Origin of the sequence: Edwardsiella sp. A.80236, from assembly GCF_044540725.1 — a bacterium.
Taxonomy (GTDB): Bacteria; Pseudomonadota; Gammaproteobacteria; order Enterobacterales; family Enterobacteriaceae; genus Edwardsiella; species Edwardsiella tarda.
The window spans coordinates 1-57,361 of the sequence record NZ_JBIUCY010000015.1; the positions used below are offsets into that span (position 1 = coordinate 1).

Annotated in this window: 57 protein-coding genes (1 of these 57 cut by a window edge); 22 read left to right on the top strand and 35 right to left on the bottom strand. The window is 57.0% G+C overall.

The window, feature by feature from the left end:
* From ACEQFP_RS12815 to fkpA, 9 genes are all read right to left on the bottom strand, one after another.
* On the bottom strand, positions 1–455 hold a 455-nt coding region (locus ACEQFP_RS12815; protein ID WP_396464347.1), incomplete at its 3' end, for a GTP-binding protein.
* Between the two features lie 69 nt (positions 456–524).
* The gene (gene fusA / locus ACEQFP_RS12820; protein WP_005290408.1) at positions 525–2,633 is read right to left on the bottom strand and encodes an elongation factor G; all 2,109 of its coding nucleotides are present in this window, start codon (positions 2,631–2,633) and stop codon (positions 525–527) included.
* A gap of 95 nt (positions 2,634–2,728) precedes the next feature.
* A complete protein-coding gene (gene rpsG, locus ACEQFP_RS12825) occupies positions 2,729–3,199 on the bottom strand; it encodes a 30S ribosomal protein S7 (protein WP_005290410.1) in 471 nt (156 codons plus the stop codon).
* 96 nt (positions 3,200–3,295) lie between these two features.
* Positions 3,296–3,670: a 30S ribosomal protein S12 gene (gene rpsL, locus ACEQFP_RS12830; RefSeq protein WP_005297501.1), complete on the bottom strand. Its 375-nt coding sequence runs from the start codon at positions 3,668–3,670 to the stop codon at positions 3,296–3,298.
* A gap of 166 nt (positions 3,671–3,836) precedes the next feature.
* Complete coding sequence (gene tusB / locus ACEQFP_RS12835; protein WP_005290414.1) at positions 3,837–4,127, bottom strand: sulfurtransferase complex subunit TusB; 291 nt, start codon at positions 4,125–4,127, stop codon at positions 3,837–3,839.
* Between the two features lie 17 nt (positions 4,128–4,144).
* Entirely contained in the window at positions 4,145–4,504 is a 360-nt protein-coding gene (gene tusC, locus ACEQFP_RS12840) for a sulfurtransferase complex subunit TusC (RefSeq protein ID WP_109611048.1), read from the bottom strand.
* Between the two features lie 17 nt (positions 4,505–4,521).
* Positions 4,522–4,896, bottom strand: coding sequence for a sulfurtransferase complex subunit TusD (tusD, locus tag ACEQFP_RS12845; protein WP_005290418.1), 375 nt, complete (start codon positions 4,894–4,896; stop codon positions 4,522–4,524).
* Between the two features lie 3 nt (positions 4,897–4,899).
* Positions 4,900–5,616: a transcriptional regulator gene (locus ACEQFP_RS12850; RefSeq protein WP_005290420.1), complete on the bottom strand. Its 717-nt coding sequence runs from the start codon at positions 5,614–5,616 to the stop codon at positions 4,900–4,902.
* A gap of 210 nt (positions 5,617–5,826) precedes the next feature.
* Positions 5,827–6,654, bottom strand: a complete 828-nt coding sequence (gene fkpA, locus ACEQFP_RS12855) for an FKBP-type peptidyl-prolyl cis-trans isomerase (RefSeq protein WP_005290422.1) — start codon at positions 6,652–6,654, stop codon at positions 5,827–5,829.
* Between the two features lie 287 nt (positions 6,655–6,941).
* Between fkpA and ACEQFP_RS12860 the strand changes: the two genes are divergently transcribed.
* The gene (locus tag ACEQFP_RS12860) at positions 6,942–7,175 is read left to right on the top strand and encodes a SlyX family protein (protein WP_005290423.1); all 234 of its coding nucleotides are present in this window, start codon (positions 6,942–6,944) and stop codon (positions 7,173–7,175) included.
* Positions 7,176–7,238: 63 nt separating this feature from the next.
* Here ACEQFP_RS12860 and slyD read toward each other — a convergent pair whose 3' ends face one another.
* The 4 genes from slyD to kefG all read right to left on the bottom strand — a co-directional run bounded on the left by slyD (position 7,239) and on the right by kefG (position 10,558).
* The gene (gene slyD / locus ACEQFP_RS12865; RefSeq protein ID WP_005290425.1) at positions 7,239–7,892 is read right to left on the bottom strand and encodes a peptidylprolyl isomerase; all 654 of its coding nucleotides are present in this window, start codon (positions 7,890–7,892) and stop codon (positions 7,239–7,241) included.
* Between the two features lie 107 nt (positions 7,893–7,999).
* Complete coding sequence (locus ACEQFP_RS12870; protein WP_116605601.1) at positions 8,000–8,188, bottom strand: YheV family putative zinc ribbon protein; 189 nt, start codon at positions 8,186–8,188, stop codon at positions 8,000–8,002.
* On the bottom strand, positions 8,185–10,008 hold the full coding sequence (kefB, locus tag ACEQFP_RS12875) for a glutathione-regulated potassium-efflux system protein KefB (RefSeq protein ID WP_370547158.1): 1,824 nt from the start codon (positions 10,006–10,008) through the stop codon (positions 8,185–8,187). Before kefB ends, ACEQFP_RS12870 begins: the two co-directional genes overlap by 4 nt.
* The gene (gene kefG, locus ACEQFP_RS12880; RefSeq protein WP_005290431.1) at positions 9,998–10,558 is read right to left on the bottom strand and encodes a glutathione-regulated potassium-efflux system ancillary protein KefG; all 561 of its coding nucleotides are present in this window, start codon (positions 10,556–10,558) and stop codon (positions 9,998–10,000) included. Before kefG ends, kefB begins: the two co-directional genes overlap by 11 nt.
* Before the next feature lie 160 nt (positions 10,559–10,718).
* Between kefG and ACEQFP_RS12885 the strand changes: the two genes are divergently transcribed.
* Positions 10,719–12,644 (top strand): ABC transporter ATP-binding protein, encoded by a 1,926-nt coding sequence (locus ACEQFP_RS12885; RefSeq protein ID WP_035600009.1) that lies wholly within the window; start codon positions 10,719–10,721, stop codon positions 12,642–12,644.
* A 14-nt stretch (positions 12,645–12,658) separates the two neighbouring features.
* On the opposite strand, the gene ACEQFP_RS12890 is transcribed toward ACEQFP_RS12885, so the two are convergent.
* Positions 12,659–13,882 carry an aspartate aminotransferase family protein gene (locus tag ACEQFP_RS12890; RefSeq protein WP_005297491.1) on the bottom strand — a complete coding sequence of 408 codons (1,224 nt, stop codon included), beginning with the start codon at positions 13,880–13,882 and terminating at the stop codon, positions 12,659–12,661.
* Positions 13,883–14,059: 177 nt separating this feature from the next.
* On the opposite strand from ACEQFP_RS12890, the gene ACEQFP_RS12895 reads away from it, so the two are divergent.
* Complete coding sequence (locus ACEQFP_RS12895; RefSeq protein WP_005297489.1) at positions 14,060–14,635, top strand: aminodeoxychorismate synthase component II; 576 nt, start codon at positions 14,060–14,062, stop codon at positions 14,633–14,635.
* Positions 14,636–14,696: 61 nt separating this feature from the next.
* On the opposite strand, the gene ppiA is transcribed toward ACEQFP_RS12895, so the two are convergent.
* A complete protein-coding gene (gene ppiA / locus ACEQFP_RS12900) occupies positions 14,697–15,263 on the bottom strand; it encodes a peptidylprolyl isomerase A (RefSeq protein WP_005290440.1) in 567 nt (188 codons plus the stop codon).
* A gap of 419 nt (positions 15,264–15,682) precedes the next feature.
* Here ppiA and tsgA point away from each other — a divergent pair, with 419 nt between their 5' ends.
* Positions 15,683–16,867 (top strand): MFS transporter TsgA, encoded by a 1,185-nt coding sequence (gene tsgA / locus ACEQFP_RS12905; RefSeq protein WP_370547157.1) that lies wholly within the window; start codon positions 15,683–15,685, stop codon positions 16,865–16,867.
* A 72-nt stretch (positions 16,868–16,939) separates the two neighbouring features.
* On the opposite strand, the gene ACEQFP_RS12910 is transcribed toward tsgA, so the two are convergent.
* The gene (locus tag ACEQFP_RS12910; protein ID WP_047059021.1) at positions 16,940–18,223 is read right to left on the bottom strand and encodes a cytosine deaminase; all 1,284 of its coding nucleotides are present in this window, start codon (positions 18,221–18,223) and stop codon (positions 16,940–16,942) included.
* Entirely contained in the window at positions 18,213–19,463 is a 1,251-nt protein-coding gene (gene codB / locus ACEQFP_RS12915) for a cytosine permease (protein WP_005297483.1), read from the bottom strand. The genes ACEQFP_RS12910 and codB overlap by 11 nt, the downstream gene beginning before the upstream one ends.
* A 274-nt stretch (positions 19,464–19,737) precedes the next feature.
* Here codB and cysG point away from each other — a divergent pair, with 274 nt between their 5' ends.
* Positions 19,738–21,135 (top strand): siroheme synthase CysG, encoded by a 1,398-nt coding sequence (gene cysG, locus ACEQFP_RS12920; protein WP_047059020.1) that lies wholly within the window; start codon positions 19,738–19,740, stop codon positions 21,133–21,135.
* Positions 21,136–21,187: 52 nt separating this feature from the next.
* On the opposite strand, the gene trpS is transcribed toward cysG, so the two are convergent.
* The 11 genes from trpS to ACEQFP_RS12975 form a co-directional block, all read right to left on the bottom strand.
* Positions 21,188–22,192, bottom strand: a complete 1,005-nt coding sequence (gene trpS / locus ACEQFP_RS12925; protein WP_005290454.1) for a tryptophan--tRNA ligase — start codon at positions 22,190–22,192, stop codon at positions 21,188–21,190.
* A gap of 24 nt (positions 22,193–22,216) precedes the next feature.
* Positions 22,217–22,903, bottom strand: a complete 687-nt coding sequence (locus ACEQFP_RS12930; protein WP_005290457.1) for a phosphoglycolate phosphatase — start codon at positions 22,901–22,903, stop codon at positions 22,217–22,219.
* Entirely contained in the window at positions 22,896–23,573 is a 678-nt protein-coding gene (gene rpe / locus ACEQFP_RS12935; protein WP_005290459.1) for a ribulose-phosphate 3-epimerase, read from the bottom strand. The genes ACEQFP_RS12930 and rpe overlap by 8 nt, the downstream gene beginning before the upstream one ends.
* A gap of 39 nt (positions 23,574–23,612) precedes the next feature.
* The gene (gene dam / locus ACEQFP_RS12940; protein ID WP_005290461.1) at positions 23,613–24,431 is read right to left on the bottom strand and encodes an adenine-specific DNA-methyltransferase; all 819 of its coding nucleotides are present in this window, start codon (positions 24,429–24,431) and stop codon (positions 23,613–23,615) included.
* A gap of 91 nt (positions 24,432–24,522) precedes the next feature.
* On the bottom strand, positions 24,523–25,560 hold the full coding sequence (locus ACEQFP_RS12945; RefSeq protein ID WP_005290462.1) for an SPOR domain-containing protein: 1,038 nt from the start codon (positions 25,558–25,560) through the stop codon (positions 24,523–24,525).
* Positions 25,561–25,620: 60 nt separating this feature from the next.
* Positions 25,621–26,706 (bottom strand): 3-dehydroquinate synthase, encoded by a 1,086-nt coding sequence (aroB, locus tag ACEQFP_RS12950; protein ID WP_370547156.1) that lies wholly within the window; start codon positions 26,704–26,706, stop codon positions 25,621–25,623.
* Positions 26,707–26,746: 40 nt separating this feature from the next.
* The gene (aroK, locus tag ACEQFP_RS12955; protein WP_005290467.1) at positions 26,747–27,265 is read right to left on the bottom strand and encodes a shikimate kinase AroK; all 519 of its coding nucleotides are present in this window, start codon (positions 27,263–27,265) and stop codon (positions 26,747–26,749) included.
* Positions 27,266–27,589: 324 nt separating this feature from the next.
* Positions 27,590–28,792, bottom strand: a complete 1,203-nt coding sequence (locus ACEQFP_RS12960) for a secretin N-terminal domain-containing protein (RefSeq protein ID WP_005290471.1) — start codon at positions 28,790–28,792, stop codon at positions 27,590–27,592.
* A 307-nt stretch (positions 28,793–29,099) separates the two neighbouring features.
* Complete coding sequence (locus tag ACEQFP_RS12965; protein ID WP_370547155.1) at positions 29,100–29,570, bottom strand: mammalian cell entry protein; 471 nt, start codon at positions 29,568–29,570, stop codon at positions 29,100–29,102.
* Entirely contained in the window at positions 29,563–30,078 is a 516-nt protein-coding gene (locus tag ACEQFP_RS12970; protein WP_005297475.1) for a PilN domain-containing protein, read from the bottom strand. The genes ACEQFP_RS12965 and ACEQFP_RS12970 overlap by 8 nt, the downstream gene beginning before the upstream one ends.
* Positions 30,066–30,893, bottom strand: a complete 828-nt coding sequence (locus ACEQFP_RS12975) for a hypothetical protein (protein ID WP_005290477.1) — start codon at positions 30,891–30,893, stop codon at positions 30,066–30,068. Before ACEQFP_RS12975 ends, ACEQFP_RS12970 begins: the two co-directional genes overlap by 13 nt.
* Positions 30,894–31,011: 118 nt before the next feature.
* Here ACEQFP_RS12975 and mrcA point away from each other — a divergent pair, with 118 nt between their 5' ends.
* Complete coding sequence (mrcA, locus tag ACEQFP_RS12980; RefSeq protein WP_047059015.1) at positions 31,012–33,576, top strand: peptidoglycan glycosyltransferase/peptidoglycan DD-transpeptidase MrcA; 2,565 nt, start codon at positions 31,012–31,014, stop codon at positions 33,574–33,576.
* 111 nt (positions 33,577–33,687) lie between these two features.
* Here mrcA and nudE read toward each other — a convergent pair whose 3' ends face one another.
* The gene (nudE, locus tag ACEQFP_RS12985; RefSeq protein ID WP_005297471.1) at positions 33,688–34,245 is read right to left on the bottom strand and encodes an ADP compounds hydrolase NudE; all 558 of its coding nucleotides are present in this window, start codon (positions 34,243–34,245) and stop codon (positions 33,688–33,690) included.
* Positions 34,246–34,700: 455 nt separating this feature from the next.
* On the opposite strand from nudE, the gene ACEQFP_RS12990 reads away from it, so the two are divergent.
* From ACEQFP_RS12990 to pckA, 9 genes are all read left to right on the top strand, one after another.
* Positions 34,701–36,812, top strand: a complete 2,112-nt coding sequence (locus tag ACEQFP_RS12990; RefSeq protein WP_370547154.1) for an IgaA/UmoB family intracellular growth attenuator — start codon at positions 34,701–34,703, stop codon at positions 36,810–36,812.
* 76 nt (positions 36,813–36,888) lie between these two features.
* Positions 36,889–37,590 (top strand): GMP/IMP nucleotidase, encoded by a 702-nt coding sequence (gene yrfG, locus ACEQFP_RS12995; protein ID WP_109728631.1) that lies wholly within the window; start codon positions 36,889–36,891, stop codon positions 37,588–37,590.
* Entirely contained in the window at positions 37,587–38,003 is a 417-nt protein-coding gene (gene hslR, locus ACEQFP_RS13000; protein ID WP_109579436.1) for a ribosome-associated heat shock protein Hsp15, read from the top strand. Before yrfG ends, hslR begins: the two co-directional genes overlap by 4 nt.
* Before the next feature lie 28 nt (positions 38,004–38,031).
* Positions 38,032–38,913 carry an Hsp33 family molecular chaperone HslO gene (hslO, locus tag ACEQFP_RS13005; protein WP_005297466.1) on the top strand — a complete coding sequence of 294 codons (882 nt, stop codon included), beginning with the start codon at positions 38,032–38,034 and terminating at the stop codon, positions 38,911–38,913.
* A gap of 231 nt (positions 38,914–39,144) precedes the next feature.
* Positions 39,145–39,783 (top strand): 4Fe-4S dicluster domain-containing protein, encoded by a 639-nt coding sequence (locus ACEQFP_RS13010; RefSeq protein ID WP_005290494.1) that lies wholly within the window; start codon positions 39,145–39,147, stop codon positions 39,781–39,783.
* Positions 39,784–39,792: 9 nt separating this feature from the next.
* Positions 39,793–40,581 carry a thiosulfate reductase cytochrome B subunit gene (gene phsC / locus ACEQFP_RS13015; protein ID WP_370547153.1) on the top strand — a complete coding sequence of 263 codons (789 nt, stop codon included), beginning with the start codon at positions 39,793–39,795 and terminating at the stop codon, positions 40,579–40,581.
* Between the two features lie 88 nt (positions 40,582–40,669).
* Positions 40,670–42,691 (top strand): multiheme c-type cytochrome, encoded by a 2,022-nt coding sequence (locus tag ACEQFP_RS13020; RefSeq protein WP_370547152.1) that lies wholly within the window; start codon positions 40,670–40,672, stop codon positions 42,689–42,691.
* A 90-nt stretch (positions 42,692–42,781) separates the two neighbouring features.
* Positions 42,782–43,222, top strand: coding sequence for a rhodanese-like domain-containing protein (locus tag ACEQFP_RS13025; protein ID WP_370547151.1), 441 nt, complete (start codon positions 42,782–42,784; stop codon positions 43,220–43,222).
* A 190-nt stretch (positions 43,223–43,412) separates the two neighbouring features.
* Entirely contained in the window at positions 43,413–45,032 is a 1,620-nt protein-coding gene (gene pckA / locus ACEQFP_RS13030; RefSeq protein ID WP_370547150.1) for a phosphoenolpyruvate carboxykinase (ATP), read from the top strand.
* 99 nt (positions 45,033–45,131) lie between these two features.
* Here the strand turns inward: pckA and envZ are convergent, their stop codons facing one another.
* Positions 45,132–46,517 (bottom strand): two-component system sensor histidine kinase EnvZ, encoded by a 1,386-nt coding sequence (gene envZ / locus ACEQFP_RS13035; protein ID WP_370547149.1) that lies wholly within the window; start codon positions 46,515–46,517, stop codon positions 45,132–45,134.
* The gene (gene ompR / locus ACEQFP_RS13040) at positions 46,514–47,233 is read right to left on the bottom strand and encodes a two-component system response regulator OmpR (RefSeq protein ID WP_005290509.1); all 720 of its coding nucleotides are present in this window, start codon (positions 47,231–47,233) and stop codon (positions 46,514–46,516) included. Before ompR ends, envZ begins: the two co-directional genes overlap by 4 nt.
* Positions 47,234–47,581: 348 nt before the next feature.
* On the opposite strand from ompR, the gene greB reads away from it, so the two are divergent.
* Together greB and ACEQFP_RS13050 are read left to right on the top strand one after the other, a co-directional pair.
* Positions 47,582–48,058: a transcription elongation factor GreB gene (gene greB, locus ACEQFP_RS13045; RefSeq protein WP_005290512.1), complete on the top strand. Its 477-nt coding sequence runs from the start codon at positions 47,582–47,584 to the stop codon at positions 48,056–48,058.
* 111 nt (positions 48,059–48,169) lie between these two features.
* The gene (locus tag ACEQFP_RS13050) at positions 48,170–50,509 is read left to right on the top strand and encodes a Tex family protein (protein WP_370547148.1); all 2,340 of its coding nucleotides are present in this window, start codon (positions 48,170–48,172) and stop codon (positions 50,507–50,509) included.
* A gap of 138 nt (positions 50,510–50,647) precedes the next feature.
* On the opposite strand, the gene ACEQFP_RS13055 is transcribed toward ACEQFP_RS13050, so the two are convergent.
* Complete coding sequence (locus ACEQFP_RS13055; protein ID WP_047059002.1) at positions 50,648–50,836, bottom strand: hypothetical protein; 189 nt, start codon at positions 50,834–50,836, stop codon at positions 50,648–50,650.
* Between the two features lie 291 nt (positions 50,837–51,127).
* On the opposite strand from ACEQFP_RS13055, the gene feoA reads away from it, so the two are divergent.
* The 3 genes from feoA to ACEQFP_RS13070 all read left to right on the top strand — a co-directional run bounded on the left by feoA (position 51,128) and on the right by ACEQFP_RS13070 (position 54,096).
* Positions 51,128–51,409 (top strand): ferrous iron transporter A, encoded by a 282-nt coding sequence (feoA, locus tag ACEQFP_RS13060; RefSeq protein ID WP_005295431.1) that lies wholly within the window; start codon positions 51,128–51,130, stop codon positions 51,407–51,409.
* 104 nt (positions 51,410–51,513) lie between these two features.
* Positions 51,514–53,829 (top strand): Fe(2+) transporter permease subunit FeoB, encoded by a 2,316-nt coding sequence (gene feoB / locus ACEQFP_RS13065; protein WP_005290519.1) that lies wholly within the window; start codon positions 51,514–51,516, stop codon positions 53,827–53,829.
* Positions 53,830–53,850: 21 nt separating this feature from the next.
* Positions 53,851–54,096 carry a FeoC-like transcriptional regulator gene (locus tag ACEQFP_RS13070; protein WP_005290522.1) on the top strand — a complete coding sequence of 82 codons (246 nt, stop codon included), beginning with the start codon at positions 53,851–53,853 and terminating at the stop codon, positions 54,094–54,096.
* 46 nt (positions 54,097–54,142) lie between these two features.
* On the opposite strand, the gene bioH is transcribed toward ACEQFP_RS13070, so the two are convergent.
* On the bottom strand, positions 54,143–54,922 hold the full coding sequence (gene bioH / locus ACEQFP_RS13075) for a pimeloyl-ACP methyl ester esterase BioH (RefSeq protein WP_005295436.1): 780 nt from the start codon (positions 54,920–54,922) through the stop codon (positions 54,143–54,145).
* Positions 54,923–54,965: 43 nt separating this feature from the next.
* Between bioH and ACEQFP_RS13080 the strand changes: the two genes are divergently transcribed.
* Complete coding sequence (locus ACEQFP_RS13080; RefSeq protein WP_005290530.1) at positions 54,966–55,646, top strand: phosphoribosyltransferase family protein; 681 nt, start codon at positions 54,966–54,968, stop codon at positions 55,644–55,646.
* 58 nt (positions 55,647–55,704) lie between these two features.
* The gene (nfuA, locus tag ACEQFP_RS13085) at positions 55,705–56,280 is read left to right on the top strand and encodes a Fe-S biogenesis protein NfuA (protein WP_005290532.1); all 576 of its coding nucleotides are present in this window, start codon (positions 55,705–55,707) and stop codon (positions 56,278–56,280) included.
* A gap of 78 nt (positions 56,281–56,358) precedes the next feature.
* On the opposite strand, the gene ulaR is transcribed toward nfuA, so the two are convergent.
* Both ulaR and ulaG read right to left on the bottom strand, forming a co-directional pair.
* Positions 56,359–57,114, bottom strand: a complete 756-nt coding sequence (ulaR, locus tag ACEQFP_RS13090) for an HTH-type transcriptional regulator UlaR (RefSeq protein ID WP_370547147.1) — start codon at positions 57,112–57,114, stop codon at positions 56,359–56,361.
* Between the two features lie 100 nt (positions 57,115–57,214).
* On the bottom strand, positions 57,215–57,361 hold the 3' end of the coding sequence (gene ulaG, locus ACEQFP_RS13095; protein WP_012850088.1) for an L-ascorbate 6-phosphate lactonase. 918 nt of this gene lie beyond the right edge of the window; only the last 147 of its 1,065 coding nucleotides appear in the window; the start codon falls outside the window, past its right edge; its stop codon occupies positions 57,215–57,217.

Below are 57,361 nucleotides of genomic sequence, written 5' to 3' on the forward strand. Positions count from 1 at the left end.
ATCTCAACCAGTTCCAGCAGCTCTTCGTCATCAACCATGTCGCACTTGTTCAGGAACACGATGATGTACGGAACGCCAACCTGGCGACCCAGCAGGATGTGCTCACGGGTCTGCGGCATCGGGCCGTCAGTCGCAGCAACAACCAGGATCGCGCCGTCCATCTGCGCAGCACCGGTGATCATGTTCTTAACGTAGTCGGCGTGCCCCGGGCAGTCTACGTGAGCGTAGTGACGGGTCGGGGTGTCGTATTCAACGTGAGAGGTGTTGATGGTGATACCACGAGCCTTTTCTTCCGGCGCGTTATCGATCTGGTCGAATGCGCGAGCGCTACCGCCGTAGGTCTTAGCCAGTACGGTGGTGATAGCAGCGGTCAGGGTAGTTTTACCGTGGTCAACGTGGCCGATAGTACCGACGTTAACGTGCGGTTTAGAACGTTCAAATTTTTCTTTAGACACGGTTATATTCCTTATCTTGCGCCCTCACCTAAGGAGAGGGCGCGGGATCAATATGTTTAAAGCAGAGGCTTATTTGCCACGTGCTTCAATAACGGCCTGAGCGACGTTAGTCGGTGCTTCAGCATACTTCAGGAACTCCATGGAGTATGAAGCACGGCCCTGGGTCTGAGAACGCAGGTCAGTAGCATAACCAAACATTTCAGACAACGGAACCTGCGCACGAACAGTCTTGCCAGTCGCAGTATCTTCCATACCTTCGATCATGCCGCGACGACGGTTCAAGTCACCGATAACGTCGCCCATGTAATCTTCCGGAGTCTCTACTTCAACCTTCATGATCGGCTCAAGCAGAACCGGCTTAGCGCGTTTGAAGGCTTCTTTAAACGCGATAGAGGCAGCCAGTTTGAACGCCAGTTCAGAGGAGTCAACGTCGTGGTAAGAACCGAAGTGCAGACGCACGCCCAGGTCAACTACCGGATAACCGGCCATCGGACCAGACTTCAGCTGCTCCTGGATACCTTTGTCAACCGCCGGGATATATTCACCCGGGATTACGCCGCCCTTGATGTCGTTGGTGAAGGTGTAACCTTCGCCACCCGGCTCCAGCGGGAACATGTCGATAACGACATGGCCGTACTGACCGCGACCACCAGACTGTTTGGCGTGCTTACCTTCCACATCCTTGACAGTCTCACGGATGGTTTCACGGTAGGCAACCTGCGGTTTGCCGACGTTAGCTTCAACGTTGAACTCGCGCTTCATACGGTCAACGATGATTTCCAGGTGCAATTCACCCATACCGGAGATGATGGTCTGGTTGGATTCTTCGTCAGTGCGTACGCGGAAAGACGGGTCTTCCTTAGCCAGACGGCCCAGTGCCAGGCCCATTTTCTCCTGGTCAGCCTTGGTTTTCGGCTCAACGGCGATGGAGATTACCGGCTCAGGGAATTCCATACGCTCCAGGATGATCGGCGCGTTCGGATCACACAGGGTATCACCGGTGGTGACATCCTTCAGACCGATTGCCGCGGCGATGTCGCCCGCGCGAACTTCTTTGATCTCTTCACGCTTGTTGGCGTGCATCTGAACGATACGGCCGAAACGCTCACGTGCAGACTTCACGGAGTTCAGTACGGTATCACCAGAGTTAACCACACCGGAGTATACGCGGAAGAAGGTCAGGTTACCCACGAACGGGTCGGTGGCGATTTTGAACGCCAGCGCCGCGAACGGCTCGTTGTCGTCAGAGTGACGCTCAGCCGGGGTATCTTTACCGTCGTCCAGGATACCTTTGATCGCCGGAACATCGGTCGGTGACGGCAGGTACTCGATGACAGCATCCAGCATTGCCTGTACGCCCTTGTTCTTGAACGCGGAGCCACAAGTAACCAGGATGATTTCGTTGTTCAGTACGCGCTGACGCAGAGCATGTTTGATCTCTTCTTCAGACAGCGTTTCACCGCCCAGGTACTTGTCCATCAGCTCTTCAGACGCTTCTGCTGCGGACTCAACCAGGAACTGGTGCCATTCGTTAGCCAGTTCAACCATGTCAGCCGGGATGTCTTCATAGGTGAAGGTCACGCCCTGATCGGCTTCGTTCCAGTTGATGGCTTTCATTTTAACCAGGTCAACAACACCGGTGAAGGCTTCTTCAGCACCGATTGCCAACTGCAACGGAACCGGGTTAGCACCCAGACGGGTTTTGATCTGGTTAACAACTTTCAGGAAGTTCGCACCCATGCGGTCCATTTTGTTAACGAACGCGATGCGCGGAACATGATACTTGTTGGCCTGACGCCATACGGTTTCAGACTGCGGCTGAACACCACCAACGGCGCAGTAAACCATGACCGCACCATCCAGTACACGCATGGAACGTTCTACTTCGATGGTGAAGTCAACGTGCCCCGGGGTATCGATGATGTTGATACGGTGCGGCTCAAACTGTTTGGCCATGCCAGACCAGAAAGCGGTGGTCGCAGCGGAGGTAATGGTGATACCACGCTCCTGCTCCTGCTCCATCCAGTCCATGGTGGCAGCACCATCATGAACTTCACCGATCTTATGGTTTACACCGGTGTAGAACAGGATACGTTCGGTAGTAGTGGTCTTACCGGCGTCGATGTGAGCGCTGATACCGATGTTACGGTAACGCGAAATGGGTGTTGTACGAGCCATTTGATTCCTCTATATCCTAGGGCGTTCAAGTTAAGTTACCCAAAGCGGGCGGCTTAAGCTTAAGCGCCCGCTTGGTGACTAACATACCGATGATATTACCAACGGTAGTGAGCGAACGCCTTGTTGGCTTCTGCCATACGGTGAACGTCTTCACGTTTCTTAACTGCAGTGCCTTTGTTTTCTGCAGCGTCAGAAAGTTCGTTCGCCAGACGCAGAGCCATGGATTTATCACCGCGTTTACGAGCAGCTTCTACGATCCAACGCATTGCCAGGGCATTACGACGGACCGGACGAACTTCAACCGGAACCTGGTAGGTGGAGCCACCAACGCGACGAGACTTAACTTCGACGGTCGGGCGCACGTTTTCGAGAGCGATCTCGAAAGCTTCCAGTTCAGTTTTGCCAGAGCGCTGAGCCAGGGTCTCCAGCGCGCTGTATACGATTGATTCTGCAGTAGATTTTTTACCATCTACCATCAGGATGTTAACAAATTTAGCCAGCAGTTCTGATCCGAACTTCGGATCCGGCAGAATTTTACGCTGACCAATTACGCGACGACGTGGCATGGAAATACTCCGTTGTGAATTCAGGATTGTCCAAAACTCTACGAGTTTATTTTGACATTAAAGTTAAAACGTTTGGCCTTACTTAACGGAGAACCATTAAGCCTTAGGACGCTTAACGCCGTACTTAGAACGCGCCTGCTTACGGTCTTTAACACCGGAGCAGTCAAGAGCACCGCGCACGGTGTGATAACGCACACCCGGCAGGTCTTTAACACGACCACCACGGATCAGGATCACGGAGTGCTCCTGCAGGTTGTGACCTTCACCACCGATGTAGGAAGTCACTTCAAAACCGTTGGTCAGACGAACACGGCATACTTTACGCAGTGCGGAGTTCGGTTTTTTCGGAGTGGTGGTATATACACGGGTACATACACCACGTTTCTGCGGGCAGGCTTCCAGCGCGGGAACGTTGCTTTTCTCAACTTTCTTAGCGCGTGGCTTGCGAACCAGCTGGTTGATAGTTGCCATCAAAAGCTCCTGGTTTTTGCTTTTCGTAAACACGTAATAAATCGCCCCATACTGCTCACTGGATAGACCAATGGCAAAATATGGGGACGCAGAATTTTATGGCTGAGGCGGGAGGGTGTCAAGAAATATACAAGATATTCGCTGCACGCGAGCAGGATAAGCTCGCTTACCACGCCATCTGACGAGGATGCGCGGCGCTCAGGGCGACGAACTGCGTATAGTCGATCAACACACTCTCCGGGGCGAGGTATGCCGCCAACCCACGCGCCTGAACGTCGGCCTGCAGCAGATGCAGCGTTACCGGCAAGGCGCGTAAGGTTGCCAACGCCGCCGTCCCATCAAGCGCACACAGTACACCATCCTGCAATAAGACCAGCGCATCCCCGGGACGGACCAAGGCGCTCAATGTCGCCAGATCGGCCCCGCCCTGCGGAGAGCGGCTCAGAGTATGTAACATAAGCGTAGTCTCCTGGATTAAAAGGTCAGGATCGTGTCACACGCATCGAGATGCGTGCGTAGATCATCCGCCGATAAGACCGCGGCAGGAACGACCCAAGGGATCGTGGCATCTAAGCCGCGCTGCGCCAACGACTCGGCACACAGATAGATTTGCTCGATATCATAGAGGCTCATCACGCCAAAGGTGGCGATATAATCACGCGCCAAGATCGCATCGGGACGTTGCTCAGGCAGCAATTGGAAGACCCCATCACCGATAAAAAACACCGCAATATCGTCGCTAAACGCGGAGGTGGCTAACAAGGCATCTAACCCTTCGCGGCCCGCACTCGTCGTATGGGGGGCATGGGTAAAAACAAAGGCTAACCTTCTCATCTTGTTACTCCGCCCTCCTAAAACTGCATGACGCGATCACAGGTCAACATCGCCTCGGCCAGCGCACCGAGGCCGCTCAAGGCGAAGCCAGGCTGCAGATTCCCCACCGCCGCCCCCTCACCCGCCGACACGCCACGACGCAACGCCGCCGCGACACAGACATTAAGCGTGACATCATGCTGCTGCGCCAATGCTTGCCAGGCACGCACCAAATCGAACTCATCACCAGCGGGCTGCGTCAGCTGATTGGCATTCAGCACCCCTTCACGATAAAAGAAGATGCTGTCCAACACATGCCCCGCTGCCAGCAGTGCACACGCGAACTGATAGGCACTACTAGCCGCCTGGGTGCCATAGGGTGCGCCATTCACTACCAGAGCATAACGCAACATCGCTTAGTTACCCTGCACGTCGCCGTTCTTAAACTGGCGGATATAGAGATAGACCGTATGTTTCGAAATATTCAGACGGTCCGCCACCTGATTGATGGCATCCTTAATATCGAAAATTCCCTTTTCATGTAGGTTAAACACGATCTGGCGATTTTTCGCATTGTTCGAGACCGTCCGATCGGCGTTAACCTCTTCGATGGTGTACTCCAATGTCTGCGCCACCAGTTCATCGACCGAGGAAGCGAAGTTCACCGCCGAAGAGACCTCCTGCGTTGCTTTCGGAATAAAGGTCTCCATTATCTGAGAGAAAGGCACATCCAGATTCATGTTGATGCACAGCAGGCCGATCACTCGCTGCTCACGATTGCGGATAGCAATAGTGACCGACTTCATCAGATCGCCACTCTTGGCGCGGGTGAAATACGCACGGGAGACACTGCTGTCTTCACCGGCCATATCGTGCAACATCCGCAATGCCAAATCGGTAATCGGAGAGCCGATTTTTCGCCCCGTATGCTCGCCATTAGCGATACGTACCGCCGAGCACTTTAGATCCTCCAGGGAATGCAGGACGATCTCACAATGCGGGCCGATCAGCATGGCCAAACCATCCACCACCGCCTCATACGATTTTAGGATCGCCTGATCCAGCGGGGTAAAGGGGCGTTCATCTAATAGATCCAGCTCACTGATATCAGCCGTAACAAGCGTATTTGACATTAACTACTCCCATCCACGAACCAGACTCGCCCATCCCTGACTGGCCCAGAAAAAATACAGTAATTCTTAAAAAATATTAGCAAACTCCATCTATTTAAATCCTTGATGACACCAAGGTAAATGTCTTTTTCACTCGTTCGGCTAGCCAACAGGCAAGAAAAAACCCCTGAGGGCAAAGCCATCAGGGGGTTGCATGTGTGAAAAAACGACTTATTTCGCGCTTTTTTCGTTACCGGTAGCGGCTTTCTCCGCTGCGCTCGGTGCAGCATCAGCCTTTGCTGCCGGCTTCACGTCCAGCAGTTCGACTTGGAACACCAGCGTAGAGTTAGCCGGGATCCCCGGGACACCGGTCTTGCCGTAAGCCAGATCCGGTGGGATAACCAGCTTGATCTTGCCGCCTTTCTTGATGTGCTTCAGGCCTTCAGTCCACCCCGGGATCACCCCATCCAGACGGAAGGAGAGCGGCTCGCCGCGCGTGTAGGAGTTATCGAACTCGGTACCATTGATCAGCGAACCCTTATAGTTCACCACCACGGTGTCGCTATCCGTCGGTGTCGGGCCTGAGCCTTCTTTCTCGACCAGATACATCAACCCGCTGGCCGTGGTCTTCACGCCCTTCTCTTTAGCAAAAGCGGTACGGAACTTCTGACCCGCTTCAGCATTTTCTTTTGCTTCCTGCTCCATCTTCGCCTGTGCAGCGCTCTTCACGCGGTTCTCGAACGACTGCAACGTCTGCTCGATCTCTTGATCGCTCAGCTTGCTCTTGCCTGCAAAAGCGTCTTGAACACCGGCAATCAACTGATCTTTATCCAGTTTAATCCCCAGCTTCTCCTGCTCCTTCAGAGAGTTATCCATATAACGCCCCAGAGAAGCCCCCAGTGCATAGGCCGCCTGCTGATCGTCATTTTTGAACTTGCTGCTGGCTGCGGCAGCCGGAGCGGCCGTATCAGCCTTGGCTGCGTCCGCTGCAAATGCCGAGGCATTCAGCGCCAGAGCCATCGTCGTGGCTAGCGCGGTAACTTTAAAAAAAGATTTCATCCATTTCTCCAAAATTAAGGCACTTGCCTTAAATCACGATGAGCACAGTTAGGGATATGTCCTGAGTTACTATAGTCGCCACGCTTACCAGAAAACAATCGCAAAGCGAGCAAACAATGTAAATTCAGACCAGGATTGCGTAAAAAAGTTTCCAGCGGAGGATCTTCGACGCTAACGGCTACGCAGCACAGGTCGATTCGCGCTACCATACCTCTCGGATAGCCGCGCCATCCGCTGTAATAAAGAAATATCGCCAATGCAATAATCTAAAAATAGAGGAATTTCTTATGGAATCATCGTCCCATGGCCTGAGTGAACTGGAGGCCCGTCTGGAACAGCTGGAAAGTCGGATTGCCTTCCAGGAGATCACCATTGAGGATCTCAACCAGACGGTGATCGATCTACAGCGTGAGATGGGAAAATATCGCGAGCAAATGCGTCTCCTGATCGACAAGTTTCGCACCGTACAACCCTCGCAAATGGCACACCCTTCCGAAGAGACGCCACCACCTCACTACTAAGTGCGGCGAGATGAGGCAATAAAAAAAGCGGTCATATGACCGCTTTTTTCACGCATTAACCACTCAGTGGCAACCGCAACCGCCGTGGCCTTTGCCTTTACCCTGACCACCGCAGCATTCGCCCTCGGCATGATCATGGTCGTGCTCATGGCCACCACAGCACTCGCCCTCACCGTGGCTATGACCGTGGCCGCCACAGCACTCGCCTTCACCGTGGCCATGACCGCCGCAGCAGCCTTCACCATGATCGTGCGCGCCATGCACATGACCGTGCTCCAGCTCTTCAGCGGTCGCTTCACGAATGGCGACGACTTCGACGTTGAAGTTCAGGTTCTGACCCGCCAGCATGTGGTTACCGTCAACCACGACATAGTCATCGCCCACTTCGGTGATTTCAACCGGTACCGGGCCCTGATCGGTTTCCGCCAGGAAACGCATGCCAACCTGCAGCTCATCGACACCCATAAAGACATCCTTCGGTACGCGCTGTACCAGGTTGTCATCGTACTGACCATAGGCATCGTTGGCCGGAACATGCACGTCGAAACGATCGCCGACATCGTGTCCTTCCAAGGCTTTCTCCAGACCGGCAATCAGAGAGCCATGGCCGTGCAGGTAGTCCAGCGGTGCAGACACCGGAGACTCATCAACCAACACCCCGTCTTCCGTACGCACCTGATAGGCCAGACTGACCACCAGGTCTTTAGCTACTTTCATGATATCTCCTAGCGTTTGAAACGTAATCCGTGCGGATTGTAGCGGAATTTCGCGCTACTGTACTGTTCGGGATGAAAAAAGCTGCGCTACCGCACCCGTTTCCTCCCCTAAGGCTTAAAACGCCCAATCAACTGTTCCGACGCCAGGGGATCCTCCGATGGCAAAGTGGGTGAAGTCAGCCGATGACCACAACGCACACACTGCACCTGCTCGCCCTGAGCATCGCGCCATAGCGCCAAGCTATCCATGGCATGACAGGCCGGACAACGCGCCCCGGCGATAAAACGTCGCTTCATTTCTCCTCCTTCCTCTCCTCATCCCAATCATTCATCTGGAGCTGCTCATGCTGCATCTCGCGCTGGAAGATCTCCTCCAACTCACGCCGCGCCTCACGAATACGCGAGATCTGCGCCACATCCCCCTGACGATGTGGCATCAGCTCACGCAGCATACGCATATCCAAACGGCGAAAATGTTGCTGAGCACGATAAGCTTGATGCGGATGCATTCCCGTCTCAACCAACGTCTTGCGCCCCAACTCCAAAGCGCTGGAGAAGGTCTCGCGCGTAAACTGGCTCACGCCCGCCTGTAACAACTCATGCGCCTCGACCCGCCCACGCGCGCGCGCCAAGATGCGCAGATGTGGAAAGTGCTGTTGACAGAGATGTACCACCGCCATGGTCTCTTCCGGTTCATTGCAGGTGATGACGATGGCCTCTGCCCGTTGCGCCCCGGCCGCCTGTAACAAGTCCAACTGCGTCGCATCGCCGTAATACACCTTATAGCCGTAGCGACGCATCATGCTGACCACGCTGACATCGCGCTCTAGCACGGTGACCCGCGTCTGATTCGCCATCAACAGCCGCCCGATCACCTGACCAAAGCGGCCAAAACCGACCAAGATCACCTGGGGTTCATCATCGGCCACATAGGGCGCCTCCGTACTCTCTTCCGGCGGATTCAAGCGCTGCGCCAACAGGCGGTCAAGCAACTGCATCAACGGTGGCGTGGTCATCATCGAGAGTGTCACCACCACCAGCAGCAAGGCGCTCTGCTCCGCACTCAGCACCCGCTGTGCCGCGGCGGCAGAAAACAACACGAAGGCGAACTCCCCCCCTTGACTCAACACCGCCGCAAACTGAAGACGAACGACGCTACGCACCCCCGACAACCAGGCAAGCAGATACAGCACCATGCTCTTTATCACCACCAGCGCCGCCACCGCCAACAGGATCGATTGCCAATAGGCGTACAATACGCCCAGATTGAGCGCCATCCCCACCGACATGAAGAACAACCCTAACAACAACCCCTTGAAGGGTTCGATGGCGATCTCCAGCTCATGCTGAAACTCACTCTCCGCAAGTAATACCCCGGCGATGAAGGTACCCAACGCCATAGAGAAACCCAAGGCATCCATCAATAGCGCCGAGCCCAACACCACCAGAAGGGCGGCGGCGGTAAAAATCTCCCTTACCCCGGTCGCCGCGATATAGTGAAACAGCGGACGCAGCAACAGGCGGCCACCGACCCAAATCCCCGCCAGCGCACCGATCTTCAGCGCGATATGACCCCAGTTGATCGCCTGATCTTCGCCTCCGGCCAGGATCGGCATCAATGCCAGCGCCGGTACCACCGCGATATCCTGGAACAACAGCACCGCGAATCCGAGACGTCCGCCCGGGTTACGGTTCATCCCCTTTTCTCGCATTATCTGGAGTGCCATCGCCGTCGACGACATGGCCAGACCGATTCCGCCGATGACCGCCGCCTGCCAGGCGAAACCGGTGGCTATCAGTAGCCCACCGAGCAGCAATGCGCTCAACAGTAACTGGGCGGTACCCGTACCGAAGATCAAGCGCCGCAAGCGCCAGAGCTTAGCGGGATTCAATTCCAGCCCGATGATGAATAATAGGAAGACCACCCCCATCTCAGAGAAGTGCAGGATCTCCTCCACATCGCGGATCAAGCCAATCCCCCACGGCCCGATGACGATACCGGCGATCAGAAAGCCGAGTACCGCACCGATGCCGAGACGACGCGCGATCGGTACCGCCAGCACGGCGGCAAACAGAAACAGCACCACCGCTGGCAGTAAAGAGGGATCAGACGGCATCGCGCCCTCCTATCGATAAGGGGGCCGCCAGCCAGTCGGCATATGCCTGTGCCTGGGCGTGCAACACCGCCATCTTCTGGCGACGGGCCCAATAGATGGTCAAGGGTGCCAACCAGTGCATATGGCAACGCAACGCCGTCAATTCGAATGGGCGCAACACTTCACGCATGGTGTAATGGTTGTAGCCTGCCACCTGGTAAGCTCCCTCGGGTTCGCCGGTTGTCACCACCGAGCGCCAATATTTATCACGTAGGGCGTATCCCCCTACCCCACTGGCAAAGCCGCGCGCTAAGACGCGATCCAGCCACTCCTTCAGCAAGGCGGGACAACTGTAATTATATAAGGGGTGCTGAAACACGATGACCTGATGCTCTCGCAACAGACTTTGCTCATGATAAATATCGATAAAGAAGTCTGGATACTGGGCGTATAGATCGTGGATGGTCACGTTTTCCAACGGCCGAGCGGCCTGTAACAACACCTGATTGGCAATGGAGGACGGTGACTCGGGGTGGGCATAAATCAGCAACACCTTCGGCGGCTGCGACATGGTTCATTCTCCTCACTACCTCAGAACGTCGTCATTGCCGGACTTTTCGGCTACCATGCGACCCAGAAAGACAGAATAGCGCCGCATATCGCCGTTACCTCGCCGCGTTATTTACGTCGCCACAACGCCAATTTAACACACACTCAATAGACGACGCTTTATGATTGTTTTCTCATCGCTACAAATTCGTCGCGGCACACGCGTGCTGCTGGATAACGCCTCGGCAACGATCAACCCCGGCCAGAAGGTAGGCCTGGTCGGGAAGAATGGCTGTGGGAAATCAACGCTACTGGCGCTGTTAAAGCAGGAGTTGAGCGCCGACGGTGGCAGCGCAAACCTCCCGGCAAACTGGGCGATGGCCTGGGTTAACCAGGAGACACCAGCCCTGGAGACGCCGGCACTGGAGTATGTCCTCGATGGCGATCGGGAGTTCCGCCAATTGGAGCGCCAGCTCGAAGAGGCCAACCTGCGCAACGACGGTAACGCCATCGCCCTGATCCACGGCAAGCTGGATGCGATCGCCGCCTGGACCATTCGTGCCCGCGCCTCCAGCCTGTTGCATGGACTCGGCTTCAGCCAGGAGCAACTGCTGCAACCGGTCAAATCCTTCTCCGGCGGCTGGCGCATGCGCCTTAACCTAGCGCAAGCCCTGTTGTGCCGCTCCGATCTGTTACTGCTGGATGAACCGACCAACCACCTGGATCTGGATGCGGTGATCTGGCTAGAGCGCTGGTTAAAAAGCTACCCCGGGACGCTGATCCTGATCTCTCATGACCGCGACTTCCTCGACCCGATCGTGGACAAGATCATCCATATTGAGCAACAACAATTGTTTGAGTATAGCGGCAACTACTCCTCTTTCGAGCTACAGCGTGCCAGCAAGCTGGCGCAGCAGCAGGCGATGTATCAGAGCCAACAGCAACGCATCGCCCATCTCCAGGGTTATATCGACCGCTTTAAGGCAAAGGCCAGCAAGGCCAAGCAGGCACAGAGCCGCGTGAAGATGCTCGAACGGATGGAGCGCATCGCGCCCGCCCATGTCGACAACCCCTTCCACTTCAGCTTCCGCCCGCCGGAAAGCCTACCGACGCCACTGCTGCGTATGGAGCAGGTCAGCGCGGGATACGGTGACCACACGGTACTCGCCTCGATCAAACTCAATCTGGTTCCCGGCTCACGCATTGGCTTGTTGGGGCGTAACGGGGCCGGTAAGTCGACGTTAATCAAACTGCTGGCCGGTGAATTGGCCCCTCAGCATGGTGAGGTTGGCCTGGCGAAGGGCGTACGCCTGGGCTACTTCGCCCAGCATCAGCTGGAATACCTGCGCGCCGATGAGTCGCCATTACAACATTTGGCCCGTCTGGCGCCACAGGAGAGCGAACAACAGTTACGAGACTACTTGGGCGGCTTTGGCTTCAACGGCGATAAGGTCGGGGAGGCGACACAGCGTTTCTCCGGTGGGGAGAAAGCGCGCCTGGTGCTGGCACTGATCGTCTGGCAGCGTCCCAACCTACTGCTGCTCGACGAGCCGACCAACCACCTGGATCTGGATATGCGTCAGGCGCTGACCGAAGCATTGATCGACTTCGAAGGCGCGCTGGTCGTGGTCTCGCACGATCGCCACCTGTTACGTTCGACCACCGACGACCTCTATCTGGTGCACGATGGTCAGGTCGAACCCTTCGCCGGTGACCTCGAAGATTACCAGCAGTGGTTGAGCGAGTGGCAACGGCAAGAGAACCAGAGCTCGACAACAGAGCAAGAAGGTGGGCTAGCGGTCAATAGTGCTCAGGCGCGTAAGGATCAGAAGCGGCGCGAGGCCGAGTTCCGTAGCCAAACACAGCCGCTACGCAAGCAGATCACCGCCCAAGAGAAGCGGATGGAGACGTTCGCCGCCCAACTGAGCGAACTGGAGGAGCGTCTGTCCGACAGCGCGCTGTACGACCCTGCCCGGAAGGGGGAGTTAAACGAGATCCTACAGCGACAAAGTCAGGCCAAGGCCGGCTTGGAGGAGGCCGAACTCTGTTGGCTCGACGCGCAGGAGCAACTGGAAGAGATGACCCGCGCATTTAACGATGCCCCGTAACCCCAAGGGCGGCCTCAGGCCGCCGCGGGTACCACGCTAGCCAGCGCCCGCCCCAGGCGGGCCATGCCCTCATCGATCTCCGCTTCGGGGATTAATAACGAGGGAGTAAAACGGAGTGTATCTGGCCCGGCATTCAGCAACATCACCCCCTGTTGTGTCGCCGCGTTCAGGATATCCCTGGCGCGCCCCTGGTAGGCGGGCGCCAACGCGGCCCCCAGCAGTAATCCTTGGCCACGGATCTCACCAAACACGCCATAGCGTTGATTCAACGCCTGGAGATGACGTTCAAATAGCTGTCGGCGCTGCGCGACCCCGGCCAGCACCGCAGGCTGACTAATGATGTCGAAGGCCGCCTCGGCCACCGCGCACGCTAGCGGATTACCACCGTAGGTGGTGCCATGGCTGCCGACCGTCATCGCCGAGGCGATCGCCTCGCGGGTCAACATAGCGCTGATGGGGAAGCCGCCCCCCAACGCCTTCGCACTGGTCAGGATATCCGGCGTCACGCCGTAGTGCATATAGCTGAAAAGGGCGCCACTGCGTCCCATACCGCTCTGTACCTCGTCGAAGATCAGCAATGCCTGATGACGGTCACACAACGCACGCAGACCATGCAAGAATGCCGCTGTCGCGGGCAATACACCGCCCTCCCCCTGGATCGGCTCGACGATCACCGCACAGGTCTGCTCACCGATCAACGCCTCAACCGCGGCCAGATCGTTGAAGGGGACGTGGACGATATCCGCTGGCTTCGGGCCAAAACCCTCGGAATATTTGGCCTGCCCACCCACCGAGACGGTAAATAGCGTACGCCCATGGAAGCTCTGATTGAAGGCGATGATCTGGCTCTTATAGGGACTGATGCGCGTCGCCGCGTGATGACGAGCCAGCTTCAGCGCCGCCTCATTGGCCTCTGCGCCGGAATTCGCGAAGAATACTCGCTCGGCAAAGGTCGCCGCGATCAGCTTCTGCGCCAGACGCAACGCAGGTTCGTTAGTGAATACATTGCTGGTATGCCATAAACGGCTGCCCTGCTCCTGGAGTGCGGCCATCAACGCCGGATGACAATGCCCCAAGGCCGTCACCGCGATCCCGCCAGCAAAGTCGATGTAATCGCGCCCCTGCTGATCCCAGACTCGGCTTCCCTCTCCACGCACCGGAATAAAGTCTGCCGGTGCATAAACCGGTAACATCGTCCGCTCAAAATCCGCCCTAACCACTCCGCTCTGCTGCGCCATTCTCCCGTCCCCCACCAATCCCATCCCAACAATTTGATTTTATATGCAAGATATACGCATAATAAATCATGCGGTGTCAATCAAATTCTCGGCGTATCACGCCGAACGGTATGCTGGGCTGAATTTCCCCTGCGTATGCTTTATCATCTCCCTTTCTCGTTAATCCCGTGCCACGCCATGCTACTGTTGATCGACAACTACGACTCGTTTACCTACAACCTGTATCAATACTTTTGCCAGCTCGATGCCGAGGTCTTGGTCAAACGTAACGATGAATTAACGCTGGCGCAGATTGACGCCTTGGCGCCATCGCATGTGGTGATCTCGCCCGGACCGGGTACCCCCGATGAGGCGGGGATCTCCTTGGCCGCCATTGGTCATCTCGCGGGACGGGTACCGGTATTGGGCGTCTGCCTGGGGCACCAGGCGCTGGGGCAGGTATTCGGGGCACGGGTGATACGCGCACGTCAGGTGATGCATGGTAAGACCAGCGTCATCCGCCATGACAATCAAGGCGTCTTCCAGGGCTTAAATAACCCGCTGACGGTAACGCGCTATCATTCGCTGATCATAGACTGGGAGAGCCTTCCCCCCTGCTTGGCGGTAACGGCCTGGAGCGAGCGCGATGGGCGGCGGGATGAGATCATGGGAATCCGCCATACCTCGCTGGCCCTGGAGGGCGTGCAATTCCATCCAGAAAGCATCCTCAGCGAGCAGGGGCACGCTTTGCTACAAAACTTCCTACGCCAGTAACGCCACGGGCGCCATTAGGCGCCCGTGCATCATGTGACTCACGACAGGTGTCGTGCATGGCTCACTTTATCACCGCCGCCGAGGTGATAACGATCGGTTTCACCGGAACATTCTGGTAAGGGCCGACGTTTTCGGTACGGACTTGGGAAATCTTGTCGACGATATCCATCCCTTTGATCACTTTACCGAATACGGCATAACCAAAGTCGCGCTGGCCGTGATCGAGGAAGGCATTATCGGCCACATTGATAAAGAACTGGCTGGTCGCGCTGTCCTTCTCGGCAGTGCGCGCCATCGCGATGGTACCGCGCAAGTTACGCAAGCCGTTATCTGCTTCATTCTTGATCGGTGCCTGAGTCGGCTTCTGCTGCATCGCCGCAGTAAATCCGCCCCCCTGGATCATAAAGCCAGGGATCACTCGGTGAAAGAGAGTACCGTTATAGAAACCGCTGTTGACGTAACCGAGGAAGTTGTCGACCGTCACCGGCGCCTTCTGATTATACAGCTCCAATTCGATGTTACCGGCGCTGGTTGTCAGCATGACGCGTGTATTCGCTGCCAGTGCGGCCGGGGCCATCACGGCCAGCGAGAATAGGGTAACCAGGGTAATGACGATTCTTTTGAACATGAAAACTTCCTTTATCTGACCGGCTTTGTCAAAAGCATAAAAACAACAGGATAGCGTAATGATTCTAAATAGCCCATGGGGCGATAGCCACCCATTTACTCACATTTACCTGGCGACTATCCTGGGCGACGCTACGCCGTCGCCCACCTCACCCTACCCGAATTCTCACCTAGGGCAAGTTGTACCTGTCTGAAATTCCGCCCATGCAGCACACACGCCGTGCTCTTTACCCTCGACACCCAATTACATCTCAATTTTTTAAGTAACAAACTTTTTCTTTGCATTGAAAAATCGATTCATATCACAAAAAACAGCTGTGGCTATGTTAGGATTCGCCCGCTTCGTGAAATCGACCCTTCTTGTCCGATCAACACACGAATAATTCACATTTCTCTTTTTATACTGAGATAGGCCTTGCTATGACCGACAGTAACCGCATTCGCCTAACATGGATCAGTTTCTTCTCCTATGCGCTTACCGGCGCATTGGTGATTGTCACCGGGATGGTGATGGGAAATATCGCAGAGTATTTCAATCTGCCGATCTCCAGCATGAGTAATACTTTTACATTCCTCAATACCGGGATTTTGGTTTCTATTTTCCTTAACGCTTGGCTGATGGAGATCATCCCCCTCAAGCGTCAATTGATCTTCGGCTTCATTCTGATGATCCTCGCCATCACAGGTCTGATGGTTGGCCATAACCTGGCAGTCTTCTCCGCCTGCATGTTTGTGCTCGGGGTCGTCAGCGGGATCACCATGTCCATCGGGACCTTCCTGATCACCCATATTTACACGGGTCGTCAGCGTGGTTCTCGTCTACTGTTTACCGACTCCTTCTTTAGTATGGCCGGGATGGTCTTCCCAATCATTGCCGCCACTCTCTTGGCGCAACACGTCGCCTGGTATTGGGTCTATGCCTGCATCGGTGTACTGTATCTGGCCATCTTTATCCTGACGCTATGCTCCGACTTCCCGCAGCTGGGCAAGCAGGCGGCCAATGCCGAGACGCCGGTCAGTAAAGAGAAGTGGGGAATTGGCGTTCTGTTCCTCTCCATCGCCGCCCTGTGCTACATCCTCGGCCAGCTTGGTTTCATTCAGTGGGTACCCGAATATGCCGCTAAACATTTCGGCATGAGCATCGAAGAGACCGGTGGCCTGGTCAGTAACTTCTGGACCGCCTATATGGTCGGCATGTGGTTCTTCAGCGTCGTGCTGCGTTTCTTCGATTTGCAACGCATCGTCACGGTACTGGCAGCACTCTCGACCTTCATGATGTACATGTTCGTCAGCAGCCAACAAGGCGCCCTATTGAGCATGTATATCCTGGGATTAGGCTTCGTCAGCAGCGCCATCTACACCACGCTGATCACCCTCGGCTCACAGCAGACTAAGGTCTCCTCTCCGAAGCTGGTGAACTTTATCCTGACTTGCGGCACCATCGGCACCATGCTGACCTTCGTGGTCACCGGCCCGATCGTTGCCCACAGCGGGGCACATGCCGCGCTGGCCACCGCGAATGGCCTCTACTTCGTGGTCTTTGTCATGTGTGTCCTGCTGGGTTTCGTCACCAAGCATCGCCAACACGGCCACGCGACCAAGTAACGCGATCCCTTTCGCAAGATAGCAACGGGGCCTGCATATGCAGGCCCCGTTTTTGTCTGATTACACCTTGGATTAACGGCGGAAGTCGACGCACTCGGCCTGCGCCAGGTAGATCTGGCTCTGCGCCGGACGCGTCTCGGCGATCAGCCGTCCATCACGCAGGGAGTAACGTACCGGAACCTGACGACGCACGGCGTCAAAGCCGCTCTCCGCCGGTAGCACCAATAAACTGGCACGGCAGCCCGGCTCCACACCATACCCTGCTAAATTGAGGGTACGCGCACTGTGCGAGCCGATCAGCGCCAGCCCCTCATCGATCTGGCCATAGCCCATTAACTGGCAGACATGCAACCCCATGTGCAACACCTGCAGCATGTTAGCGGTTCCCAGCGGATACCACGGATCGAAGACATCATCGTGACCGAAGCAGACATTGATCTTCGCCTGGAGCATCTCCTTCACCCGCGTGATCCCCCGCCGCTTGGGATAATCGTCGAAACGCCCCTGGAGATGAATATTGACCAGCGGATTAGCGACAAAGTTAATCTGCGACAGTTTCAACAGCCGAAACAGGCGCGAAGTATAGGCGCCATTATAGGAGTGCATCGCCGTGGTATGACTCGCGGTCACGCGCGCACCCATGCCGTCACGATGCGCCAACGCCGCCACGGTTTCGACGAAGCGAGACTGCTCATCGTCGATCTCGTCGCAGTGTACATCCACCAGACGATCGTAACGCTGTGCCAGGGCGAACGCCTTATGCAGCGACTCCACGCCATACTCACGCGTAAACTCGAAGTGTGGGATCGCACCGACCACATCGGCACCGAGACGCAGCGCCTCCTCGAGCAACGCCTCACCATTCGGATAGGAGAGGATCCCCTCCTGTGGGAAGGCAACCAATTGCAGATCGACCCAGGGCGCCACCTCTTGCCGCACCTCCAGCATCGCCTTCAACGCCGTCAGCGTTGGGTCAGAGACATCGACATGGCTGCGCACATGCTGAATACCGTTAGCAATCTGCCACTTTAGCGTCTGCCAGGCGCGCTGTTTGACATCATCGTGCGTCAGCTGCGCCTTGCGCTCGGCCCAACGTTCGATACCTTCAAATAGCGTACCCGACTGATTCCAGGCCGGTTGACCCGCCGTCTGCGTGGTATCGAGGTGAATATGGGGCTCGACAAAGGGCGGTACCACCAACCCCTGCTCCGCATCCAGCTCTCCTGCCTGCGCCGGGCGTAATGCCGGCTGCGGCGTGACGGCGGCAATGCGCTCATCCTGTAACCGAATCTGCCACCACCCTTCACGCGCGGGGAGACGGGCGTTGATGACGGCCTGATACTGATCATTCTGCATGACTCACCTCCAATACACGCTGCTGACGACGTCCGAACAGGCGACTCAGCAGGCAATAACCCAACGCACCGCCTAAGACGGCATTCAATGGCACGATCCCGGGTAGCCCGTGACCGGCGGCGACGCCCAAGGCCACCGCAGCGATCGCGTTCCAGTTTACCGCCACCATCTCGGCTCGGGCAAAATCACGGTAGCGATGGCGATGCATCAGGTAGTCGGCGATGATCACCCCCCCGATCGGTGGGATGGCGGCCGACAGGAAGGTCAGCCAACCGACGAAATTGTTATACAACCACAGCGCACACAAGGTACCGATGAGGCCATTGGCCACCGAGAGCAGCTTGCTCGACAGTCCGGTAATGTTGGCGAACCCCAGACCAGAGGCATACAACGCGTTATCGTTGGTCGTCCAGATATTCAACCCCAGCACCACGATGGCCGGTAGCAACAGACCTTGCGCGATCATCACGTCGGAGATGTCCGCCATCCCCAAGGCTGCCGCGCCAGTAGCGCCGAAGACAAACATCAGCGAGTTCCCCAGGAAGAAGGCGACCATCGTCACCCACACCGCCACCTTAGCATTACGCCCAAAGCGTACGAAGTCCGCAGTCAAGGTACCGGCGCTGATAAAGGAGCCCACCACCAATGCCAACGCCAGGTTAAAGTCTAACGGTTGCGTCGGGGTCACCGCACGCAGCACATCCAGACCACCCATACCATTAATCGCCAGCCAGACCGAGTAACCCCCCAGCAGAGCGATGGCCGGCACCGCGATCACCGACAAGATGGTCAGTGCCGAGATGCCAAAGAATACGGTCACCGTCATCAACACCCCAGAGAGCGCGATCAACCATTCGGTATTCAGTCCGGTCGCCTTACTGACCGGAATGGCGAACATCGCCACCCCGACACCGAACCAACCGACCTGTGTACCGCCCAGCAGCAGCGAAGGCAACCAAGACCCCTTCACGCCGAAGGAGAAGCGCGCCAAGAGATGTGTGGTGAGGCCCGTTTTTGCGCCGATATAACCGAGAGTGGAAGTGTAGATACCGAGGAGGAGATTACCGAGGAGTACTGCGAGAAGAAAATCGTGATAGCCAAGTCCGGTGCCGAGAGTGCCGCCGGTCCACATGCTGGCGGAAAAGAAGGTCAGCCCCAGCATGACACAACTTAATGCCAGTGCGCCCTTACGCGCCGATGAGGGGACCGGCCCCTGACTGTAATTGTTATCCTGCGACACGCAATCCTCCTTAATCCCTGTGCAGTGGATAAAAAAATCTGGCGCATTCTAAAGAGTTGCCAGAAAAAAGCAAACGTTTTCTTTGCCGCCTTTTTATCCTGTCGTGCTTTCACCTCTCACCGATCGCGCAATGAGTGGCCGTTTCTTTAAACGACACCACTGCATATCCCCCACTTCTCTGGCAAGCTACTCGCATAGGCTGGCCGGCGGCGACGCGCACTCGTGCACGATCATGGCGCCAGCGCATTCTCCGCTCACCGCCCGAGGAGTTCCGATGGATTACTTTCCGATATTTTGCCAACTCGCGGCTAAGCCCTGCCTATTAGTCGGCGGTGGCGAGGTCGCCGAGCGTAAGGCCCGCCTCTTACTGGAGGCGGGTGCTGTCCTGACCGTCAATGCCGAACGCTTTACACCGCAATTCGAGGCCTGGCAGCAAGCGGGGCGCCTGACGCTGGTACCCGGCGACTTCGATCCCTCGCTGTTAACGGCACAATGGCTGGCGATCGCCGCCACCGACGACCCGCACGTCAATCAACAGGTACTCGCCCAGTGTGAGGCACGCCACCTCTTCTGTAACGTGGTGGATGCCCCCGCCCAGTCCGGTTTTATCATGCCATCGATCATCGATCGTTCCCCGCTGATGGTGGCGGTCTCCTCCGGCGGCAGCGCTCCGGTATTGGCCCGCCTGCTACGTGAAAAGCTTGAGGCACTATTGCCGCAGCACCTCGGTCAGCTGGCACGCCTGGCGGGTAGCCTCCGTCAACGCGTCAAATCACACTTCGCCACCCTCCCCCAGCGACGCCGTTTCTGGGAAAAACTGTTCGCTCACGATCGTCTGGCGCAATCCCTGGCGAACGGTGACACGCCGCAGGTTACCCAGCAACTGGATGCCCTATTCAGTAGCAATCCGGCCGTTCAGGGTGAGGTCGTGTTGGTCGGCGCCGGGCCGGGTGATGCGGGTTTGTTGACCCTGAAGGGGTTACAGCAGATCCAGCAGGCCGATGTAGTGATCTACGATCGTTTAGTCTCGCCTGAGATCATGGCGTTGGTCCGGCGCGATGCCACACGTCTCTTCGTCGGCAAGCAAGCTGGCCACCACTGCGTCCCTCAAGAGGCGATCAATAGCCTACTGCTGGAACAGGCGCAGCAAGGCAAACGCGTGGTTCGTCTGAAAGGGGGTGATCCCTTTATCTTCGGCCGCGGCGGCGAGGAGCTGGAGGCTTTAGCCGGTGCCGGTATCGCCTTCTCGGTGGTGCCTGGCATCACTGCCGCCTCGGGTTGCTCCGCCTACAGCGGCATACCGTTGACCCATCGCGACCATGCCCAGAGCGTCCGTCTGGTTACCGGCCATACCCGTCAAGAGGGAGCGCTGGACTGGTCTTGCCTGGCTGCCGCCGGACAAACGTTGGTGTTTTACATGGGATTAAGTCAAGCGGCGACCATCCAGCAACAGCTGCAACAGCATGGCATGCCGGCCGATACCCCGGTCGCCTTGGTCGAGAATGGCACCACGGTGCAACAACGCGTGATCAGCGGTACCTTGGCCCAGTTAGCGGCGCTGGCGACCCAAGCCGTCAGCCCCACGCTGATCATCGTCGGTGATGTCGTCTCACTGCGTCCACAGTTAAACTGGTTCCACAGCAGCGACGATGCCACGCCCGCCTCGCACTAGGGATAAAAAAAGGGGAGCCGCTGGCTCCCCTTCTGTGATTAACCTTGCCCGCTTATGGCTGAGCAACGAACCCGATAGCCTGATAGACCTGACTCAGGGTCTGCGCGGCGCGCGCGCGCGCCTTCGCGGCACCCTCACGCATCACTTCCTGTAAGTAGGCTTCATCGTTACGGAAGCGATGGTAACGCTCCTGCAACTCGGCGAGCATGCCAGAGACGGCCTCGGCTACCGCCCCCTTCAGATGGCCATACATTTTACCGTCAAACTCGGCCTCCAGCTCGGCAATACTCTTACCGGTCACTCCAGAGAGAATATCCAGCAGATTCGACACCCCAGCCTTATTGACCACGTCGTAACGTACGACTGGCGGCTCATCGGAGTCGGTCACCGCGCGCTTGATCTTCTTGGTTACCGCCTTGGGATCTTCCAGCAAGCCGATGACGTTGTTACGGTTGTCATCCGACTTAGACATCTTTTTGGTCGGCTCCAACAGCGACATGACACGAGCGCCGGACTTGGGAATAAACGGCTCAGGGATCTTGAAGATGTCGCCATACAGCGCATTAAAACGCGCCGCCACATCACGGCTCAGCTCCAGATGCTGCTTCTGATCTTCCCCAACCGGTACCTGGTTGGTCTGATACAGCAGGATATCCGCCGCCATCAGCACCGGATAATCGAACAGGCCAGCATTAATATTCTCTGCATAGCGCGCCGACTTATCCTTAAACTGCGTCATACGGCTCAACTCGCCGAAATAGGTATAGCAGTTGAGTACCCAGCCCAGTTGGGCGTGCTCCGGCACATGGGACTGCACGAAGATGGTGCTCTTCTGCGGATCGATACCACAGGCCAGGTAGAGCGCCAGCGTATCCAGCGTCGCGCTGCGCAGCTTATCCGCATCCTGACGCACGGTAATGGCATGCTGATCGACGATGCAATAAATGCAGTCATACTCATCCTGCATCTGCACCCATTGACGCAGTGCGCCCATATAGTTACCGATGGTGAGTTCACCAGACGGCTGTGCGCCGCTGAAGACGATGGGCTTACTCATGGTCACATTCCTGTCCTTATCAATTCAGTTCAGCGGTGCTAGCCCCACCAGAGGCAGCAGTCCAGAAAAATCATCCAGTACGCGGCAAGGCTCACTGGTGGCGATAGATTCGCCATAGTTATAACCGTAGGTCAAACCAACGGTAGGACAACCGGCCGCCTGACCGGCCTGGATATCGTTGCGTGAGTCGCCGACGAACAGCATCTCGCTCGCTTTAACCCCCCACTGAGCCAAGACCAAATAGAGCGGGGCGGGGTGAGGCTTACGCTTAATGACGTCGTCGCCACCGATCACCTGACTGAAGAAACGATCGATCCCCAGACGCTCCAACATCGGACGCACGAAGGGCGAAGGCTTATTGGTGATCACCGCCAGAGGGAATCCCTTGGCCGCCAACACGCCCAACGTTTCACGGACACCGGGAAATAACTGGCATCCCTGATGCGCACTCTCGGCGTAATGCGCGTCGAATGCGGCTCGCGCGCGCTGGCATAACGCGGCGTCTTGCGGCGCACCGGCCCAGCTCAGGGCGCGCTGCATCAACACATCGGCCCCGTTACCCAACCACAACTTCACACGCTCGACGCCCGGAGCGGGATAACCCAACTCCACCAGCGCCGCATCGGTGGCCGCCGCTAACCCCGGGGCGCTATCCACCAACGTACCATCTAAATCAAAGGCCAATGCCTGAATCGCAACACCCTTATTCATGACAGGCCTGCGCGATTTCTTGACGCATGGCTGCGATCACCTGGGCATAATCCGGCTGACTGAAGATCGCCGAACCGGCGACAAACATGTCGGCCCCCGCCGCCGCGATGGCGCCGATGTTATCGACCTTCACACCACCGTCGACCTCGAGGCGGATATCCAGGCCACTGGCATCGATACGCTCACGAACCTGACGCAGCTTATCCAGCGTCGCGGGAATGAAAGACTGACCGCCGAAACCCGGGTTGACCGACATCAGCAGGATGGTATCCAGGCGATCCATCACATAATCCAGGCAGCTCAACGGTGTCGCCGGATTGAGCACCAGGCCAGCCTTACAGCCGCAGCTACGGATCAATTGCAAGGTCCGGTCGATATGTTCGGAGGCTTCCGGATGGAAGGTAATAATGCTAGCTCCCGCCTCGGCAAAATCGGGAATGATGCGATCAACCGGCTTCACCATCAGATGGACATCGATCGGGGCGCTGATGCCGTAATCACGCAGCGCCTTACAAACCATCGGGCCGATGGTCAGATTCGGGACATAGTGATTATCCATGACATCGAAGTGCACCACATCGGCACCGGCAGCCAACACCTTCGCAGTGTCTTCACCCAGCCGGGCAAAGTCTGCGGACAAAATCGACGGGGCGATTAAATATGGGTTCATCCGTTTCTCCTGGGCTCAGGGACAGGCGGACGACAACGCTTAACGCTTGCCGTACAGCGCCAACAATTCATTCACTTTGCTGCGACCGTCACTCTTACGGCTGATCGTGCGCCGGACCGTTACCACATGCAACTCAGCGGCCTGCGCATACCACTCACGCGTCAACGGTGTCTCATGGTTGGAGATCAAGACCGGTATCTGGCGCGCGGCCAACTCAGTAGCCAACTCGGCCAGACGCATCTGTTCGGCGATGCCGAAACTATTGGCATGGTAGGCGGTAAAATTAGCGGTGGCCGACAGGGGAGCATACGGCGGATCGCAATACACTACCGCTCCCGTCTGTGCCCGCAGCATCGTCTGCTGGTAATGTTCGCAGACGAAGATGGCGCGCTCGGCCTTACGGGCAAAGAACTCCAGCTCCTCCTGCGGGAAATAGGGTTTCTTATAGCGACCGAAGGGGACGTTAAACTCCCCTTTGGCGTTATAACGACACAGGCCGTTGTAGCAGTGCCGATTCAAATACAGAAAGTACAATGCCCGCTGATAGCGGTCATCACTCGCGTTAAAGGCCGTACGAATGCGATAGTACTCTTCCGCCACATTCAGCTCGGGGCAGAACAACTGACGGGCATCACCGATGAAACGATCCGTCTCATCCTTCACAATGTTGTACAGACCGACCAGATCGGCGTTGATATCCGCCAATAGGTACTCATCATAATCCGTGTTTAAGAACACGGAACCGGCGCCAACGAAAGGCTCTACCAACCTTTCGCCCGCCGGCAGATGCCGACGGATCTCTTCAATCAAAGGATATTTTCCGCCGGCCCATTTCAAAAATGCGCGCTTCTTCTTCATGCCGTCGCCAGTCTGTTATATCTACTCGTTCAATTCGCCGGGGCGTACCTTTTCTCGGACAGCACATCGCGCGCGTTTCATTGATGGCCGCTTACTTTGCGTCCTTTTGCACCTGGCTCAACGGGCGAGCCCAAGGTTTCATCGCCTGTACCTCGGCCGGCAGGGAGGCAACCGCCCGCCGTGCCTCTGCTGGCGTCGCATAGCTACCGCTGACCAACACATACCAAGGCTTACCATTACGGGAGGTCTCATAGACCCAGTAGTGGCTCAGATTTTGGCGACGAGCGAACGCATTCAGCGTATTCGGCTGAGAGGCGCCGCTCAGTTGCAGGGTGTAATGGCTAGCTGGCGCGCTCTTCAGCGAACTACCGGCGCTACTGCCCGCCGCCGTCGGTAAATGGGCGGCTTGCTTACCGTTACTGCCGACCACCGGCAGATGTGCCGTCTGCTTCGGCGCGCTCGCCTCTGGCGTCCGTAGCGGTCGTTTTTCGTTATGGCGGGACGGTGCCTTCTCCTCGCGGCGCGGAGTCGTCTTGCTCGGCAACGGACGCAAGCCATTCTCTACCGCCTTGGGTTGACGCGCTGCGCCGCTGGCCAGGGTTGCCGGCCCCGTCGGCAAGGTATCGACCTGCGCTAACGAATCCAATGCCCCCTGCTGCTGCGTCAGAGCATCAGAGATGGAGTTACCGGCCAAATCGATGCGCTGCTGCCCATTCGCGGGCATCGCCGGCGCGGACTGTGTCGGTGTCGAGGAGACGGGTGGCATGGAGATCGGCTGTGGCTGACCCGGCTGTGCCGAGTTGCTCACGCCACTGCCATCCTGCATGTCGGTCAGATTACTACCGGAGGCCGCGGCATTGGTCGGGGAAGAGGTGTTGGCAAGGTTAATCTCCCTGGCACCGCTCGTCGCGCCCGCTGGTGCAACGCTTCCTTTGGAAGGAGACTTCAACGCTGAACCGATAGCGACGATCACCACCAATAAGACTAAGACCCCAGCACCAATCATCAAATGTTGGCGCGATACCGCCAGACGCGGCGACGCCGGACGGCGATTACGCGCGCGCGGCGGACGACGATCGCTGGCGTCCGGTTTTAACTCATCGTCTGCTTTAAACTCTTCTTGATCCATCTCACCCTCCACTTAGGGGCAAAGCCGGCGAACAAACGCCGGAGACTCGCAAATCGCTATTCAGGCCTGGCAGTCCGCTATCGCAGCCAATACCGCGTCATGACTGACCCCAGCATACACCCCAGCCTGGCCAATCGCCGTCGGCAGTACCAAGCGTAAGTGCCCGCCCAATACCTTTTTATCGCGTAACATATGCGGTAGATAGGCCTCCGGCGCCATATCGGCGGGGCCTTGAGTCGGTAAGCCAGCACGCCGTAGTAACGCCGCGATGCGCTCAACCTGTGCGGCAGGCAGGTAACCCAGACGGCAAGCAAGATGTGCCGCCATCATCGTCCCGGCCGCAACCGCTTCACCATGTAGCCAGTTACCATAGCCCATACCGGCTTCGATGGCATGACCAAAGGTATGACCCAAATTCAATAGCGCCCGATTACCCTGCTCGTGCTCATCCTCTGCCACGACCTGGGCTTTCAGCTCACAGCAACGACGGATGCAGTAGGTGATCGCGGCGGGCTCTAAACGCCGCAACGCCTCCATCTGACTCCCAAGCCAGATAAAGAAGTCACCATCCATAATCACGCCGTACTTAATCACCTCTGCCAGACCGGCAGAAAGCTCGCGGGGTGGCAAGGTTTGCAGACAGTCGATATCAATCACCACGCTGGCCGGCTGATAAAACGCACCGATCATGTTCTTACCCAGCGGGTGGTTGACGGCCGTCTTACCGCCGACGGAGGAGTCAACCTGCGCCAACAACGTCGTCGGCACCTGGATGAAACGCACTCCGCGTTGGTAACAGGCGGCAGCAAACCCCGTGAGGTCACCGATCACACCGCCCCCCAACGCCACCAGCGTCGTGTCACGCCCGTGATTACTGGTCAGTAAGGCGCTGAATACCTGATCCAACACCGCCAGCGATTTATACTGCTCGCCATCCGGCAGGATCACGCATTCGACGCGGACGCCTGCTCGTGCCAACGTCCGCTGAACCGACTCCAGATACAACTCTGCGAGGGTCTCATTGGTAACCAACATGGCCTGCTCACCGGAACAGAGCGGCCAGAAGGCGGCTTCCTGAGCAAACAACCCGCTGGCGATGCTGATCGGGTAGCTACGCTCCCCGAGCGTGACGGTGATCCTTTCCACAACCTGTCCCCCGTTACCGCACTAACCTTTAGCCAACCGTTTAGTTATTTTCCAACAGGTGGATAATCTGGTTGGCGACCACTTTAGCGCTCTGTTCATCCGTACGGATGGTGACATCGGCAATCTCTTCATACAGCGGATTGCGTTCTTGCGCCAGTTGCTCCAGCACTTCGCGCGGCGTATCGACCTGCAACAGCGGGCGTTTCTTATCACGCTGCGTACGCGCCAACTGCTTTTCGATGGTGGTTTCTAAGTAAACGACCACGCCTCGGGCAGACAAGCGGTTACGGGTCTCGCGAGATTTGACCGAGCCACCTCCGGTCGCCAGCACGATGCCTTGTTTTTCCGTCAGTTCATTGATGACTTTCTCTTCACGATCGCGAAAGCCCTCTTCGCCTTCAACATCAAAGACCCAGCTTACATCGGCGCCGGTACGACGTTCGATCTCCTGATCGGAGTCGAAAAATTCCATGTTCAGCTGCTGCGCTAACTGACGGCCAATAGTACTTTTGCCGGCACCCATAGGCCCAACCAGAAAGATATTGCGTTTCTCTGCCATGTTTTCGGTACTACTAAGACAATACGTTAATGATAACCCGCCCCGCCAATCAAATTAGCGACGGGACCTAAACTGAAACCTCATGAAGATAGTGCGAGATCAGATGAAAAATTATCTCAACACTCAAGGCCGTTTGGCAACCGAATAAATTTCCGTGCGCTCCGGCATGCGCACCCGGTTGGAGGCGATGAGAGACGTGGGACGGAACAAGGCGCAAACCGCTAACCTTGTATGCCAAATCCCAGCCAGCGTCAAACGCGGAAACCATTCATGTGATAAAAATTTTTTTCCAAGTGCTTAAAAATGGCGTCGGATCGCCCCTTATCAGGGCGCTGGCAGCAGTGTCGGTGTGATAAAAATGACCAGTTCGCGCCGCTCGCTACGTTGGCTATCGCGGCGCAATAGATGACCCAAGAGAGGAATGCTGGCGAGCCAGGGAAAGCCCTCGTACCCATCCTGGCGCTGATATTGAAAGATACCGCCCAATACGGCCGTATCGCCGTTAGGCAGCGTAACCTGAGTCGAAATCTCCTGTTTGTCGATAGCCAATGCTTCGCTATCGCCTTGCCGCACCAGGCGCCCTGGCATGTTCTGCGTAATCTGCAAAGCCAACTCGATGCGCTCATCGGCGAGCACGCGTGGCGTCACCGACATACCCAACACGGCTTCCTTAAACTCCATGGTGCTGACGCCGCGCTCGCCGTTGGAGACGGCGTAGGGGAGTTCGCTGCCCTGCTTGATGCTCGCCATCTGGCCGTGGGCGGCCATCAACTGCGGACTGGCGATGATCGCCACCTTATCTTGCCGCTCCAAGGCCGCCAACGTCATCGCCAATGCCTGACCACCGATATGCGCCACCTGGATACCGGCACTAAAATAGGCCTCATCCTCCCGACGTCTAACCTCGTGTTCACCCTCGCTGGCCGTACCGTTACGCCAACGAATGCCTAATTCGCGCAGCCCCTCCTGACTCATCGAGACGATATGTGCCGCCAGCTGTATCTGGGGTAGCGGGACGTCTAACTGGGTAACCCACTCCGCCACGCTAGCCAGACGCGTCGTCTCCGTACGTAATAACAACGCGTTAGTGCGCACATCCGCCACCACACTGCCTCCGACACCCAACAGATCGCGCCGCTGGCGCAGGCTCTTCTCCACCGTTAACGCATCGGCGTGATGCAACACCAGCCGTTGGCTACGCAGGTGCGCCGCCGGACGGGCGGCGGGCGGTGCCCGACGCTGCGCTCGCTCCCGGCTCTGTACCAACAGAATGCCATCGCGCGTCACTACACTGAGATCGTACATTTCGGCCAGGGCATCCAGTAGCTGCGGCCAAGGTGTCTGCACAATATGCACCGTCGCCGCGATGTTCAGTTCATCGCTCAGGATCAAATTCAGGCCGGCAAACTCCGCCACCGCTTGAAGCACCGTGCGCAGCGGGGCGTGATCGAACCAAACCGTCAAGGGGGTCTCTCGCGCTCGAGCCGAACAGGCCAGCAGCAATAGGACGAGGAGTCGCCATCTCATCGTACGCCGCCGAAAGAGGACGCCGCGTGCGATGGGCAAGGGAAGAGAGGGCGTGCTAACCGAGGAAAATCGAACCGCTGTCCCGTGCTGGCGGCAGTATCGGTACGCGGAGAGGAACCAGTGGCGGACGGGTGCCAATGCCCCTGCGCATCGCGCTGCCACAACGTGAAACAACGCGCATCGGCGACCAAGCCAGCCGCGCTCGCCGTCACTCTCGCGCTCGGCATGCGGCGAGGTGCCGCAAACGGATCGCGCGCGGCAATGGCCAGGCAGGGCAACAGCCCGATAATCAAGCCCCACGCCCACCTCATTCCCGTGCCTCAACCCACTGTACCCGCACGCCTTGAGGCTGTGGCGTTACCGTCAGCGAGGTAACAGCCAGGCCGCAAGCCGCGAGGCGATCCAATAACGAAAGCAAGTCGGTAAACTCCATCTCCCCGGTGATCTGGCGGCGGCCATCCGCTTGTGTTTGCCACGATAAGGCGACCTGCGCGAGCGAAGCACACTGCGTCTGGCGTCCCTGGGATGAAGCAGCAAGTGCCTCAGCTAGCCCGTATTGCGCCTCGACAGCCAGAGCGTGAACTCGCAACACGGCCAGCCGCTCTGCCCCCTGTACCAGGTGACGACGCAAGGTATACCGTTCCCATGCCAGCCCTACGCCCGCCACCAGCAGCCATATCGATGACAGCAGCCCGATACATAGCAACACCCGCCCCCACAACTGCCGCGCCGGTAAGGTATAGAATGCGCGGCATAATGCGAGCCAGAGATCACTCATGGCACTCCTCCGCCGCGCAAAGACGTAGCGTAAAACGCCAGTCCCCTTCGTCGTTATGGCTTAATGCTAGCCATTGCCACTGTGCCATCTGCCGGACAAACGCCGCCACGGCCTCCCGTCCCACCCCCTTCCCCATTAATAACCAATAGGGCGCGTCATAGTTCAAGCCGGTCAACCAAACATTCGCCGGGATCACGGCGGCAACCTTGCGCAGCTGTGGCACCAGCAGCGCTAAAGGCGAGACGGATTGTGTGGCCGACGTCGACCACTTGGGGAGTGCCGCCAACGCTAGCGTATGCTGCCGGACCCGCGCCTCAAGCCATGCGGCTTGCCGCGCCTGCTGTGCCAGATGCGCGAGTAACGGCGCGCGTAATCCCCCCCGCAGTTGTCCGTAGCCCCAGCCTAACCCTACCTGACACAGCAACCACACGGACAACATCGCGACTAAGGTACGCTGACGATGTCGCCGTAAACACTCACGCCAGGGCAAGAGATTTATATCGTCCATTGCGGTGTCTCCGCCATCAACGCGAGCCCCAGCGCGACACAACACTGCGCCGGTTCACGCGGTAACGGCGCCGAGCGATGGCGTAATAACGAAAAGGGATCCCAGCCGGTCTGGCCACATCCGTGACCACACAGTAAGGGCGGGGGAGATTCCTCGCCCGACGGCGCCGCCGCCTCCCAAGCGGCGCTAGCTGCCGCCAGCCCCGCCTCACACGGAATGCAGCCATACTGCAACGGCTGACCCCAGGGTGCGATCCAGCAAAAGCGCTGGCCATCGCCGTGGATCAACGGCACCGTTGGCGCCTCACCGACCAAACGCGCTAAGGTACGCAAGGCACAAGGCAACAAGGTTAAACGCCGTAACACGAGTCCCGCCTGAGCAAAGAGCGCACACCAGGCGTCGCGCTGCGTGCGACGGATAGCACAGACCTGCCATGACCCCGTCGAATCGGCTACGCGCGTAAAATCACACGCCAATTCGCTCGCTGGCAACATCAACCGACGCTCACTCTGAGCCCGCAACCACGTTTGTTGCTGTAGGGGGGTTAACGCCGGGGGAGTCCCCGGCAGCGTATGGCAGATAGCCTGCTCGACGGGAAACGCCGTTCGCACCGACAGACGGCGCGGCAGGCGCGCACGCAATGCCGATAAGGCCTGCGGGAGATCGGCGGGGAATCGCGTAGGCGTAGCCTCCCCCCGCAGCGGAAAGTGCCACCAACCGCGTAATTGGTCGCCATCGCGCCGCCGGACCAGCGCGACGGCAATGAGCTGATGCGGTTGAATATCGATGCCCAGTAACCAACGGCCACATTCCATGTTGCCTCCCGCTTATCATCAACTTACTAAAAGAACGTATCCAGCATCTCTGCTAGCCTTTATACTACTGCCCGTTTGTTTATAAACTGCCCAACTGACATGTAATGGGAAATTTCAGGTGAAGTTCGTAAAGTATTTAATCATTTTCGTGCTCTGTTGCATCCTGTTGGGGGTCGCTACGGTATTTGGCCTGTACAAATACGTCGAACCCCAGCTCCCGGATGTGGCGACGTTAAAAGACGTACGCCTACAGACACCGATGCAGGTCTATAGCGCCGACGGCTACCTCATCGCTCAATATGGCGAAAAACGCCGTATTCCGCTGCCGCTCACCCAGATCCCACCGTTGATGGTCAAGGGTTTTATCGCCACCGAAGATAGTCGTTTCTTCGAGCACCATGGCGTCGATCCCATCGGTATCTTTCGTGCAGCCTCCGTCGCCTTATTCACTGGGCACGCCTCACAAGGGGCGAGTACCATCACTCAGCAGCTGGCCAGAAACTTCTTCCTCAGCCCTGAGCGGACGCTGATGCGTAAGATCAAGGAGGCCTTCCTCGCCATCCGCATCGAGCAATTGCTGACTAAGGACGAGATCCTAGAGCTGTATCTCAACAAGATTTACTTGGGGTATCGCGCCTATGGCGTCGGTGCGGCGGCACAAGTCTACTTCGGCAAGTCGGTCGACCAACTCACCCTGAGCGAAATGGCGATGATCGCCGGCCTGCCCAAGGCGCCGTCGACCTTTAACCCGCTCTACTCCCATGAGCGCGCGGTCGCCCGGCGTAATGTAGTACTCGGTCGCATGCTGGACGAACACTACATCACACAGGCCCAGTACGATCAGGCGCGCAGTGAGCCCTTAGTCTCCCGTTATCATGGGCCGGAGATCGACTTCTCCGCCCCTTACCTCGCCGAGATGGTTCGCCAGCAGATGGTGGATAAGTATGGCGAGAATGCCTATACCGACGGGTTTAAGGTCTACACCACCATTACCAAACACCTACAGGTCGCCGCTCAGACGGCATTGCGCGATAACGTGCTCAACTACGATATGCGCCATGGTTACCGTGGTCCGTCCAACGTGCTGTGGAAAGTCGGCCAACCCGCCTGGAGTACACAACGCATCAGCGATACGCTACGTAGCCTACCGACCTATGGCCCACTTCAGCCCGCCGTCGTGATGTCGGCTAGCGCCGACAGCGCGAACGTCATGTTGGCCAACGGCAATACCGTCGTGTTACCGCTAGCAACCGTGCGCTGGGCTCGACCCTACCGCACCGATCGCCTCCAGGGTGCCACGCCGCGCAAGGTGAGCGATGTCCTCCAGGGTGGGCAACAGATCTGGGTACGCCAAGACAGTGACCAGCAGTGGTGGCTGTCGCAAGTACCGGATGTCAACTCCGCCCTGGTCTCCATCAATCCACAAGATGGCGCCATCAAGGCCTTGGTTGGCGGCTTTGACTTCGATCAGAGCAAGTTCAACCGCGTGACGCAATCCGTCCGCCAGGTCGGCTCGAACATCAAGCCATTCCTGTATACGGCGGCGATGGATAAGGGGCTGACGCTGGCGACCATCCTCAACGATCTACCGATCTCTCGCTGGGATGCCGGTGCCGGTACCGATTGGCGGCCGAAAAACTCTCCGCCCACTTACGCGGGCCCGATTCGCTTGCGCCAAGGTTTAGGTGAGTCGAAAAACGTCGTGATGGTGCGCGCCATGCGAGCGATGGGCGTGGATTACGCCGCCGACTACCTGCTACGCTTCGGCTTCCCGGCCCAGAACATCGTCAAGACGGAGTCACTGGCATTAGGTTCCGCCAACTTTACGCCGTTGCAGTTGGTACGCGGCTACGCCGTCTTCGCCAATGGCGGCTATCTGGTCGATCCTTACTTCATCACCCGCATCGTCGATGGTAACGATCAGATCATCTACGAGGCGCATCCTAAGGTGGTGTGCGACAGCTGCAACCTGCCGGTAATCTATGGCTCGACCCCCAAATCAGCTGTGCTGAGCGATGACAACGTGGAAAATGTCGCCGTCTCCACGACGCCAAACGTCAACGGCGATGTGCCGATGCCGGAACTCGAGCAGGTTACCCCCGGTCAGGTCAGCCAAGATAGCGATCAGCGCTATGCACCGCATGTCATCAGCACCCCGCTGGCCTTCCTGATGCACGATGCCCTGAGCAGCAATATCTGGGGCGAACCTGGCTGGATGGGGACTGGCTGGCGTGCAATGCGCGATCTGAAACGTCATGACATCGGCGGCAAGACCGGAACCACCAACAGCTCGAAGGATGCGTGGTTCTCCGGCTATGGACCGGGCATCGTCACCAGCGTCTGGATCGGCTTCGACGATCACCGGCGTGATCTGGGTCGTACCACCCTCTCCGGTGCTATCAAGGATCAGATCTCCGGCGGTGAAGGTGGGGCAAAGAGTGCCCAGCCAGCCTGGGATGCCTTCATGAAGTCGGCGCTGACCGGGATCCCTGAGCAACCATTGATCCCGCCGCCGGGTATCGTCAGCGTGGTGATCGACCGCGCGACCGGGAAGTTAGCGACCGGCAGCGGCAACAGCCGTAGCGAGTACTTTATCGAGGGAACTCAGCCGACCGACTACGCGACGCCGGATGCAGGCACGGTCATCATCAATAACGAAGGGCAGAGTCAGGAGCTATTCTGACGCCGCCCAGAAAACACAAAGGAGCCTCACGGCTCCTTTTTTATTTTATGTGCCAGATGGGCTCACACCGGGGGACATTCTCACCGCGCTCCCCATCATGCTCAGTGCCGGCTAGGCCGCACCACGCTGCAAATACTCGCGCAACAGGAACAGTGCGCTGACATTACGCGCCTCATGGAAGTCAGGCTGCTGTAACAGCTCCATCATCCGCGCCAAAGGCCAGCGAATCACCGGCATCTCTTCTGGCTCATCCCCTTGTAACCGTTTCGCGAATAACTCCTCGGCCACCACCACATTCATCTGGCTAGAAAAGTAGGAAGGAGCCATGGTGAGTTTATGCAACAAGGTAAACTGCTGCGCCCCGAAGCCCGCTTCCTCCATCAGCTCACGGTTTGCCGCCTGGAAGACTCGCTCACCCGGATCGATCAACCCCTTAGGGAAGCCCAACTCGTACTCTTCAATGCCCACCGCATATTCGCGGATCAGCAGCAGATCCTCGCCTAATATCGGCAGGATCATCACCGCCTCACGCCCCGAGGGACGCATACGCTCATAGACACGACGTTCGCCATTACTAAACTCTAGATCGACGGACTCCACATTAAATAAGCGTGAGTGCGCCACCGTCTCAACACCCAGGATCCTGGGTTTTTTTGTGGAACTATCCATACTTAACCCGCTGTCCTCAAGGTCCGCGATGGCTACGGCCAACGGCATGCCATGCGCGATAAATCGCTGATAATCACCAAAGGTACCTAACGGCATTGTGCGCAGATGCTCATATTTCCGCAACATTTGTCGCCATTATTTTACTTCCTCTTCCCACCTCATATTATTGGCGCCGAGAACGCGACTTATGGCGATAATCCCGTGACAGGATAGGAAAAATCGGACAATACCGATATGATCGATGAATGGGTATGCTAGGCTGAGTTACCGGGAAGGAAACGGCTTAAGATCAGTCAAACTCATTCCACGACATAGCGTTATATTGGTAATCATCACCGTCACAACCGGTGTTCCAGCGCGGGAGAGGTAGGTGGGCGCTGCGAACAATCGTCGTCACAGGATTCGACGAAACGTGTGCAGGTTGGCTGTACGGTGATCATCGTGAGGGCGTCGGTATGAACGCATCCATCACAACACTCCTGTATCTTCTCCCTACAGCGGTTATTATCGGCTATATCTATTGGTACACAATCAAGAGAGCGTCGCGGTTGTCTGCATCCTTTCCCTTTGTCAAAACCAAGCAGCGTAAACTGCAGCCGGCAGAGCAGCAAGCAATCTCGGCCTACCTACATGGGCTGGATGCCGCCGCCCAGCACGCCGACCCGGGCCTCGCACGGCTACATCAACGCCTGATGCCGCAGGGGGATCGGGTGTACGCCGTCACTCACGCCATCACGCGTTACGCTTTGGCCGGCGACACACCTAGCCAGCATCGTTACTTTCTGGATAACCAGGAAGTCCACCTGCCAGCCTTCTGGGAACAGTACATCGCCGAAGAGAACAGTCTCGAACTGATCAAAACCGCCAGCTTGCCATTGGTCGTCGCCATCAACGGCCATACCCTGGCGGAAAGCCTAGATAACCCACGTCTACCGCAACCGGCGCAAGCGGCCGCCTCAATCCGCCGCAGTGAGGGCGAACAGGTCGATCTATATGGTGTCCGCCAGGAGACCCTGGCGGAACATCGCTTGCAGCAACGCGGCGGCGGCTATATCGCGTTGCCAGTGGCCATAGGCCTGCTCTTGGCGGCCGTCGCGCTCGTCGTTCCATCGACGCTCATGCCGTGGCTACTCGCGCTGGCCGCGCTCTTGCTCGTCTGGGGTATCGGCTGCCTATACCGCAAGCCCAGCAGCAAGCAACTTAAAGAGATACACTTATTACGCGGCATTCCCAAGCGCTGGGGGCTATTCGGCGAATCTTGCACCGAGCAATTGAACAACGTCTCCATCGGTACGCTAGACCTCATCTACCCGGCACATTGGCAACCTTACATCCACAAGGATCTTGGCCAGCTGACCGAGATTGAAATCTATTTGAATCGCCATGTCGTCCGCCAAGGCCGTTTTCTTTCGCTCAACGATGAAGCCACCCAATTCCCGTTACAACCCTGGGGGCGCAACGCGCTGTTCAGCGTTGCCGCGCTGCTCGGCCTGCTGTTACTGTTGACGAGTCAATCGTTGAGCGTCCCGCTAAAGATCAGCAGCGCTTGGCTACACGGCCCACAAACGCTCTCCGCCGACAGCGTGCAACAGTTGGCGGCCATGCCCTTACAAGTCGGCGATGTGCTGGACCTCAAAGGCTCGGGCATGTGCCATGTGCCAGCGCTCTATCAAGAGGGAGAACGTTATCCTTTCCTCCCCTTCGATTGCAGCACCATCTATTGGGGAACCGCAACCCCGATGGCGGAGCCTAACTCCGATATCATCGATAATGCGGCGTCGCTACAAGCCACCGTTAACCGCCAGCTCGCCGCGCAAGAGGGTGACAACGCGGTCAGCCCGGCGCTGGCCAGTGCGATCCAAAAGTCTGGGATGATCCTACTGAATGACTTCGCCGCAATCGTACTCAAAACCGATGCATTATGCGGCCAAAAGAACGAATGCGTTCGACTGAAGAACTCACTGGTGAACCTCAGTAACAGTAAGTCGTGGAGTGCGCTGCTCAAGAAGGCACGCAGCGGCGGCCTAGAGGGCATCAACGTCCTGATGCGTCCGGCTAGCGCTCACCAGCTTGCGACAATCGTCAACAACGCCGTCTCCTCTTTCTACAACCGTGAGACCCGTAAGGCGGCGCAGTTACTCGCCGTAACACCGCCTGGCGGCTTCCTGATCAGCAGCGATGAAAAACGTCAGTGGGTTACCCACCCACAGCCGCCCCTCTCACTGTATGAGTATGGTCCGCAAGATCAGTGGCGCGAGCTGGAAAACCTGTCGCGCATGTTACTAAATACGCCCTTCCGCGCACACGGCGTGATCACCGATATCCGCAGTGATGCCAATGGTACGCGCCATATCACCCTGCACAGCCAACCCGAGGGTTTAAGCCTCTGGCGTTATCTGCTCATGCCGCCGCTGCTCTTAACGCTAGGTATCGTCCTAGCGGTCAACGTTACCCTTTTCGTGCGTCGCTGGCGCAGTGCCCGGGCGCGTATTCCGGCGATCCAACGCTACTACGAACAGTGCATCAATCATAAGATTATGCCGTTCGATCCGCCCTCACACCCTTAACTGTGGCATGACAAGGGGGCGCTAGGAAAATATACTGGGCGCTGATCCCCCGCCTCTGCGTTTTCCGGAGTACGCCATGACCCCCACCCTCGACTGGAGTGATATCGATACCGTCTTGCTAGACATGGACGGTACCCTGATCGATCTCGCCTTCGATAACTATTTTTGGCTGACGCTGGTGCCACAAACCTTGAGCGCCACACGCGGCATCTCTGCACAGGCGGCTCAGGCATTAATCCAGCGTGAATATCAGGCCGTAGCGCATACTCTGGAATGGTATTGCTTCGACTACTGGAGCGCCCGACTCGGCCTGGATATCCAACGCATGACGCTGGAGCAACGCGAGCGCGTACGTATCCGCCCGGATACTCTGCCCTTCCTGTCGGCGTTACGCGCCAGCGGGCGGCGTACCATCCTGCTGACCAACGCGCATCCACATGGATTGGCGATGAAGATGGCGCAGACTGGATTGGCGAGCCACCTTGATTTGCTCTATTCCACCCACATATTTGGCTATCCCAAAGAGGATCAACGTCTGTGGCAGGCGGTACAACAGCGCTGCGCATTCGATCCGAACAGGACGCTGTTTGTTGACGATGCCGAGCCGATACTCGATGCTGCACGCCAATTCGGCATCCGTTACTGTCTGGGCGTCAGTAATCCCGACTCCGGTAAAGCGGAAAAACACTTTACCCGCCATACGGCGCTGAATGATTACCGTAACCTGCTGCCCGCCATCGCTGCCGACAGAGGTGGCCAAGAAAGGAGGGTTGGATGAAAGAGAGCCGCAAAACCACACCAGATGATGCTGGCGTCCGCCTGGATAAATGGCTATGGGCGGCGCGTTTTTACAAGACTCGGGCCATCGCTCGCGAGATGATCGACGGCGGGAAAGTGCACTATAACGGCGTACGCGGCAAACCCAGCCGCAACGTTGAGGTGGGGGCGGAGATCCGCCTACGCCAGGGCAACGATGATCGCACCATCATCGTCCTGGCCCTCAGTACACAACGCGGTGGTGCTGAACAGGCTCAGCGACTCTATCAAGAGACCGCGCAGAGCATCGCCAAACGAGAGGCCCTGGCCCAAGCGCGGAAGCTGAATGCCCTCAGCATGCCGCACCCCGATCGTCGCCCCGATAAGAAAGAGCGGCGCAACCTGCTTAAATTTAAACACGGCCAGTCGGAATGACCGGCGCCTGACCTGAAGAGAGATGACTATGTCCCATCACGACCAATTACATCGCTACCTGTTTGAAAATCTGGCCGTACGCGGCGAGCTGGTCAACGCTGGCGAGACCTATGCCCATATCCTCGAAAATCACGACTATCCGGCCCCGGTACAGGCGCTGCTGGGTGAGCTACTCGTGGCGACCAGCCTCCTGACGGCCACGCTGAAATTTGCGGGTAATATCACCGTCCAACTGCAAGGCGATGGCCCGCTGAAGCTCGCCGTCATTAATGGTAACCATAACCAGGAGATGCGTGGCGTAGCCCGTCTACAAGGGGAGATCGCCGCGGATAGCAGCCTGAAACAGATGCTGGGCAACGGCGTCATGGTGATCACCATTACCCCGCAGGAGGGGGAGCGCTATCAAGGCGTCGTCGCCCTAGAGGGTGAAACGCTGGCCGCCTGCCTGGAAGCCTACTTTATGCAGTCCGAGCAACTGCCGACTCGGCTGTTTCTCTTCACGGGTGAGGCTGAGGGCAAACCGGCTGCCGCCGGTATGCTATTACAGATCCTACCGACACAACCCAATAACACCGATGATCTCAACCATCTGGCACTCCTGACGGCCACCGTGACACCGCAAGAGTTGTTCACCCTACCGGCCAACGAGGTGCTATACCGCCTGTACAACCAGGAGCAAGTTACGTTATTCGACCCGCAACCGATCATCTTCCGTTGCAGTTGCTCCCGTGAGCGAAGCGCCAGCGCATTACTGAGTCTTCCTCCGCAGCAGTTGGATCAATTGCTGGAAGAGCGCGGCAGTATCGATATGCATTGTGACTATTGTGGCAGCCACTATATCTTTGATCGAATCGACATCGATGCCTTACGCGCCGGTGTCGCGGACGAAGGTGACGGGCAGATCCACTAATCCCTATTTTCCGGGAGGCGCAGCCTCCCATTTTTATCCATTAATAAATTTGTATTTATTTAAATAATAATTCACCACTATTTAAGCCTACCCATTTTTAGGGAGTTATCATTTTTTGATCCCTCTCTCTTTTCCATCCGGCACGCAGAAATAGAATCCTCATCGTCCGTCAGAAAATATTCAGCGCAATAGAATAAAAACAAGCACGAAATATATTTCATGGGATAATCTATGAAGCATTATTCACGCCGCAATATTATCATTGGAGCCGGATTTATCGTACTGGCGCCGGGGATATTATTATCCGCGCCGACCCGGAGGGGAAAACAGTACGCATTGATCCACGACCAATCTAAATGTGTCGGCTGCAAGGAGTGTGTCAACGCCTGTAATCAAATTAACCAGGTTGCTCCCGGCTGTGCTCGCTTGGCGATCATTCCATTACCCAGTACCACGTCCCAATCCGAGGACAAACCACGCTATTTTCGCCATAGCTGCCAGCACTGCGATCCCGCGCCTTGCCTCGACGTTTGTCCCAGCGGGGCAACCTACCGCGACCAGCATGGACTGATTCAGATCGACGCCCAGCGTTGCCTCGGCTGTGGTTACTGCATCAGTGCCTGCCCTTACCAGGCTCGCTATCTGCACCCAACCCGCCATATTGCCGACAAGTGTGACTTCTGTAGCGCCACACGCTTAAGCCATGGGCAAGTCCCCATCTGTGTGCGTATCTGCCCCTATCATGCACTCAGCTTTGGCGAGTTGGACACGCCGTCATTCGAGCTCAAACTGGCTCTGGCGCCCTATTACCAGTATCACCTGGCTGGCACACGTCACAGCCGGATCTACCGTATTCTCGCCGATGACTAGGAGCCAAGCATGAACGCCGCACAACTGCACGCCTATCTGGCCCAGCAGCTCCCCGCCCACCCGGCGGATTTCTGGCCAATCTGGCTGATCGCCCTAACGGTCGCATGGTTAGGGCTCTGCGCCCTGTTGCTACTGCACGCCCTACTACGGCGGCGCTATCCCGCCCCCGCCGCGCACGGCACACAAGAGCGCCTCTATCTCTATCCTCTCTATCTGCGCCTGTGGCATGGGGTGAATGCGCTACTCTTTCTCTTCTTACTTATCAGCGGCCTGCTCACCCACTTTGCACTGCTGCCTGTGGCCGCCACCCATTGGTTGGTTCAGGCGCATCCCTACGCTGGCTATCTGCTGTTAATACTATGGTGCGGATTTCTCGCCCTGAACCTCTTCGGCCCCAATGGCCGACATTATCGTGTCGCCTGGTCGGGATTAGCGGCACGCTGCATGCGTCAGGCTCGCTTTTATCTCATCGGGATCTTCCACGCAGAGCCGCATCCCTTCGTGGCGACGCGGACACAAAAGTTTAATCCATTGCAGCAACTGGGTTATTGCTCGGTCATGTTCGGTATGGTACCGCTATTATTTCTCAGCGGCCTCTGCCTGACCAATCCTCAGTGGCTTCCACTCGGCGCCGCCTACTGGATACTCCAAGGGCATTTATTACTATCATTATTTAGTTTGATGTTTATTAGTGCACATATTTATTTATGCACCCTCGGTGAGACGTGGGGGGAAACCTTTATGGCCATGTTCGATGGTTATCATCGCCACCGCGTCCATACCGTAGAAAACGAATAAATAACAACAAAGATATAAATATTAAAAATAGGCCAGTGTCATAACACCCTAACACTACGCCGCTATTTACTGGGTCAAGGAGTTGACGATGAAAATACCTACCCGCTTAACCAGTTTTGCCTTATGGCTGCTCGCAATGCCACTCATGGCCGCATCGGGGCTGGTGTCTCAGTCCCCACCCAATGAATCTGCGCCAGCGGCAACGAGCCAATCTAGCGCCTCGGCAACGAAGATCGACGTTAACCGCAACGACGGTATTCCCGATACACCGCGTACGCTGATGGGGTATGTCGAACAGGAGAAAGACCTCTTCAGCTATCTACGCGAACATCATCCATTATTTAAGTACGAAGCCGCCGGACGCTTGGTCGGTAAATACACCATCAGCAATCGTGAGGAGGAATTTGTCGAGTTTGGCGGCGGTGATAAGTATGCCGAAAAACATGGCCGCCCGACGGCGGTAACCTATCGCTTAGGCGTCGAATCCATTCTCGATTTTCCGAACAAATATGTCGGCCCACAGAAGTGTGCGGAATGCCACCCGGCGCAATACCAGGCCTGGGAGCGTTCCCGCCACGCTAAAGTCGTGCGCTTCCCTGATGAGATGGAGGAGATACCGGGCAAGGATCTGAATCGTGGACTGTATGGCAGCAAAGCCTCTGTGCTACCGCAAGGGGTTACGCCGGATGCCATCTATGCCATCATCGGCACACCCCGGACCAAATATGGCTTCATCGATGCCTGGATGGTTCGTGGTACTTACCATATTGAGGGTGGGTTGCTTAAAGACGGCACCGGTACCATGGTGGCCGGCGGCAACCAATTCTCTCGTGGTTGGGCGCAGTTTATCACGCCAGACGTGGCGAAGAAGATCGCCAGCTTTGTTCCCGGCTTTCCTACCAAACTGGAGGACTTTGGCGCACAAGGCTCTAGCGTCTGGGGCATGACCTCTTACGGCGCCGCTAACCGGACCAATATGATGTTCCAACCGGCCAGCGCCTACTGCGAGGTATGCCATACCATGAAGTTCGACTTCAAGAGCTCCCAGGAGTTTCTGGCCGCACTCGGTAAGCCAGAAGAGCTCCGTAAGCATACCATCGCCAAAGGAATCACCTGCGAAGAGTGTCACGGCGCGGGAGCCCATCTGTACGGTGCGCGAGGGGCTGGTATGCCCTCCAACTGCGAGCGTTGCCACCAACGCTTCACCTATAACTCCGCCAATGACGCGGCCGATCCGCAGCGGCCATTCAACTCTTACTTCAAGTCATCTTGCCCCGCCTGTGGTACCGAAGGCTCACAGATGTACTACACCGCGCACTACCAAGATGGTATGCGCTGTAATACCTGCCACGATCCGCACGCGGTGACGGCCAACGATTGGAAAGAGGGGACGACCAAGAGCACCATCAAGAAGCAGTGTCAGCACTGCCACGCCGCTCAGGCGAGCTTCTTTGCCCAGGGAGATACTCATGGGCAAAACCAGTGTACCGCCTGCCACATGCCGAACATGGGTAGCTGTGAAAACTTCGCCACCATCCAGTTTCCCGATCATGCCGGATTCGACAACGTACGCCGCGCGCATATCTGGAAGATCCGGGTTGACGAGAAGGCTAAGACTCTCAATCCCCCTGAAGGACAACCTCGGACCTCTAACATCAAGGGATGGAGTATCGCCCGTCAGGATGGTAAGCCCTACCTGGATCTGATGTGGTCTTGCGGGCGCACCGCCTTTAGTGACGGCGACGTAATCGAAGGGGGTGGCTGCCATAGCCCGGTACAAACCGTACTCTCCGAGCGCCTGCAATTTAAGGATCAAGAAAGCATCTATGCCAAGGTGATGGAGTGGCAAACGCCGGTCAAAGATGGCTATACCCGCATCCACAGCGGATTGGAGCGTATCGAGAAACGTCTGAACAAGGCCACTAGCCTGTCACAAAGCGACAAGGTACAAGTCCGCTTGCTCAGCAACCATGCCCGCCAACAGGCGGAGCTGATCGAGCGGGACGGTTCATGGGGCCTGCATGCGCCGCATTATGCTAAGGCTCGCATGGAGGAAGGCCAACTGTACATCGATCAAGCTGAAGCGATCCTAAACGGTAAAGCGCACTAAGCGCGGCTTCATACGGTGGGTGTCTCTGATGCCCACCGTTATTCCCACCCACCAGCTTCCCCACTCGCTTACACTAACAAGGAGTTCATTATGTTGCGTTACCCGCTATTCGGTCTGTGTCTGACGCTCAGCCTATTCTCACCTACCGCCATCTTTGCCGCCCCCATACACACGCAACAAGAGCAGGAGCCAACACCCATCAGTATGCGAGCAGCCGAATCGTTACTCGGCCAGCCGAATGTCTACTTTCTAGATGTGAACACGCCCGAGATCTGGCATCAGGGCCGCATTCCCGGCGCGATCTACATTAACCAAGAGAACTGGCAGAGCCTACTGCCTCACGACCGGCAAGCAACCTTGATCTTCTACTGCGCAAATCAACTCTGCCTCGCCAGCCATGATGCCGCCAAGATGACCATGGCGCTCGGCTACCCTCATGTCTTTCATATGGCCGATGGCATCTTCGGCTGGATCACCTCGGGTCGCCCCACAGAAAAGGACGACCCCCTCGCATCAACAACGACCCCCTAGTCGTGCCGGCGGCCTACAGGGAAGCCGTAGTACAGCAATAATTGATCCTGACAGGTATTATCAAAATAGAAGAATTTGCCACAAAATGGATTCCGCTGATTTTTTGTTTTTTTGATGATTATCTCGGTTAACAAAAAAGTAACGACTTACAGTAGGCGCAGATAAAAAATAACCTACAAGGAGTAGTGTAATGCATGCCACTGGCTTAACTGCAGCTGATCTCGCCTCCTATGGCATTTCTGATGTTACTGAAATTGTTTATAATCCCGATTACGACCTCTTGTTCAAGGAAGAAACCGCGCCTAGCCTGCAAGGCTATGAACGCGGCACGGTTACCACGTTAGGCGCCGTCGCCGTCGATACCGGCATCTTTACTGGACGCTCCCCCAAAGATAAATATCTGGTACGCGATGACACTACACGCGATACCGTTTGGTGGTCCGATCAAGGCAAGGGAAAGAATGATAACCATCCCTTATCTCCTGAAATATGGCAACATCTCAAAGGGTTGGTCACTCGCCAGCTCTCGAATAAGCGTCTATTCGTAGTCGATGCCTACTGCGGCGCTAACCCGGATAGTCGCCTAAAGGTGCGCTTCATTACCGAAGTCGCCTGGCAAGCCCATTTCGTCAAAAATATGTTTATCCGCCCTACGGAGGATGAACTGGCCGGTTTCGAACCCGACTTCATCGTGATGAATGGCGCCAAATGTACCAACCCGCAATGGCAAGAGCAGGGACTGAACTCTGAAAACTTCGTCGCCTTTAACTTAACCGAACGCATTCAGCTAATCGGTGGAACCTGGTATGGCGGCGAGATGAAGAAAGGCATGTTCTCCATCATGAACTACCTGCTGCCGTTAAAAGGTATCGCCTCGATGCACTGCTCGGCCAACGTCGGCGAAAAAGGCGATGTCGCCGTCTTCTTCGGCCTCTCTGGCACCGGAAAAACCACCCTCTCCACCGATCCGAAACGCCGCCTGATCGGCGACGATGAACACGGTTGGGATGACGATGGTGTGTTTAACTTCGAGGGCGGCTGCTACGCCAAGACCATCAAACTCTCCGCCGAAGCGGAGCCGGATATCTATCACGCCATCACTCGTGACGCCCTGCTGGAAAACGTCACCGTGCGTGCCGATGGCAGCGTCGATTTCGACGACGGTAGCAAGACGGAGAACACCCGCGTCTCCTACCCCATCTATCATATTAAGAATATCGTAAAACCCGTCTCGAAAGCGGGTCATGCCAAGAAGGTGATCTTCCTGACCGCCGACGCCTTCGGCGTATTACCGCCCGTCTCCCGTCTGACGGCCGACCAGACCCAGTACCACTTCCTGTCTGGCTTTACCGCCAAACTGGCGGGGACCGAGCGGGGTGTCACCGAGCCGACGCCAACCTTCTCCGCCTGCTTCGGCGCCGCGTTCCTTACCCTGCATCCGACCCAATACGCCGAAGTCCTCGTGAAACGCATGCAAGCCGCCGGTGCCCAGGCTTACCTGGTGAATACCGGCTGGAATGGGAGTGGCAAACGGATTTCGATCAAGGATACTCGCGCGATTATCGACGCCATCCTCAACGGCGATATCGATAAGGAGGAAACCTTCACACTGCCTATCTTTAATCTGGCGGTGCCGACTGCGCTCCCCGGCGTCAACCCGGCCATCCTCGATCCGCGCGATACTTACGCCAGCCCGGAGATGTGGCAAGAGAAGGCCGACGATCTGGCCCAACGCTTTATCACTAACTTCGATAAGTACACCGACACGCCTGCCGGTGCCGCACTGGTTCATGCTGGCCCACAACGTTAATCCCGTGATGGCCACCCGTCGTGGCCATCGAGGCTAGACATCAATCATAAGTAAAAGAGGATGCTCATGGGCATCCTCTTTTTTATCCTCACTCACGCGTTAGCTACGCTCTTTACGTCGCCCCCCGCTTCGGGGTTTGGCGCCATGATCGTCCTGCGCGACTTGCGACACCAGATGGAGATAGGCGCGGATCTTTAGTCCGCCACGCTCGCTGCGACCGATATCTAAGCTACCATGGTGAGCATCAATGATACGTTGGATGATCGCCAGCCCGAGACCGGTACCACTGGTGGTGCGGGCGCTCTCGCCGCGCACGAAAGGCTGGAACAGATGCGCCAGCTGCTCATCATCGATCCCCGGTCCATCATCCTCCACCTGGAGCCAGGCGCGGCCACCATCACATCCACTGCTGACCCGAATCCAACCGTTGCCGTAGCGCGCCGCGTTGACCACCATGTTAACGACCGCGCGCTTGATAGAGAGCGGATGCGCATCGATCAGCAGCTCACCCTCGGCCAAGGCCGTGTCGATCTCCCGTTCATAGCCGCTCTCTGCCGCCACCACCTCGGTCAGGATGCCATTCAGATCGCACGACTCCGTCTGCATTTCCTGCCCGGTTCGCAAGTAATCGATGAACTGCTCGATGATCGCGTTACACTCTTCCGTATCCTTGTTGATCGACTCCGCCAGATAGGCGTCCTCGGGACTCATCATTTCCGTCGCGAGGCGGATACGCGTCAGCGGAGTGCGTAGATCATGGCTAACCCCCGCCATCAATAAGGTACGGTCATCCGCCAACTGCTTGACTCCGGCCGCCATCTGGTTAAACGCTCGTGTCACCGAGCGCACCTCCGAGGCGCCATATTCCCGCAACGGTGGAGGGATCTGCCCTTTCCCCACCTGTAATGCGGCATGCTCCAACTCCACCAAGGGGCGGTTTTGAATACGGATGAACAACCAGGCGCCCCCGATCGCCAGCAGCATGATCGCCAAGGTGTAGCGGAATAATGGAGAGAAGTCGCCTTGATGGATCTCGGTCAACGGCACACGCACCCAGATATCGGGCGATAGCCAAGTCTTCAGCCACACCACCGGCGTGTTCTTGCTGATTTCAACCCGGACATCCGTCGGCCCGCCCAACTGCTGCGCCATCTGTTGGCTTAAAAACTGATAATGCTGCGCCCAGCGAAGCCCGTTCTCTTCCGCCGCCGAATTGGTATACAGCGAAATGCCCAGCTCGCGGTAAATCTCGCGGCGAAACGCTGGCGGAACCTCCAACTGGGTACCATCTTCCAGTTGGAGCTTATCCGTCATCAGCATCCGCACCTCATAGGCCAACACCTTATTAAACTGCTGCAAACTCGGCAAAATCGCGAAGTTCAGTACGACCAAATAGGTGGTCACCAGGCTGACAAACAGCAAGGTGACAATCAGCAACAGGGTGCGGGCAAACGAGCTGCGCGGCGAGAAACGCAATCGTCTCATGCTTTACTGCCATCCGGAACAAAGACATAGCCCAGGCCCCATACGGTCTGGATATAGCGCGGATGCGCCGGATCTTCCTCAACCATGCGACGCAGACGCGAGATCTGCACGTCGATGGAGCGCTCCATTGCGCTGTATTCACGCCCTCGGGCCAGATTCATCAACTTATCGCGAGAGAGCGGCTCACGCGGATGGCTAACCAACGCCTTGAGTACCGCGAACTCCCCGCTGGTCAACGGCATCGGCTCGTCATCGCGGAACATCTCACGAGTCCCCAGATTGAGCTTAAACTTACCAAAATTGATCACCGCATCTTCCTGCGACGGCGCCCCCGGCAACTCGTTGGCCTGGCGACGCAATACCGCACGGATACGCGCCAACAGTTCACGCGGGTTAAACGGCTTGGGAATGTAATCATCGGCACCAATCTCTAGCCCAACGATGCGATCCACCTCTTCCCCCTTCGCCGTCACCATAATGATCGGCATCGGGTTGCTCTGGCTACGCAAGCGGCGGCAGATCGACAAGCCATCCTCACCCGGCAGCATCAGATCCAATACCATCAAATGGAAGGATTCCCGCGTGAGCAAACGGTCCATCTGCTCGGCGTTGGCGACGCTACGTACCTGAAACCCCTGCTCAGTCAGGTAGCGTTCCAGCAATGCTCGTAGGCGCATATCGTCATCAACAACCAGAATTTTGTAATTTTCTTGCATGGTGTACTCCCAAAGGCAGAAAGCCCGGCGCTTGTCTGTATATCTGTATGTGTAATCAGGTTATCGCCCGCCAGAATAGCGCGCGCCCGCGTCGCGATCTATTGTCAGAAAACTCGCTTTATTCAAACAGCAGATAATGGTTTATATTCTAGCCTAAATTGTTACAAAGGTTATTTATCTTATGGTTACGCTAGGTTGGCGACATCATCACGCCAATTATTCGCCCGAGGTGGCAAAATGCGTTAGGCTGTCTCGCCGCGCTCTCCACCGTAGCGCGCCGGGCAAGGCGATGCAATGCGGCATCGAGCAACATACTGGACCGGCGTCCTCCATTTCAGGTTATAACAGATGAAAACCCCGCTGATTACCCGAGAAGGTTACGACAAACTCAAACAGGAGCTGGACTACCTGTGGCGCGAAGAACGCCCGGAGGTCACCAAGAAAGTGACCTGGGCCGCCAGCCTCGGCGATCGCAGTGAGAACGCCGACTATCAATACAACAAGAAACGTCTACGCGAAATCGATCGCCGGGTACGCTACCTACGCAAATGCATGTCGATGCTGAAAATCGTCGACTATTCACCCCAACAGGATGGCAAGGTCTTCTTCGGCGCCTGGGTCGAGGTTGAGAACGATGATGGGGTGATCAAGCGTTTCCGCATCGTGGGCTATGATGAAATCTTCGGCCGCAACGACTACATCTCTATCGACTCGCCGATGGCGCGAGCACTGTTGAAGAAAGAGGTCGGCGACGCGGCGACCGTCATCACGCCATCCGGTGAAGCGCTGTGGTACATCAACGCCATCGACTATACCCAGCCCTAGCGCTCTCCCGCCGCGCTAAGCATCCTCGCCAGCGCGGTACTGGTATTTTCGTGTCCGACTCCGTATAACGGGAGCCTGGCTTTTATCCATCAAGACGATCTATCTAACGCTATGAATGACGCATTAAGCCGCATTATCGCAACTGAACTGCAGGCGCGCACCGAGCAGGTTGACGCCGCCATTCGCCTCCTGGACGAAGGTAACACCGTACCGTTTATCGCGCGCTACCGTAAAGAGGCCACCGGTGGGCTAGACGATACCCAACTGCGTCAACTCGAAAGCCGCCTGATCTATCTGCGTGAATTGGAAGAGCGCCGCGCGACCATCCTCAAGTCCATCGACGAACAGGGCAAGTTAACCCACGCGCTAGAAGCCTCGATCCTGGCGACCCTGAGCAAGACTGAGCTGGAAGACCTCTATCTCCCCTATAAACCCAAGCGCCGTACCCGCGGGCAGATCGCCATCGAAGCTGGGTTGACGCCGCTGGCCGAGACACTGTGGCAACAGCCGCAACATGACCCTCAAGTACTGGCCATGCAATACATCGATGCCGATAAGGGCGTGGCCGACGCCAAGGCCGCCTTGGATGGTGCCCGCTACATCCTAATGGAGCGTTTCGCCGAAGATGCCGCGCTACTGGCTAAGGTTCGCGACTATCTATGGAAAAACGCGCATCTGGTCTCTCGCGTCAACGAAGGCAAGGCCGAAGAGGGCGCGAAGTTTCGTGACTATTTTGACCATCACGAACCGATCGCCGCCGTCCCCTCACACCGTGCGCTGGCGATGTTCCGTGGCCGCAATGAGGGTATCCTGCAACTCTCCCTCAATCCCGATCCACAGTTCGATGAGCCGCCGCGCGAAAGCTACGGCGAGCAACTGATCGCCGATCATCTCGGGTTGCACCTGGGGCAAGCACCGGCGGACGCCTGGCGTAAGGCGGTGGTCAGCTGGACCTGGCGAGTCAAGGTGTTGCTGCACCTGGAAACCGAATTAATGGGTGCCCTGCGCGAACGCGCGGAGGAGGAGGCGATCAACGTCTTCGCGCGTAACCTGCACGATCTGTTGATGGCGGCGCCGGCCGGACTGCGCGCCACCATGGGCTTGGATCCTGGCCTACGTACCGGGGTAAAAGTGGCCGTGGTCGATGCCACAGGTAAGCTGGTCGCCACCGACACCATTTATCCACACACCGGGCAAAGCGCCAAGGCGGCGGCCAGTGTGGCTCAACTGTGCCAGAAGTATGGCGTCGAGTTAGTGGCCATCGGTAACGGCACCGCCTCACGCGAGACGGAGCGCTTCTACGCCGATGTCCAGCGCCACTACCCTCAGGTAACGGCGCAAAAGGTGATCGTCAGTGAAGCCGGTGCCTCGGTCTATTCAGCCTCGGAACTGGCCGCGCAAGAGTTCCCCGATCTGGATGTCTCACTGCGAGGAGCGGTCTCCATCGCCCGTCGTCTGCAAGACCCGTTAGCAGAGCTGGTCAAAATCGATCCCAAATCCATCGGGGTTGGCCAGTATCAACATGACGTCAGTCAAAGCCTGCTGGCGCGCAAGCTGGATGCCGTAGTCGAAGACTGCGTTAACGCCGTGGGGGTCGATCTGAATACCGCCTCGGTCGCCTTGCTAACCCGCGTGGCTGGCCTATCGCGCCTGATGGCACAAAACATCGTCGCTTGGCGTGATGCCAATGGCCGCTTTACCAATCGCGCGCAACTGCTCGAGGTCAGTCGCCTCGGGCCCAAAGCCTTCGAGCAGTGTGCCGGCTTCCTGCGCATCACGCACGGGGATAACCCGTTGGATGCCTCAACGGTGCACCCAGAAGCCTACCCGGTAGTGGAACGCATCTTGGCGAAAACCGAACAGAGCCTAGCGGTATTGATGGGTAACCCAGACGCGCTACGCGGCCTGAGCCCCAAGGCGTTTACCGATGAACGCTTCGGCGTCCCGACCGTCAGCGACATCCTACGCGAGTTGGAGAAACCGGGGCGCGACCCACGCCCGGAGTTCAAGACCGCCACCTTCGCTGAGGGGGTCGAGACCCTAAACGATCTGAACGTCGGTATGATCTTAGAGGGTTGTGTGACTAACGTTACCAACTTCGGTGCCTTCGTTGATATCGGTGTCCATCAGGATGGCTTGGTCCATATCTCCTCCCTCGCTCACAAGTTTGTCGACGACCCGCACAAGGTGGTCAAGGCCGGTGATATCGTCAAGGTCAAGGTGCTGGAGGTCGACCTAGAGCGTAAACGCATCGCCTTAACCATGCGCCTAGACGAGCAACCGGGCGAGAGTGGCGCGCGGCGGCCGATGAGCGAACGCAACAGCGAGCATACCCGCCCGACATCACGCCCTGCGCGCCCCGCGCCAGGGCGTAACCAACGCAGCGCCAATAACGGCAACAGTGCCATGGGCGATGCATTAGCGGCCGCCCTGGGCAAACTGAAGCGTTAAGTCCACTGTCCACGCCCTCTCTCTAGGGGGCGTGATTCTCATCACAAAATACAAATCTAAATGAGACTTCATCGCAATCTCAGGCGCAAATCCATTGTAAAACACCGCGAAACGTGAACAGGATGTTATCCTCAAATACTAAAAAGCGGCTGCCACATCCGCAATGATAGCATCATGATCGATGCCCCTCACCACTATACCGGCCACCCGCACCGGATCATCATATTGATAACAAACAATAAAAAATAATAGCCCTGCAACGCTCTTCCCTATTTTTTCGATGACTTCACTGACAGCAGCAAATGACCCTACAAAAAATAGGTACATATCATTAACCTTTTTAACGAATGATTCTCATTTGCCGTATTACTAAAATAGTGCTAAAACACAGCCATGGTACAGGTTATGACCACGTTACCATGCCAATGTCATCGACACGTGTCGCATGACGTTTAGCGCCAAATGCGGATGCAAATAATTATCAATTTAATTATACTACGCATTAGTCAGCATCTACACATCAGTTTGCTGAATGTCGTGAGAGTGCCGCAGCGTATCATTACTGCCTCCGCATGCAGGCCCAACGCAATGACTGTCGTAACAAGTAAGAAGGTTTATATGCACCAGCTTCTTCCGGGTCATCAATACAAAATTCTCGGCTTCTCGCCGTCCATTAGCCCAGCCTATCGCCAAAAATTACTCTCGCTGGGTTTCCTGCCAGGAGCACCTTTTACGGTGGTACGCATCGCTCCGCTGGGTGACCCGATCGAAGTGAAGGCGCGCCGGGTTAGTCTGGTCTTGCGTAAAAAAGATCTGGCGTTGCTCAACATCGAGCCGCAGGGGCAAGCGCAGCATGCCGCGCACGCCGCCGCACCGGCAGCTGCCGTCGGCGCACAATAATACATCCACGCCCCTTTACCACACTGGGCAGTAACATACTTACGGGATAGCGCGGGTTATCCATACCCGTGCCTGTGTCTGTCTTGGCCAAAAAACAGTAAATTATGAAACAATTGACCATCGGGTTAATCGGTAACCCCAACTCAGGGAAAACGACGCTATTCAACCAGTTGACCGGCGCACGTCAGCGTGTCGGTAACTGGGCTGGCGTCACCGTCGAACGCAAAGAGGGGCAATTCAACACCCCAGATCATCAGGTTAAGCTGGTCGACCTGCCTGGGACCTACTCGTTGACCACCATCTCCGAACAGACGTCGCTGGATGAGCAAATCGCCTGCCACTACATTCTTAGCGGCGATGCGGATCTGATTATCAACGTGGTCGATGCTTCCAACTTAGAGCGTAACCTCTACCTGACGCTACAACTGTTGGAGCTCGGTATCCCCTGCATCATCGCGCTCAATATGTTGGACATCGCCCGCAGCCAACAGATCGCGATCGATATTGATGCGCTCTCGAAACGACTCGGCTGCCCGGTGATCCCGATGGTCTCGACCCGTAGCGAGGGCGTATGTGCCCTGAAGCGTGCCATCGACATGCCGCCAGTCTGTGCAGTCGAGGCATTAGTCGACTATCCACAATTACTGCTCAACCAAGTCGATCGTCTGTCGCAGGTCATGCCCGACTCGCTGACCATGCAGCAACGCCGCTGGATCGCCTTGCAGCTGCTAGAGGGTGACATCTATAGCTCGTCACGCGCCAGTAATGCCCTCGCATTGTTGCCCGAGGTGCGCGAAACCCTACAACGCACCCTAAAAGACGATCCAGCCCTGATCATTGCCAACGCTCGTTATCAAAGCATTACCGATATCTGTGATGCGGTCAGCAACAGCCAACAGGCACAGCCGAATCGCCTAACGGAGAAACTCGATCGGGTGATCCTCAACCGCTGGTTAGGGATCCCGATCTTTCTCTTTGTGATGTACCTGATGTTCCTGCTGGCCATCAACATCGGGGGGGCGTTGCAACCGCTGTTCGACATCGGCTCCGCGACCCTATTTATTCAGGGCATTCAGTGGATTGGCGCTACATTAAACTTCCCCGATTGGCTCACTATCTTCCTGGCCCAGGGGATCGGTGGCGGTATCAACACCGTCCTACCGTTAGTCCCCCAGATCGGCATGATGTATCTCTTCCTCTCCTTCCTGGAAGACTCCGGCTACATGGCTCGTGCCGCCTTCGTCGTCGACCGCATGATGCAGGCGTTAGGGTTACCGGGTAAATCTTTCGTCCCGTTGATCGTCGGCTTCGGCTGTAACGTACCGTCGGTGATGGGGGCTCGAACCCTGGATGCGCCGCGTGAGCGACTGATCACCGTCCTGATGGCTCCCTTCATGTCTTGCGGTGCTCGTCTGGCTATCTTTGCCGTCTTCTCCGCCGCTTTCTTCGGCCAGAATGGCGCCTTCGTGGTGTTCTCGCTCTACCTGCTGGGTATCGTCATGGCGATCCTGACCGGGTTAATGCTGAAACACACCTTGATGCGCGGCGATGCCTCCCCCTTCGTGATGGAGATGCCGGTCTACCATGTGCCGCATCTGAAGAGTCTACTGCTACAGACCTGGCAACGCCTGAAGGCGTTTGTGGTCCGTGCCGGACGCGTCATCATCATCGTCAGCATCGTTATCGGCGCGCTGAATAGCTTCTCCTTTAGCGGTAAGCCGGTCAGCGATCTCAACGATTCGGCTCTGGCGGCAACCAGTAAGGTGTTAACACCACTGCTGCAACCGATCGGCGTCAAAGAGGATAACTGGCAAGCCACCGTCGGCCTGATCACCGGGGCGATGGCGAAAGAGGTAGTCGTGGGTACGCTGAATACCCTGTATACCGCCGAGCATATCAATGAAGAGGATTTCGACCCGCAGAGCTACAGTCTGGTTGGCGGCCTGAAAGAGGCACTGGATGAGACCTGGCAGGGGCTGAAGGATACCCTCAGCATCAGCGTACTCTCCAACCCGATCGAGGCCAGTAAAGGCGACGGCGAGATGGGCAGCAGCTCCATGGGCGTGATGAGTAGCAAGTTTGGCAGCATCAGCGCCGCCTATGCCTACCTGATCTTCGTCTTACTGTATGTTCCTTGCGTCTCGGTCATGGGGGCTATCGCCCGTGAAAGTAGCCGTGGCTGGATGATGTTCTCCATCGGTTGGGGGCTGAACGTGGCCTACTCACTGGCGACCCTGTACTACCAGGTGGTGAACTTCGATGCACATCCCGATTACAGCCTGATCGCCATCTGTGCCGTCGTCCTGTTCAACCTGGCTGTGCTGGTCATCCTGCGTCGCTCTCGCGATCGGGTCACCGTGCGTTTGAGTAACGTGGCTAGCGCCAGCTGCTGCTGTAACAACCGTGGCAACTGCCACTAATCGATGTAACGGAGCATTATCATGACCACGTTACTGCAAGTCCGAGATACCGTTACGTTGCATGGACGCATCGAACTACAACGTCTATGCCGTGAGGTCGGTGGTACACCGGCCATGGTTCGCGCCATGCTAGAACGCCTGGAGCAGATGGGCTGTGTAGAAAAGGTCGACGATATCGATAGCGGCTGCCTCAATGGCAGCTGCAAAGGCTGCCCCGAAGCACAGAAGAAGTGCGAAACGATCATTTACCAGGTTCGGGCGCACTAAGCGCCCGCAACTGACTAACTCAACAGCCGCCGATGCGGCTGTTTTTTTATTCCTGCGGCAACGCACCCGCAAAGTCGCATAACGCCGCACAGAATGGTTCGGGATGCGAGATAAAGGGCGCATGTGCCGCCGCAGGCAAGATCTGGGACTCCCCCGGTAACGTCAGCGCATCCACTAACGGCGCAACACGACGTGGCACAAGACCATCCAGCGCGCCATAGAGGCGTAACCAGGGCGTCGTCACCTCCCTCAACCGAGGACGCAAATCGGTATCGCGTAATATCGATAGCCCGGCATTCAACACCGCGGCCGAAGGCATCGGCTGCGCCAGCACCACCGACTTCAGGGTGCGTGCATCCTGGCGTGCGCTCTCGGTCCCCAGCGTCTGCAATGCCAGAAAGCGTTCTACTGTCCGTGAGAAGTCCGCGTTCAGTTGCTGTTGAAAACTCTGTAGCACCGGGCCATGAATACCCGGCCACTGCGCCTGCGCGGTAAAACAGGGCGAGGAGGCGACGGTAACCAAACCACTCAGGCATCGTGGCTGGCTCAACGCCGCCAGCATAGCCACTAACCCCCCCAGCGACCACCCCAGCCAAATCGCGCGTTGTGGTGCTTGGGCCAAGACCTGCTGCGTCATGGCCTCCAGCGAGAAGCAGGGACTAGCCTCGCTACGACCATAGCCCGGCAGATCGACCACATGCAGGCGAAAGTGAGTGGAGAGCCGAGGCAGAATGCAACGCCACACTTCGCCATTCAGTCCCCAGCCGTGCAACAGCACAAGATCCTGTTTTCCCGTCCCGCAACGATGCCAATACAGCGCGCTCATCGGTTATGGTCTCCTTTCACATTGGCCCTATCAGGAAACGCACATGGTATCACTTCATGGACGCTGTGCGATCTGTCGCCTGCCACTCCGAGCCCCTGTCGGTATCTGTACGCCGTGTCGCCGAGCACTCCCGCTTCCTCCACCCTGCTGCCCACGCTGTGGCCTGCCCAGTGCCGATGCCACACGCCCCTGTGGCCGCTGTCTACAACGTCCGCCCCCCTGGCAACGGCTGATCTTCACCGGTGACTATCAACCACCGCTGGCCACCCTGATCCAACGCTTCAAATACCGGGGAGAGTGGCCGCTGGCCTTCCCCTTGGCACGCCTGATGCTATTGAGTTACCTCCAGGCTCGGCGCCATATCCCCTCAATGCGTCCCGATCTGCTACTGGCGGTACCTTTGCACCGACGACGTCACTGGCGGCGCGGCTACAATCAGTCCGCCGAACTGGCTCGCCCGTTGGCGCATTGGCTGCAGGCGGACTACCGGCCACATTGGTTACGGCGCGTTCGCTCCACACCGCCACAGCAGGGATTGAGCGCCGCCGAGCGGCGGCGCAATCTACGCGGGGCTTTCACCTGCCATCCCGCTCTGACAGGGCGGCGGGTATTGTTGGTCGATGACGTGGTCACCACCGGCAGTACCTTGAGTGAGATCAGCCAACGACTAATCGCACAAGGTGTGATGTCGGTAGAGGTTATCTGTCTGTGTCGCACCTTGTGAGCATTTTACGATCGGCGTATTATAACCGACCGGAGAAGTCAACTATTGAGCAGATGCCATGATCCGTATTACCGAAGCAGCGCAAGAGCACTTTGCCAAATTGCTGGCAAATCAGGAACCGGGTACTCAGATCCGGGTTTTTGTCATTAATCCCGGCACGCCCAACGCCGAATGCGGCGTCTCTTATTGCCCGCCGGACGCCGTTGAGGCCAATGATCGTAAACTGGATTTTGAACAGCTGAGCGCCTATGTCGACGAAATCAGCGCGCCGTTTTTGGAAGACGCCGAGATCGATTTCGTTACCGATCAGCTTGGCTCACAACTGACCCTGAAAGCGCCCAACGCCAAGATGCGTAAAGTAGCCGATGATGCGCCGCTGATTGAACGCGTGGAGTATATCCTGCAATCGCAGATCAACCCGCAGCTGGCGGGCCACGGCGGTCGTGTCTCGCTGATGGAGATCACCGATGAAGGTTACGCCATCCTGCAGTTCGGCGGCGGTTGTAATGGCTGCTCAATGGTGGATTACACCCTGAAAGAGGGGATCGAAAAAGAGTTGCTGCAACGCTTCCCGGAACTGAAAGGGGTGCGCGATCTGACTGAGCACCAGCGCGGCGACCACTCTTACTACTGATATCCTCAGGCGGGCCGGATGCGACGGCCCCTATCGCGTGATCTGCCGCGCGACGCGCGGCTTTTTGGTCTTTCCCGTTTACACTAGCTCAACCCGTACGCCACACTCGCGTAGGCGCGCGACCACCTCCGCCGGGGCATCCTGACCGGTGATCAGAATGCCGATCTGCCCCGCGCGAGCGAACAGCATGCCAGCCCGCTGCCCCACCTTGCTGCTGTCCACCAGCGCCACTAGCTTACCGGCGTACTTCAGCATCTTCTGCTCTGCCATCGCCGTCAGCATATCGGTCTTGTACAGCCCCTCGGGGGTCAGCCCCTTACCGCTGGTAAACATCCAGTGTCCAGCATACAGCGAGGCATCGCCGTCCGCTGGCGCCAGCGTGATCGCCTGGGTGCGATTATACTGCCCCCCCATGATCACCACGCTATCGTGCTCTTGATCTATCAAGTAGTTAGCCAACGGCAAATAGTTGGTAATCACCTGCACATCGCGTCCGCAAAGCTCCCGCCCCAGCAAAAACGCCGTCGAGCCGCAGTTGATCACCACGCTCTCCCCCGGCTGCACCAGCCGCGAGGCGGCGCGGGCAATGCGCACCTTTTCATCGTGATTCTGCGCCCGGTGGATATTCATCGGCGTCCAGGCCATACGATTGGGGCTCACAGCCTCCGCACCGTTACGCACCTTTTTCAGCTTACCGGCGTCATTCAGCTTATTGATATCGCGCCGCGCCGTCGCCGGCGATACCTGCAGGCTCGCGATCACCTGCTCAACGCTGACAAAGCCATCCTGCTGCAGCATCTCCAGCAGGGTCTGATGTCGTTGTGATTCCGTCATGAAAATCCAGGCTCAGTGATGATTACAACATGAGTATATTTGAAAGCCGCGGGGAAACAAATCGGGCGGTATCCCTGCCATAGATACCGCCGCCGCCCGGCTACAAAAAGGCCTTAAAGGGCAGGTCTGGCTCCTGGGTGAAGCAGTCGTCAAAGCCGCGCGGGTAGTGATACTCCAGCCGCCCCTGATCCTGTGGCCAGGTAAACTTACCGCCCACCTGCCAGATAAAGGGGGTGAAGTCATAGCC

Coding starts and splice junctions, on each gene's coding strand:
- fusA (WP_005290408.1), bottom strand. CDS start 2,633: ATGGCTCGTACAACACCCATTTCGCGTTACCGTAACATCGGTATCAGC.
- rpsG (WP_005290410.1), bottom strand. CDS start 3,199: ATGCCACGTCGTCGCGTAATTGGTCAGCGTAAAATTCTGCCGGATCCG.
- rpsL (WP_005297501.1), bottom strand. CDS start 3,670: ATGGCAACTATCAACCAGCTGGTTCGCAAGCCACGCGCTAAGAAAGTT.
- tusB (WP_005290414.1), bottom strand. CDS start 4,127: ATGTTACATACTCTGAGCCGCTCTCCGCAGGGCGGGGCCGATCTGGCG.
- tusC (WP_109611048.1), bottom strand. CDS start 4,504: ATGAGAAGGTTAGCCTTTGTTTTTACCCATGCCCCCCATACGACGAGT.
- tusD (WP_005290418.1), bottom strand. CDS start 4,896: ATGTTGCGTTATGCTCTGGTAGTGAATGGCGCACCCTATGGCACCCAG.
- ACEQFP_RS12850 (WP_005290420.1), bottom strand. CDS start 5,616: ATGTCAAATACGCTTGTTACGGCTGATATCAGTGAGCTGGATCTATTA.
- fkpA (WP_005290422.1), bottom strand. CDS start 6,654: ATGAAATCTTTTTTTAAAGTTACCGCGCTAGCCACGACGATGGCTCTG.
- ACEQFP_RS12860 (WP_005290423.1), top strand. CDS start 6,942: ATGGAATCATCGTCCCATGGCCTGAGTGAACTGGAGGCCCGTCTGGAA.
- slyD (WP_005290425.1), bottom strand. CDS start 7,892: ATGAAAGTAGCTAAAGACCTGGTGGTCAGTCTGGCCTATCAGGTGCGT.
- ACEQFP_RS12870 (WP_116605601.1), bottom strand. CDS start 8,188: ATGAAGCGACGTTTTATCGCCGGGGCGCGTTGTCCGGCCTGTCATGCC.
- kefB (WP_370547158.1), bottom strand. CDS start 10,008: ATGCCGTCTGATCCCTCTTTACTGCCAGCGGTGGTGCTGTTTCTGTTT.
- kefG (WP_005290431.1), bottom strand. CDS start 10,558: ATGTCGCAGCCGCCGAAGGTGTTGCTGATTTATGCCCACCCCGAGTCA.
- ACEQFP_RS12885 (WP_035600009.1), top strand. CDS start 10,719: ATGATTGTTTTCTCATCGCTACAAATTCGTCGCGGCACACGCGTGCTG.
- ACEQFP_RS12890 (WP_005297491.1), bottom strand. CDS start 13,882: ATGGCGCAGCAGAGCGGAGTGGTTAGGGCGGATTTTGAGCGGACGATG.
- ACEQFP_RS12895 (WP_005297489.1), top strand. CDS start 14,060: ATGCTACTGTTGATCGACAACTACGACTCGTTTACCTACAACCTGTAT.
- ppiA (WP_005290440.1), bottom strand. CDS start 15,263: ATGTTCAAAAGAATCGTCATTACCCTGGTTACCCTATTCTCGCTGGCC.
- tsgA (WP_370547157.1), top strand. CDS start 15,683: ATGACCGACAGTAACCGCATTCGCCTAACATGGATCAGTTTCTTCTCC.
- ACEQFP_RS12910 (WP_047059021.1), bottom strand. CDS start 18,223: ATGCAGAATGATCAGTATCAGGCCGTCATCAACGCCCGTCTCCCCGCG.
- cysG (WP_047059020.1), top strand. CDS start 19,738: ATGGATTACTTTCCGATATTTTGCCAACTCGCGGCTAAGCCCTGCCTA.
- trpS (WP_005290454.1), bottom strand. CDS start 22,192: ATGAGTAAGCCCATCGTCTTCAGCGGCGCACAGCCGTCTGGTGAACTC.
- ACEQFP_RS12930 (WP_005290457.1), bottom strand. CDS start 22,903: ATGAATAAGGGTGTTGCGATTCAGGCATTGGCCTTTGATTTAGATGGT.
- rpe (WP_005290459.1), bottom strand. CDS start 23,573: ATGAACCCATATTTAATCGCCCCGTCGATTTTGTCCGCAGACTTTGCC.
- dam (WP_005290461.1), bottom strand. CDS start 24,431: ATGAAGAAGAAGCGCGCATTTTTGAAATGGGCCGGCGGAAAATATCCT.
- ACEQFP_RS12945 (WP_005290462.1), bottom strand. CDS start 25,560: ATGGATCAAGAAGAGTTTAAAGCAGACGATGAGTTAAAACCGGACGCC.
- aroK (WP_005290467.1), bottom strand. CDS start 27,265: ATGGCAGAGAAACGCAATATCTTTCTGGTTGGGCCTATGGGTGCCGGC.
- ACEQFP_RS12960 (WP_005290471.1), bottom strand. CDS start 28,792: ATGAGATGGCGACTCCTCGTCCTATTGCTGCTGGCCTGTTCGGCTCGA.
- ACEQFP_RS12965 (WP_370547155.1), bottom strand. CDS start 29,570: ATGAGTGATCTCTGGCTCGCATTATGCCGCGCATTCTATACCTTACCG.
- ACEQFP_RS12970 (WP_005297475.1), bottom strand. CDS start 30,078: ATGGACGATATAAATCTCTTGCCCTGGCGTGAGTGTTTACGGCGACAT.
- ACEQFP_RS12975 (WP_005290477.1), bottom strand. CDS start 30,893: ATGGAATGTGGCCGTTGGTTACTGGGCATCGATATTCAACCGCATCAG.
- nudE (WP_005297471.1), bottom strand. CDS start 34,245: ATGGATAGTTCCACAAAAAAACCCAGGATCCTGGGTGTTGAGACGGTG.
- ACEQFP_RS12990 (WP_370547154.1), top strand. CDS start 34,701: ATGAACGCATCCATCACAACACTCCTGTATCTTCTCCCTACAGCGGTT.
- yrfG (WP_109728631.1), top strand. CDS start 36,889: ATGACCCCCACCCTCGACTGGAGTGATATCGATACCGTCTTGCTAGAC.
- hslR (WP_109579436.1), top strand. CDS start 37,587: ATGAAAGAGAGCCGCAAAACCACACCAGATGATGCTGGCGTCCGCCTG.
- hslO (WP_005297466.1), top strand. CDS start 38,032: ATGTCCCATCACGACCAATTACATCGCTACCTGTTTGAAAATCTGGCC.
- ACEQFP_RS13010 (WP_005290494.1), top strand. CDS start 39,145: ATGAAGCATTATTCACGCCGCAATATTATCATTGGAGCCGGATTTATC.
- phsC (WP_370547153.1), top strand. CDS start 39,793: ATGAACGCCGCACAACTGCACGCCTATCTGGCCCAGCAGCTCCCCGCC.
- ACEQFP_RS13020 (WP_370547152.1), top strand. CDS start 40,670: ATGAAAATACCTACCCGCTTAACCAGTTTTGCCTTATGGCTGCTCGCA.
- ACEQFP_RS13025 (WP_370547151.1), top strand. CDS start 42,782: ATGTTGCGTTACCCGCTATTCGGTCTGTGTCTGACGCTCAGCCTATTC.
- pckA (WP_370547150.1), top strand. CDS start 43,413: ATGCATGCCACTGGCTTAACTGCAGCTGATCTCGCCTCCTATGGCATT.
- envZ (WP_370547149.1), bottom strand. CDS start 46,517: ATGAGACGATTGCGTTTCTCGCCGCGCAGCTCGTTTGCCCGCACCCTG.
- ompR (WP_005290509.1), bottom strand. CDS start 47,233: ATGCAAGAAAATTACAAAATTCTGGTTGTTGATGACGATATGCGCCTA.
- greB (WP_005290512.1), top strand. CDS start 47,582: ATGAAAACCCCGCTGATTACCCGAGAAGGTTACGACAAACTCAAACAG.
- ACEQFP_RS13050 (WP_370547148.1), top strand. CDS start 48,170: ATGAATGACGCATTAAGCCGCATTATCGCAACTGAACTGCAGGCGCGC.
- ACEQFP_RS13055 (WP_047059002.1), bottom strand. CDS start 50,836: ATGTACCTATTTTTTGTAGGGTCATTTGCTGCTGTCAGTGAAGTCATC.
- feoA (WP_005295431.1), top strand. CDS start 51,128: ATGCACCAGCTTCTTCCGGGTCATCAATACAAAATTCTCGGCTTCTCG.
- feoB (WP_005290519.1), top strand. CDS start 51,514: ATGAAACAATTGACCATCGGGTTAATCGGTAACCCCAACTCAGGGAAA.
- ACEQFP_RS13070 (WP_005290522.1), top strand. CDS start 53,851: ATGACCACGTTACTGCAAGTCCGAGATACCGTTACGTTGCATGGACGC.
- bioH (WP_005295436.1), bottom strand. CDS start 54,922: ATGAGCGCGCTGTATTGGCATCGTTGCGGGACGGGAAAACAGGATCTT.
- ACEQFP_RS13080 (WP_005290530.1), top strand. CDS start 54,966: ATGGTATCACTTCATGGACGCTGTGCGATCTGTCGCCTGCCACTCCGA.
- nfuA (WP_005290532.1), top strand. CDS start 55,705: ATGATCCGTATTACCGAAGCAGCGCAAGAGCACTTTGCCAAATTGCTG.
- ulaR (WP_370547147.1), bottom strand. CDS start 57,114: ATGACGGAATCACAACGACATCAGACCCTGCTGGAGATGCTGCAGCAG.